The following is a 55,807-nucleotide window of genomic DNA, read 5'->3' as shown; positions in this document are numbered from 1 at the left end:
CACCAGATCCACCCGGTTCTCGCCCGTCGCCTCGGGATCGCCGACGCCGATGGTGAAGATCTCCACCCCCCGGTCGGCGGCGATCTCCGCCGCGTTGACCGGGCTCATGCGGCTGGCGGTGTCCGAGCCGTCCGACAGCAGGATCAACAGGCGCTGGTCGATCTCGCTGGCCTCGAAGGTGCGGATGGACAGGCCGATGGCGTCGCCGAGCGCGGTGTGCGGCCCGGCCATGCCGACCTCGGTGGTGTCCAGCAGCTCGGTGATCGTGGTCAGATCGTCGGTCAGCGGCGCCTGCAGGTAGGCCGCCGTGCCGAAGACGATCAGCGCCATGCGATCGCCCTCGCGACCGGCGACGAAATCGCCCACCACCTGCCGCACCCCGGCGAGGCGCTGGATGCGCGCGCCCTCGGGCGTGGCGAAATCCTTTGCGTCCATCGACCCCGAGATGTCGATCGCCAGCACCACGTCGCGCGCGGCCTTCTCGATGGTGATCGGCGCCCCGACCCGCTCCGGCCGGGCCAGCGCCAGCACCAGCAGCGCCCAGCAGAGCCCGGCGGTGATCGCCGAGATCACCGGGCGCGAGAGCACCACCGCCCCGGCGCGCGGCTCGGCCCCCGCCGCCTCGGCCATGCGCCGGAAGAACGGAAAGCGCAGCGCGCTTTCACGCTCGCGATGGGGCGGCAGCAGCCAGCGGACAAGCAGCGGCAGCGGCAGAAGCAGGAGCAGCCAGGGGGCGGCGAGCGAGATCATGCGGTCAGCTCCCGCGCGAGTGTGGCGGGCGCCGCGCGATGGGTCTTCAGCCAGCGCTCGGCGGCGCGGCGCAGCTCGGGCGACGGCGCGGCATCCGGGTCGCGGTAGGGCGCGCGGCGCAGCTCCTCTCCGGCGGTGTCCGGGAAGCGGCTGCGGCCGGTGCGGCTGAGAAAGGCGGTCCAGTCGGCGCCGGTGAGCGAGGCGACCTCGGCGCGCGGAAAGGCCGCGAGCGCGGCGCGGCGCAGGATGGCGGCGAGTTCGGCGGTGGTGCCTGCCCGGTCCAGTTCGGCCAGCGCCGCGCGGCGGTAGGCATTCGCCAGGTGGCGGCGATGCCAGCGCCAGAGGCCCCAGAGCAGCAGCCCCGCGAGCAGCAGCGCCAGCGCCACCCAGCCCCATGTCTGCGGCATCAGCGATACCGGCGCGGGCGGCACCGGGTCGATCAGCTGGTTGATCAGCCCGACGAGGCTCTCGGTTTCCGCTCCCTCCTCGTTCATCGCGGCCCGAGCCCCAGCAGGCGGCGCATCTGCGGCAGGGTCTCCTCGCCGGCCGAGAGCGGCAGGATCGCCACGCCGAAGCGACGCTGCCAGTCCAGAACATCCGCCAGCCGCCCCTTCGACATCTCGATCAGCCCCTTGCGCGTGCCCGGCGCACCGGTGTCGATCTCGGCCTGCAGCGCGCCATCGGTGACGATGAGCTTCAGCCCCGCCGGGATCTCGCCCGCGCTCGGGTCGGTCACCGGCACGAGGATCAGGTCGTTGTGGCGCGCCAGCCCGGACACGATGCGGTCGGTCTCGCCGTCGATGCCGTCGAAATCGCTCAGCACGATGATCAGGTGATTGCGGCTGGCAATCCGGGCGACGGCGCGCAGCACCCGTGTCAGGCCGATGGGGGCGACATTGGGCGCTTCGGCGTGCAGCAGGCCATTGGCCTCGGCAAGCGCGGTAAGAAACCGGTTGAGCGCGGCGCGGCTGCGCTGCGGGCGGACCTCGGCGATCATCTCGTCGCCGAAGACGATGCCCCCCACCCGGTCGCCCTGGTCGAGGATGCGGAAGGCGGTCATCGCCGCGGCCTCGGCGGCGGTGACCGATTTCATCGCGCGACGGGTGCCGAAGAACATCGACATACGCTGGTCGACGACGATCAGCGCCGGGCGGTCGCGCTCCTCGGTCATCACCCGGACATGGGGTTTTCCCGTCCGGGCGGTGACCTTCCAGTCGATGGCGCGGATGTCGTCGCCCGGCAGGTAGTCGCGCAGTTCCTCGAAGTTGAGCCCGCGCCCGCGCAAGCGCGAGGCGTGGCGGCCGTTGAGCACCGATTGCGCCGGCTGGCGCGGCAGGAAGCTGAGCCCGCGCGCCGGGCCCTCGAGGCTGCGCAGGTAGGCCAGATCGGTGTGGATGCGCGGATCATCCGTGACCTGCGGGGCCTTCGGCAGGGTGCCGGTGCGGATGCGGGCGGCGCGGTCCTTCATGGTCTCCTCCTCGGGCCCTGATCAGGGCAGCGCCACCTGCCGGACGATCTCGGCCACCACCGCGTCGGGGCTGACGCCCTCGCCCTGCGCCTCGTACGACAAGCCCAGCCGGTGGCGCAGCACGTCGGCCACCACGGCGCGGACGTCCTCGGGGTCGACGTAGTCGCGGCCCGCCAGCCAGGCATGGGTGCGCCCGCATTTGTCGAGCGCCAGCGAGGCGCGCGGACTGGCGCCGACCTCGATCCAGCGTTTCAGGTCATCGCCGAACTCCGCGGGCACGCGGGTGGCGTTGACCAGATCGGCCATGTAGCGCTCCATCTCCGGCGCCACGCGCAAGGCGGCGATCTCGCGGCGGGCGGCGAAAACCGCCTGCTGCGGGATCGGGGCGTGGGCCTCGGCGGCGGCGGTCCCGGCGCCCTGCTGCGCGGCGATCTCCTCGGCCCGCACGAGGCGGATCACCTCGACCTCGTCCTCGACCGGCGGATAGGTGATGTTCACATGCATCAGGAAGCGATCCATCTGCGCCTCGGGCAGCGGATAGGTGCCCTCCTGCTCGATGGGGTTCTGCGTCGCCATGACCATGAACAGCGGCTCCATCTTGTGGGTGGTGCCTGCCACGGTCACCTGCCGTTCCTCCATCGCCTCGAGCAGCGCCGCCTGCACCTTGGCGGGCGCGCGGTTGATCTCGTCGGCGAGCACGAGGTTGGCAAAGATCGGCCCGGCCTCGAAGCGGAACTCGCCGCCGGCCTCGCTCTGGTAGTAGACCTCGGTGCCGGTGACGTCCGAGGGCAGCAGGTCCGGGGTGAACTGGATTCGGGAGAAATCGCATTCGAGATTGCGGGCGAGCGCCTTGATGGCGCGGGTCTTGGCAAGGCCCGGCAGCCCCTCGACAAGCAGGTTGCCGTTGGCCAGAAGGCCGATCAGCAGCCGCTCGATCACCTCGCGCTGGCCGATGATCGCCTCTCCCATGCGGGCGCGCAGGCTGTCGATCTGCGCCCGCGTGCCGCTTTCGGTCATGCCTTCCATAACGTCCTTACCTTTCCACGCACATCACTCGGTCGGGAATACCCTGGCCCAGTCCTGCGCCATGTCGACGATGGTCCAGCCGAGGTTCGGCCCCTCGTCGAGGCCGCGGTTCAGCGTGCCAATATGGCCCTCGCGGTCATAGGCGAACTCGCGCGCGGCATCGGTGTGATGCACCAGCAGGCCGAAGGACGGGCCGTCGCCGTGGGTGGTGTATTCGAGCATGGCAAAATCGCCGTCGGAATTGCCCGCGGCGAAGATCGGCTTGCGGCCGATGTGGCGGGCGATGCCGACCGGCTTGCCCTCCTTGTCGTCGATGAAGGTGACGCCGCCGTTCTTGGTCAGCATCGGCAGCCCTTCGACCACCTCGTAGGCGGTGTTGCCCTCGGTGCCGACCACTTGCCACGGCGGGATGCCGTAGGCGTCCTCGGAGAAGGCGCGGATGAAGTCGATGCCGCCGCCGGAAACGATATAGGTGCTGAAACCCTCGTCGCGCAGGTAGCTCAGCAGCTCGAGCATCGGCTGGTAGACCATGTCGACATAAGGCTTTTTCGTCGTCGGATGGGTGTAATTTGTCAGCCAGTCGAGCGCGTCGGCCTGGAACTCCTCCACCGTGAGCCCGGCGTGCGAGACGTTGATCACCTCGAGCAGCCCCTCCATGCCGGTGGCGAGGATGCCGCCGACGTCGCCCTTGGCCCCGGCCTCGAGGGCCGGCGTGGTGAGGATGCCCGGATCGGCCTTGGCCTTCTCCTGCAGCACGTCGAGCGCGTAGAGCGCCTGAAAATAGACCGGCTGCTCGGTCCAGAGCGTGCCGTCGTTGTCGAACGTGGCGATACGGTCGTCCTCGGGCACGTAGCTGTCCGAGTCCGGATCGGTCACGCTCTCGACGAACTCGATGATCGCCGCCTTCGACCCGGTGTCGTTCCACGAGGGCAGCGGGTCGGCAAGCGCGGGGGCGGCGACGAGGAGCGCAGCAAGGGCAGCGGCGCAGGGCGCGTGCGGAATGGGCATAGGTATCCCCTTCAAGAGCGGGCGCCTTCAAATCGCGGCGCCGCAAGACAATCAGGTCAAGAATGGTCGGGCAGGTCAAGAATGGCCGGGCCGGCGACGCGCGCCGGCCCGGGTCAGGTGCAGCGAGATCAGTTGCTGCCGATATTCGCGAGGCTGTTGTTCAGGTCTTCCTGGATCTGATCGATCGAGAAGCTGTCCGGCCGCTGCGACGGCGGGAACTCCTCGAAGGTTGCGAAGAACTTGGCGATTTCCTGCGCCGCCGGGGCGACGAGGTAGGCGTGATCGCTCAGCCAGTCCCAATAGGTGTTCGAGGTGATGTCGGCCCGCTCGTAGGGATCGGCGCGCAGGTCGAACATCTTGGGCACGCGCAGGTTGGTGAAAGGCTCGGCCCAGACCGCCATCGTGCCCTTCATGCGCTGCTCCTTGAACACCACCTTCCAGTTCTCGTAGCGCAGGCCGACGATCTCGCCGTCGTCGTTGAGATAGAAGAACTCGTTGCGTGCGCCCTCATCCGTGGCGCCGGTCAGGTAGTCGAGCTGGTTATAGCCATCAAGGTAGTTGTTGTACTCCTTGCCGTTGATGGTTGTCCCCTCAAGCAGCCGCTCCTTGATGTCGGTATCGCCGACTGCCGCCATGAGGGTCGGGAACCAGTCGAGGCCAGAGAACATCTCGTTGTAGACCGTGCCGGGCTCGATGACGCCGGGCCAGCGGATCAGTGCCGGCACGCGGTAGGCGCCTTCCCAGTTGGTGTTCTTCTCGGAGCGGAACGGCGTGGTGCCGGCATCCGGCCAGGTGTTCTGGTGCGGGCCGTTGTCGGTGGTGTAGATGACGATGGTGTTGTCGGCGACGCCGAGCTCGTCGAGCGCGTCGAGCACCGTGCCCACGACCCCGTCATTCTCGACCATGCCGTCGGCGTATTCGGTCGGCGCGGTCAGCCCCGGTGCGCTGCGGTTCTCTTCGCGCACGTGGGTTTTGTAGTGCATCCGCGTGGTGTTGTACCAGGTGAAGAAGGGCGTGCCCGCCTCCACCGCGCGGGTCATGAAGTCGATGGCCCCGGCAGCGGTCTCCTCGTCGACGGTCTCCATGCGCTTCCGGGTGAGCGGGCCGGTGTCCTCGATCTCGCCGTCGGCATAGGAGTGCAGCACGCCACGCGGGCCGAAGCGCTCGCGGAATTCCGGGTCCTGCGGATAGTTGAACTGCTCCGGCTCTTCCTCGGCGTTGAGGTGGTAGAGGTTGCCGAAGAACTCGTCGAAGCCATGCGCGGTGGGCAGGAACTCGTCCCGGTCGCCCATGTGGTTCTTGCCGAACTGGCCGGTGGCGTAGCCCAGGTCCTTGAGCGCCGAGGCCAGCGTCACGTCCTTGGCCTGAAGGCCGGCGTTGGCGCCCGGCAGGCCCACTTTCGACAGGCCGGTGCGCAGCGTCGACTGGCCGGTGAGGAAGGTCGACCGCCCGGCGGTGCAGCTCTGCTCGGCGTAGTAGTCGGTGAACTTGGCGCCCTCGGTGGCGATCCGGTCGATGTTCGGCGTGGTGTAGCCCATCAGGCCGAAGCTGTAGGTCGACAGGTTGGTCTGACCGATGTCGTCCCCGAAGATCACCAGGATGTTCGGCATGTCCGCGCTGTCATCCTGCGCCCAGGCAGCGGAGCCCAAGGCCAGCGCGGACCCGACGACCAGCGTCGTCAAAAGTTTCCGTGTCATGAAAATCTCCCTAGAAAATCAGCTAAAAAAAGCGAAACCAACCACCGTGCCCAGCTTGCCTCCCCGAAACGGCCGAGAGGCTGACGATCGGTGGTCGGGGCTTGTTCGTTTCGGAAAACCGCAAGATCCCCTCCCGGACACGTCACACACAAGGCGAGGCTATCCCTAAGGAAACTCGCCTTTAGCGAGAAGTATTGAACCAGCCCTGCTCAAAAGCAACCATGTCGTTGCATTTCATAAAAATATCACCGATCCACGGCAAAGGCCCGCCGACCGCACCGGGATGCAACCGCCTCCGCAGATCGACACCTCACTGGATCGACACATCGAGGTTGTATCCCACCGTCTTGCCCGCATCGCGGTCATTGCCCATGAGATAGACGCGGATCGTATAGGTGCCGTCCTCGGGCAGCGGCACCGTCTCGCTGCTGTCCTCGTCCATCGAGCCGACGTAGATCGCCTCGCCGGTGCTGCCCGGCGGCAGAACGTTGAGATAGACCGAGCCGGTGCCATCGGTACTCGACACGCTCAGGTCGACGAAGAGCTCCTGTCCGCCCGACGCGCCGAGATAGTAATCCATGTAGGCGTCGCCGGTGAGCGTCCCGCTGAGCATCGTTCCGTAATTGCCGGGCTCAAAGGCCACCTCGGCGCTGGACTGCGCCTGCGCCTGCGGCACCGCGAGCAGGAGAGGCAAGAAATAAGGCACGGCAAAAGTGTAGGTGAATGTCTTGATCCCGATCATGACAGCCCCTTTCCGGGCGACTGAAGACTTAGGGTAATTCTACTTTAGCGCGACAATTCTATAAAAAATCACATCTTTTGGGAGATTTTTCGACATCATTCTGCACCCTCACCTCACATTTCGGAAACACTGTGTTTGCAACAAGCAACGGTCCGCCACCATATCGGCAAGATTTAGCCCATGATTTCCGTACATTACCCTGCGGCACCGCAGCAAGGTGACCTGTTACCGCTCTGAAACACGAAAAATCAGGGATAGCCGCATGCAACAAAGCCTGTATTCTGACCCTGTTACCAGTCTGACGTCATTTAGAATCATCTGTTGTTACGAGTCCCGCTAGGTCGACCAAGCGTCTTTGCGGCTCGGCGTTACATTTTCCCTCAACGCCGGGCTTCCCCAGGAAGGGAGCCGCGTCCCAAGGCTCCAATCCTTCAAGTCCCGAACCGGCTCTGCCTGCCTATGGCATCCTCGTTTCCCCAGCGATCAAGGCCTGGGCAGAGGAGTCGCTAAAGGACCAAGAAGCCGCACAGGTTTCCTGTGCGGCTTCATACGCGTTTCCGACAGCATCCCTGCTTGCGGGAGCCTGACCCCGAAACGCCTGCTCCCGGCGCGGCGCATCGGCGCGGTGCACTCAACCCGACGCCTCGCAGATCTCGGCGCTCTGCCGCACGCCGTCCACCAGCCCTTCGCCCACGGTCTGCAGCACATCCGCCAGCTCGGTGAACCAGCCTTCGCGGTGGCTGGAGGCGCGCCGCGCCAGCGCCACGATCCGCGCCGGTTCCGGCTCGGCGAAGCGCCGCAGCCGCATGCCGGGCGAGGCGCGCAATTCGGTCAGCGCCGCCACCTCGGGCATCAGCGTCAGCCCGAAGCCCGCCGCCACCAGCCGCGACAGTGTCGAGAGCGAGGTCGCCCCCATGTTGATCCGCGCATTGCCCCTGCCCCGGCCGCAGACCGCCAGCGCCTGGTCGGTCAGGCAATGGCCGTCTTCGAGCAGCAGCAACTGGCTTTCAGCCAGCCCCTCGGGGCTGGGCACACCGCGGATCTGGTCCAGCCGCGCGACACTGCCGGCAAGCAGGAAGCGGTCCTCGAAGAGCGGCAGCACCTCGATCCCCTCCTCCTTGATCGGCATGGCGACGAGCGCCGCATCGAGCGCCCCCTCGGCGAGCAATGACAGAAGCCGTTCGGTCTTGTTCTCGGTCACCTCGACGTCGAGCGAGATGTCCTCGGCGCGCAACGCGGCCAGCGCCTCGGGCAGGAAATACGGGGCGATGGTCGGGATCACGCCGAGCGAGAGCTTGCCCGTCAGCCCGCCGCGCCGCCGCGCCGCGTGCTCCAGCCCCGCGACTTCGGCTAGGATGCGGTCGGCGCTCTCCAGCACCTCTCGGCCAAAGGGGGTGAGCAGCACGTCGCGCGCCTGGCGCTCGACAAGCGGTCCGTTCAGCGCCGCCTCGAGCTCGCGGATCTGCACCGAGAGCGCCGGCTGCGAGACATTGCAGGCCTCCGCCGCCCGGCGGAAGTTGCGCTGCTCGGCGAGCGCGCGGAAGTAGGTGAGTTGGCGAAGCGTCAAAGACATAGGAAATTCCTATCACTTCAACAATTCTTCGCAATTGGGAACTTATGAAGCGCCCTCTAGTTGAACGCTCAGCGAGACATTTCCGCCCAACACATACGGAGCACGTCATGAGCAAGCGACTGACCACATCCGCCGGCGCGCCGGTTCCCAGCAACGAGACCTCGACCACCGCCGGCCCGCGCGGCCCGGTGCTGCTGGAAGACTACCAGCTGATCGAGAAGCTCGCCCACCAGAACCGCGAACGCATCCCCGAGCGCGTGGTGCACGCCAAGGGCTGGGGCGCGCAGGGCACCTTCACCGTGACCCATGACATCAGCCAGTACACCTGCGCCAAGCTCTTTTCCAAGGTCGGCAACACCTGCGACATCCTCTCCCGCTGGTCCACCGTGGCGGGCGAACAGGGCGCCGCGGACGCCGAGCGCGACGTGCGCGGCTTCTCGGTGAAGTTCTACACCGAGGAAGGCAACTGGGACATGGTGGGCAACAACACCCCCATCTTCTTCATCCGCGACGCCTTCAAGTTCCCCGACTTCATCCGCACGCAGAAGCGCCACCCCAAGACCAACCTGCGCTCGCCCGAGGCGATGTTCGACTTCTGGGCCGGGCAACCCGAGTCGGTGCACCAGGTGACCATCCTGATGTCGGACCGCGGCATTCCGCAGAATCCGATGCACATGCACGGCTACGGCTCGCACACCTTCTCGATGTGGAACGACAAGGGCGAGCGCTTCTGGGTGAAGTTCCACTTCCGCTGCCAGCAGCCGATCAAGAACTACACCAACGAGCAGGCCGAGAAGATCGTCGGCGAGACCCGCGAGAGCTACCAGGAAGACCTCTACAACGCGATCGACGAGGGCAACTTCCCGAAGTGGGAGCTGAACATTCAGGTGATGCCCGAGGAACAGGCCGCCGAACTCGACTTCAACCCGTTCGACCTGACCAAGGTCTGGTCGCACAAGGATTTCCCGCTGATCCCGGTGGGCATGCTCGAGTTCAACAAGAACCCCGACAACTACTTCCAGATGATCGAGAACGCCGCCTTCTCGCCGTCGAACAAGGTGCCGGGCATCGGCTTCTCGCCGGACAAGATGCTGCAGGGCCGGGTCTTCGCCTATGCCGACGCGCACCGCTACCGTCTCGGCACCCATTACGAGGCGCTGCCCGCCAACGCGCCGAAGTGCCCGGTGCACCATTACCACAAGGACGGTTCCATGCGGTTCTTCCCGCAGCAGACCGGCCATGTCGACGCCTACTACGAGCCGAACCAATACGAGGAGTCGGCCAAGGCGGATTCCTCGGTCATGGAGCCGCCGCTGAAAATCTCCGGCGACGCCGACCGCTACACGCAGGAGGACAAGGACGCCGATTACGTCCAGCCCCGTGCGCTCTATGCCGAGGTCCTGGGCGATGACGAACGCGCCCGGCTGCACCTCAACATGGCCCGCGCCATGGCACCGGTTTCGGACAGTGTCCGCGAGCGCTGGTACGCGGTGCTGGAGCGGGTGCACCCCGACTACCTCGCCGGTGTGAAGAAGGCCGCGGCCGACCTCGAGAGCGGCAATATCGACGACTATCCGGGGATCCCGGTCACCGACGACACGCCGGTCCGCGCGGCGGAGTAAGTCACTCTCAGAGCGCAACGATCAAGGGGCGGAGCCAGCGGCTCCGCCCCTCTTGCATGGCACAACGTCTTTCTCGCGTGCCCTTCAGCCGATCAGCCCGCCGCCCGCGGCGTCCAGCCCCTCGTAGTGCCGCCGCAGCCGCTGCAGCGCGATGCGCAGCACGACCTTCCCCGAGCGCGCGGCCCAGCCCAGGGTCCGCTCGGTCTCCTCGAGACCTTCGAGGTAACAGCAGCAGCGCAGCGCCACGTCGCCGAGGCCCGGCCCCAGCTCGCGCAGCGCGCCGGTAAAGCGCGCCCGTGCCGCCTCGGCGCCCTGCGGCGGCAGCCCGGACCCGTCCGGGCGGACCCCCGCGGTGAGAAACTGGTCCCAGTTCTGCGTCACCCGCGGCCCCATCTGCGCCAGCTCGAAGTCCTCGCGCAGCCGCTCGCCGGCGCGCAGCAGCACCTCGTCGAGGAAGGGTTTGCCGTCGCGGTCGCGGCGCCGCCCGAGCGAGGCCAGCGGGCTCTCGGCCGCCGCGTAGCGCCGACGCCCGCGCGCGCCCTCCTCCTCGGCCAGCGCCGCCTCGGCCGCGCATCCGCTGTCGAAGCCGGCCTGCGCCTCTGAGAAGCCGCGCAGCCGGCTTTCCTGTTCGGCCAGCAGCCGCCCCAGCGCGCTGCGCCCGGCCGGGGTGATCCGGTAACGCGAGATCCTCCCCGGTGCGTCGCAGCGGATCCAGCGCTTGAGCGCCATCGCCTCGGCCACCGGCACCTCGACCACCGCGGTGCGGGCCGAGCCGCCCTCGCCGGTGTCGCGGACCACAACGGCCTTGTCCATCTCGGCGGCCACGGCGAGCACCGCGCCGCTCTCGCACAGGCGGCGCAGCACCCGCCGCGCCTCGCGCGAGAGCGTCGCCGCATCCGGCATCGTGCCCCGCTCCCCGTCCCGATCCTGCGATCCTGTCATCCGTCGCACCTCCCTTGCGCTTGCGGCGGGCGCGGTCCGGGCGGCGCCCAGCCGGCGCAGCGCCTCGTCCACCAGCGGGTCGTCCCGCAGCGTTTCCATCCGGCGCACCTGGCGCAGCACGGTCGACGCATGGCAGCCCGCCGCGCGCGCCAGCGCGCGGATCGCCTCGCCGTCCTCGGTATGCGCGAGGTAGAGCCGGGCCATGTCGGGCACCCAGGCCGGAAGGCCGGGCGCCCTTCTGGAATGCCCGGGAAAATTCTCTGCGAAGTCCTTGGAAAAAACGTCGTGGCGGCTCATCGAACAAGTCCCCTAGGTTGCACCCCGCTATCGCAGGGCTTGCGAAAGTGAACCTGAAAACTGATTGCGCCGAAGTTATCTAAAAGTTAATGAAATTAGACATTTACCAGTCTTGTCTACAAATTATAAACATCGGTAAACCCCGCGCACGCAGCGCCGGGCGCCGGGCAACACCCCCGGCTGCCGTGTCAGTCTTCCTGCCTGTTCATCGAATGGGAGACGACCGATGCAGGACCTCCAGAGCCGCCTTGACGGCCTGCGCCGCCCGCGCCTTCTCGTGCGTGCCGCGCGCCATGGCGCAGACGACTACCGGCGCGACGCCTGCCTGCCGCGGCTGCTCGGCACGCCCTACCCGGCACGCCATGGCGCCGCATTGCTGCGCTTGATGGAGCTGGAGACGGCGCTCGACCACAGCCGCCGCGGCCGCGCCGCAAGCTATGCGGCGGCGCGCCACGTGGAACTGCTTGCGGCGATCATCGGCGAGGCGCGCCTGCGCGCGGCTGCGCGGGAGCTGGTGGCCTGAGCCGCCGCCTCAGAGGAAGGCGTCGGGCACGGCGGCCTTCTTGCGCGCCACGAAATCCGCCAGCGCCTCGTTCACGCCGGGGTCGATGGCGGGTTGCTCATAGCTCTCCAGCAGCGCCTTCACCCGCGCGGTGGCGAGCTGCATGGTGTCGCGCGCGCCCTCTTCCGACCAGGTCTCGAACGGCTTGTAGTCGAACAGCTCCGAGCGCCAGAAGGCGGTCTTGAAGTTCTCCTGCGTGTGGGCGCAACCGAGGTAGTGCCCGCCCGGCCCGACCTCGCGGATCGCATCGAGCGCCAGCGTCTGCGCGTCGACCGTCACACCCTGCGCCATCTTGTGCAGCGCGCCGAGCTGGTCGGCATCCATCACGAACTTCTCGTAGGAGGCCACCAGCCCGCCCTCGAGCCAGCCGCAGGCGTGCAGCATGAAGTTGACCCCTGCCTGCAGCCCCATGTTCAGTGAGTTGGCGCTCTCGTAGGCCGCCTGCGCGTCGGGCAGCTTGGAGCCGCAGAAACTCCCGGCGGAGCGGTAGGGAAGCCCGAGCCGCCGGGCCAGCTGGCCGACGCCGTAGCTGATCTGCGAGGCCTCGGGCGTGCCGAAGGTGGGCGCGCCGGAGTTCATGTCGATCGAGGTGACGAAGGCGCCGAAGATCACCGGTGCGCCGCGGCGCACCAGCTGCGCGTAGGCGATGCCCGCCATCGCCTCGGCCAGCACCTGCGTCAGCGTCCCCGCCACGGAAACCGGCGCCATCGCCCCGCCGACGATGAACGGCGAGACGATGCAGGCCTGGTTGTTGCGCGCGTAGACCTCGAGCGCGCCCATCATCGTGTCGTCGAAGGTGAGCGGCGAATTGATGTTGATCAGCGAGGTCATCACCGTGTTGCGCTGCACGAAGTCCTCGCCGAAGAGGAGGCCACACATGTCGACGCTGTCCTGCGCCCGGCTCGGCTCGGTCACCGAGCCCATGAAGGGCTTGTCCGACAGGGTCATATGCGCATGCAGCATGTCGAGGTGGCGCTTGTTGACCGCCACGTCGGTAGGCTCGCAGAGCGTGCCGCCCGAATGGTGCAGCCAGCGCGACATCTGCCCCAGCTTCACGAAGTTGCGGAAGTCCTCGATGGTGCCGTAACGCCGGCCCTTCTCGGCGTCATGCACGAAGGGCGGGCCGTAGACCGGCGCCAGCACCAGCGAGCGTCCGCCGATCTCGACGCTGCGCGCGGGGTTGCGGGCGTGCTGGGTGATGCGCGACGGTGCGTGGCCGCAGAGCTGCCGCGCCAACCCGCGCGGAATGCGCACACGCTCCCCCTCGACCTCGGCCCCGGCCTCCTTCCACAGCGCCAGCGCGCCGGGATTGTTGACGAAATTGACGCCGATCTCCGCCAGCACCGTCTCGGCACCGGCCTCGATCATCTCCAGCGCCTCTTCGGTCAGCAGCTCGAAATTCGGGATGTTGCGCTCGATGAACCGGGCGGTCTCGATCCGTGCCGAGCCGCGTGCCGCCCGCCGGGCCGCCCCGCCGCCGCTGCGTGCCCGTTTCCGCGTTTCTGTCTCCGACATGGCGCTCTCCCGTTCCTTCGCATGCCCGACCAGTAGTAGCCCAGCGCCCGGGGCACCAGAGACGAGTTTGCGCCGCCTCCGCGACAAATACGACATCTTCGGACCTCGAAACGGCTTCTTAAGATGATTCTGATGAGAATCTTTTCCGGGTGAAGGGCGTCGACCGGCAGTGCAGGGTCGATGGGCAGGTCTGGTTCGGGCACCAAAGCTGGTTGAATCGCCGCGCGCGGGCCGCCGCTGCGGGCCGGTCGGGCCCCTGCTCTTGATCCACTTTGCGCATCCGGTCCGGAAACGGGGCAGCAGATGAAGGATGTACAACTCGAAATCAGCGGCCGCCCGCTCGACGGGGCCGAGATCGGCGCCCTGGCGCATCTCTACCGTGGCGAGGTCTACCGCTGCACCGTCTGGCGCACCCGGCTCGACACCACCACCAACTGGGCCGTGGTGACGCTGGGCGTGGCGCTCTCCATCGCCTATGCCGCGCCCGACGCCTCGCCGCTGCCGCTGGTGCTGGTCGGCATTTCCAACCTCTTCTTCCTGACGCTCGAGGCGCGCCGCTACCGCTATTGCGACCTCTGGCGCCGGCGCTTCCGCAGCATGGAGGTGAATTTCTACGGCCCGATCCTCGGCGGCGCGACGCTGCCGGGGTCCGACTGGGCAAGGGAGCTGCGCGACGACTACGCGCGGCCCGAGTTCGGCATCTCCTACCTGCACGCCATGGGGCGGCGCATCCGGCGCAGCTATTTCTGGATCATGCTGATCCAGCTTCTCGCCTTCATCGGCAAAATCACCGTGCATCCGACGCCGGTGCAGAGCCTCGACGAAGCGCTGCAGCGCGCCGCCGTCGGCGCCATCCCCGGCGAGGCGATGGCCATCGGCGGGCTGCTCTACTCCGGGCTCTTCGCCGCGCTGGCCGTCTGGAGCCAGCGCAAGGACAAGAGCGCCCGGGTCGAGCAGGATCTCTCGCTTCCCGATGCCATTTACTGAGCCATTCACCGCGCGGCGTTAAGCGCCGGTTCAACTCTTTGCCCCAATCTGGCCGCGACCGCTGGCAACGCACGGCATGAAGGCCCAGGCAACGCACAGCCGAAGACGCAAGTGACGACGCAAGGCAGGGTGACACGGAAAGGTAGCGCGCCATCGTAGGGCGCCGCTTCCCTGAACGGTCACGCCCCCTGCTCGCACTGTGCTGATGCAGCGGGTTCCCAAGAACCGCGCCTCTTGAAAGTGCGGCGCCAACACCATGCGAGGATATCATGACGACGCGCCCCTTCCTCCTCTCGGCCCTCACCATTTCCGCCCTGCTCGGCCTCGCAAATGGCGCCCCGGCGGAGAACAAGGTCACGTATCCCCCCGAAGCCCATGACAACGCAGCGGAGCACGGTGGCGGTCAGCCCGCGGAGCACGCATCGGGCCAGAGTGCCGGGCATGCGGCGGAACCGGCAAGCGCCGCACATGCCGCCGCACCCGCCGCACCCCATGGAGACCCCGGCGCGCTCTGCACTGGCTTCGGCCCGCAGACACCGCGCGACATCGGCAACACCTACGGCAGCAACCCGGTGTCCTTCGGTCTCGCGCCGCCGCCGGAGGAAATGACCCTGTGCAACATCCACACCCACACCAATGCGGAACACCTCGGTCCGGGATTCTCCATCTACGCCGGCCCCGAGGAGAACGGCGGCTTCAAATGCGCGGGCTCATCCGGGCTCAGCGCCGCCGAGCTGACCCGCCCGGCCGGTAGCCCCGCGCGCTTCGAAGGGGTCGAGCCCGGCGACACGATCGAGGTGCATTGGGTCCATACCTCCTGCGACGTCACACCCGGCCCGGGTCTCGGCTCCTGCCTGTCCGAAAGCTGCGCCAACCCCGAGCTGAGGGTGGAGGCGCAGGTGTTCCTCGTGGTCAATGATCCGAACGCGCTCGACTTCCGGGATTTCATCTACCTCGGCACGATGCGCAATGGCCGCCACCAGGCCCGCGACCTGCCCGGCGGCACCGGCACGCCGGTCGTCTTCCGCGGCTCCACCACCGGGCCGAGCTACAGCCAGCAGATCTGCTCGCCGCTGCAGGTGACATGGTCGGTCCGCCCGCGCTGTGCCCGGCTCGACATCGCCACGCTCGACGCCTGGGCCGCCATGGGCAACGTCTTCGAGGAGAGCCACAGCCACGGCGTGCGCCGGCTGGTGACCGCCCCGTCGCTGCTCAGCCAGATCGACTGAGCCAGAGCGACTAAAACGGAGCGACTGAAACGGAGCGACTGGCCCGGATCGACTTTATCGGATCAACCCGGCGCCCCGTGCGCGCGCATGGCCCCGGACGCGCCCGGTCGCGCCGCCGGAGCCCGGCAATTCCATCCAGCCCGCACCCACCCTCTTGCGCGCGGGGCGCGGCCCGCCTAAAGCAGCCGCATGACCCAGCATGATCGCCTCCTTATCATCGACTTCGGAAGCCAGGTGACGCAGCTCATCGCCCGTCGCCTGCGCGAGCTGAATGTCTACTGCGAGATCCACCCCTATCAGAACGTCACCGACGCCTTTCTGAAGGAGTTCGCCCCCAAGGCCATCGTCTTCTCCGGTGGCCCCGACAGCGTGACGCGCGAGGGTTCTCCTCGCCCGCCCAAAACCGCCTATGAGCTTGGCGTGCCGATCCTCGGCATCTGCTACGGCCAGCAGGTCATGATGCATGACCTCGGCGGCAAGGTCGAAGCCGGCCAAAGCCACACCGCCGAATTCGGCCGCGCCTATGTGACGCCGAACGACGACCGCCTCGACCTGCTATCGGGCTGGTTCCTCGACGGCACCGGCCGCGAGCAGGTGTGGATGAGCCACGGCGACCACGTCTCGGAACTTGCCCCGGGTTTCAAGGTCTTCGCCACCTCGCCCGGCGCGCCCTTCGCGGTGACCGCCGACCCCGAGCGCAAGTTCTACGCCGTGCAGTTCCACCCTGAGGTGCACCACACGCCGAACGGCAAGACGCTTTACGAAAACTTCATCAAGGAAGCTGGCTTCACCGGCGACTGGACGATGGATGCCTACCGCGAAGAGGCCGTACGCCAGATCCGCGAGCAGGTGGGCGACGCCAACGTGATCTGCGCGCTTTCGGGCGGCGTCGACAGCTCGGTCACCGCGGCGCTGCTGCATGAGGCAATCGGCGAGCAGCTGACCTGCGTCTTCGTCGACCACGGCCTGCTGCGCCTCAACGAGGCCGACGAGGTCGTCGCGATGTTCCGCGACCACATGAACCTTTCGGTGATCCACGCGCAGGAGCAGGACCTGTTCCTCGGCGAGCTCGAGGGCGTTTCCGACCCCGAGACCAAGCGCAAGATCATCGGCAAGCTGTTCATCGACGTGTTCCAGAAATACGCCGATGGCATCGAGGGCGCGCAGTTCCTCGCGCAGGGCACCCTCTATCCCGACGTGATCGAGAGCGTCAGCTTCTCGGGCGGCCCGTCGGTCACCATCAAGTCGCACCACAACGTGGGCGGCCTGCCGGAGAAGATGGGCCTCAAGCTGGTCGAGCCGCTGCGCGAGCTCTTCAAGGACGAGGTGCGCGTGCTGGGTCACGAGCTTGGCCTGCCCGCCAGCTTCATCGGCCGCCACCCCTTCCCCGGCCCGGGCCTGGCGATCCGCTGCCCCGGCGAGATCACCCGCGAGAAGCTCGACATCCTGCGCAAGGCGGATGCGGTCTACATCGACCAGATCCGCAAACACGGTCTCTACGACGAGATCTGGCAGGCCTTCGTGGCGATCCTGCCGGTGCGCACCGTCGGCGTGATGGGCGACGGCCGCACCTACGACTACGCCTGCGCCCTGCGCGCGGTGACCTCGGTCGATGGCATGACGGCGGATTACTACCCGTTCAGCCACGAGTTCCTCGGCGAGACCGCGACGCGGATCATCAACGAGGTGAAGGGCATCAACCGCTGCACCTACGACATCACCTCGAAGCCTCCGGGCACGATCGAGTGGGAATGATCCGGCAGCGCGCTGCGATGGATTGCGGAGGCCGGGGAAACCCGGCCTCCTGTCGTTTCCGGCCCTGCGCTGGCCTGCGAGAGCCCCATCCGCAACTGCGCAAAACCTGAAAATCACACCCCGCTGCGCCGGGACCTTCGGCCCGCCGATTGCCTCTTGCCACTCTCCTTGACGCAGGCCAGTCTCCGCCCTCGGAGAGGATCCCATGACACCACGATTTTCCGCGCCGCTGCGCGCGCCCGCCCCCCAGATTTGCCAAGTGACGCGGAGCGCAGCATGAGCGCCGTGCAACTGACCGGCCAGATGACCGCCCCGCCCGAGCGCTGCGACGCCGTGCGCGCCGCGATGGACGAGCACATCCGCCTGTCGCGCGCCGAGGCCGGCTGCCTCTTCTTCGAGCTGCGCGAGACCGAGCCCGGGGTCTTCGAGGTCTCCGAGCTGTTCCAGAACCGCGCCGCCTTCGACGCGCACCAGGACCGCACCCGGGCAAGCGCCTGGTTCAAGATCACCGGCGACCTGCCGCGCGACTACGACGTGGCCGACCTGTGAGTGCCGTCCCTGCCCCCGGGTCGCGCCTCGGCGATGTGCCCAGGGCCGCGCTGTGGATGCTCGGCTCCATCGTCTCCTTCAGCGCCATGGCCGTGGCCGGGCGCTACGTCAGCAGCAGCCTCGACACCTTCGAGATCATGCTCTACCGCTCGCTGCTCGGGGTGGTGATCATCAGCGCCATCGTGCTGGCCACCGGCCGCCGCCGCAGCGTCGCCACGCGCCATCTCGGCACGCATATCATCCGCAACATCAGCCATTTCACCGGGCAGAACCTGTGGTTCTACGCCATCACGGTGATCCCGCTGGCGCAGGTCTTCGCGCTGGAGTTCACCGGGCCGATCTGGGCCATGCTGCTGGCGCCGCTGGTGCTCGGAGAGCGGCTGACCTGGTCGAGGTCTCTGGCGGCATTGGTCGGTTTTCTCGGCATCCTCATCGTCACCCGCCCCTCGCCAGAGACGCTCTCGCCCGGGCTCTTTGCCGCCGCCGGCGCGGCGATCGGCTTTGCCGGCAGCGCGATCTTCACCCGCAAGCTCACCCGCACCGACAGCACGCTGTGCATCCTCTTCTGGCTGACTCTGACGCAGGCGGTCATGGGGCTGGTCTGCGCCGGCATCGACGGCGACATAGCCATCCCCTCGGCAGAGGCCGTGCCGGGCGTCATCATCATCGGGCTTGCCGGGCTCTGCGCCCACTATTGCCTGACCACGGCGCTCGGCCTTGCGCCCGCCTCGGTGGTCATGCCCATCGATTTCACCCGCCTGCCGGTCATCGCCATCGTCGGCATGCTGCTCTACGCCGAGCCGCTCGACCCCTGGGTGCTGCTGGGCGCGGCGATCATCTTTACCGCCAACTATGCCAATATCCTGCGCGAGACCCGCGCCGCGCGCCGTGGCGGCGGACCGGCGGGGATTTGACGCTGGGGCTTGCCTCTGGGGTTTGACGCCGGGCGCGGGCGCAAGTACCTGTCAGGCCAGACGAACCAGGAGCCGATCCATGCTGTACGAAACCGCCGCCGTCTGGCGTGATGCCGCGCGCAAGCACGTGGTGCTCTTCGCCATGTCGGGGCTGGGCAAGACTCATGTGTCCTCGATGCTGCGGCAGTCGGGCGACTGGTTCCACTACTCGATCGATTACCGCATCGGCACGCGCTACATGGGCGAGTACATCGCCGACAATGCCAAGGCCGAGGCAATGAAGAACCCCTTCCTGCGCGAGCTTCTGCTGTCGGATTCGATCTACATCGGCTCCAACATCACCTTCGAGAACCTCACGCCGGTGTCGGCCTACCTTGGCAAACCCGGCGATGCGGCCAAGGGCGGCCTGCCGATGACCACCTACCGCCTGCGGCAGGAGCAGTTCCGCCGCGCCGAGGAGCAGGCCCTGCTCGACACCGGCTATTTCATCGAGCGCGCGCAGCAGCTCTATGGCTACCCGCATTTCGTCTGCGACACGGGCGGCTCGATCTGCGAATGGGTGGACGCCGAAAATCCCCGCGATCCGATCCTGAGCGAGCTGTCACGCCAGGCCCTGATGGTCTGGGTTCGCGGCAGCGAGGCCCATACCGAAGAGCTCATCCGCCGTTTCGACCGCGCCCCCAAGCCGATGGCCTACCAACCCGAGTTCCTCGAGGCTGCCTGGACGCGGTACCTCGACGAAAAGGGCATCTCCGAGGGCGCGGTGGACCCCGATGACTTCATCCGCTGGACCTATGCCCAGGCGCTGGCGCATCGGCAACCACGCTACGAGGCCATGGCGCAGAACTGGGGTGTCACCGTCGAAGCCTCCGACATGGCGACGGTCCGTGACGAGGCGGATTTCGTCGCAGTGGTGGCCGCAGCCATCGACGCCCGGCACTAGGCCCTTCAGAGCGGCGCCCGGGCCCGCTCATCGCCCGGCGCCGGACCGCTCAGGCCGCCGCGACTGCGGCGCCACCCCCGGCGGCGACTTCGTCGCCCACGTTGAAGCGCCGCATCAGGTCGGAGAGCCGGCCCGCATCGCCGCGCAGCATATGCGCGGCGGCGGTGCTCTGCTCGACCATGGCGGCGTTCTGCTGGGTGACCCGGTCGAGATTGCTGACCCCGACATTGATCTCGTTGAGGCCCTGCGACTGTTCGGCGGCCACACCGGCAATGCTGCTGACCAGACTCGAGATCTGGTTCACCTGGGCCACCACCTCGCTCAGCGCCTCGCCAGACCGCTCGACCAGCTCGACCCCGTCGCGGACCCGGTCTGCCGAGCCGCTGATCAGCGTCTTGATCTGCTGCGCCGCGTCCGAGCTGCGCTGCGCCAGCGCCCGCACCTCGGAGGCCACCACGGCAAACCCCTTGCCGGAGGCCCCGGCGCGCGCCGCCTCGACCCCGGCGTTGAGCGCAAGCAGGTTGGTCTGGAAGGCGATGTCGTCAATCACCCCGATGATCTCGTTGATCTGCTGCGAGCTGCGCTCGATCCCACCCATGGCCTCGATCGCCGAGCGCATGACCTCGCCGTTCTGATCCGCCAGCTTCGAGGCTGTCTGCACGCTGGTCTCGGCGTCCCTGGCGGATTGCGCCGCTTCGCGCACCCGGGACAGCATCTCGTCGAGAGCGGCCGCGGTCTGCTCGAGGGTGGCTGCCTGCGTCTCGGTGCGGCGGGAGAGATCATCTGAGGCGCGCGCGATCTCCTCGGCGCTGCTGTGGATGTTGAGCGCGCCCGAGTTCACCTCGGTCATCGTGGCGTGCAGGCTTTCGACCGCGCGGTTGTAGTTGCCGCGCAGCTCTTCGTATTCCCCGGGAAATGCCTCGAGGATCGTGTGCCGCAGCGAGCCCCCGGCGAGGGCATCGAGCGCATCGCTCAGGTGGCGCACCACCTGGTTCTGCGCCTCATGGGCACGCCCTCGCGCCTCCTGCGCCTCGCGTCCGCGCGCCAAGGTCTTGGTGAGATCTGCCAGGTTGCGCCCCAACTCGCCGAATTCGTCGCGCCGCCGCTCGGCGCGGAGCGTAACGTCGTAATCCCCCGCCGCGACCCGCGACATGCCCCGGCGCAGCGCGCTGAGCGGCGCCAGGACGATCCGGCGCAGGAGCACAAGCGTCACGGCAAGCATGACGCAGAGGCTTGCTGCGGCGCTGGCCAGCATGATCTGCTTGTCACGGAGGATCGACGCGCGCATGGCGCTGTCGGTCCAGGCCATCGCCAGCGCGCCGAGCGGCGCGCCCTCTCCCGGCAGCGCGACCGCTTCGGTCGCGACGAAATTCCACAGGCTTCCGTGGCGCCCGCCCTCCGCCAGCACCTTCTGCGCCGATGCGACGAGCTCGGCCTCGCGCTCGCCCAGATCGCCCAGGTCGCCGGTGCGCGCGAGCACGTCGCCATCCGCGCCGAGCACCAGCCCGCCCAGAAGATCCTGCCCGGCGCTCTCGGCCTTGTCCTGCAGGATTTGCGCCAGCCGCGCATCGTCGCGGAATCGCACCGAGGGCAGCAGGCTGGCGGCGGTGGCTTCGACCGATTGCCGCGCCATGCCCGCGATGCCCTGCCCGGTGGCCTTGTCGCTGAGGCGCCACACCTGCACCGCCAGCACCACGGCGACGACGAGGCTCGACAGCACGACGAGCCCCGCCACCTGCGCAAAGACCGATCCCATGGCACGCCGCAGCCCCGTGCCGACTTTCGCGGCGTCCCGTGCCGCGCCGCCGGGCCTGCCGCCTGAGGGCCCGCCTGAGCTGGCCCCTGAACTGGCCTCTGAACTGGCCCCTGCGCTGTCGCCTGACTTGCCCCCTGACCTGCCCAGCCGAAGCGTCCGCACCCTCATTGCAGGCGCTCCGCGTCAAGGCCGACGGTGAGCGCGCCGATCACCGCGCCGGACTCCGGGTCGGCGATGCTCAGCGACAGTTGCTGCATGTAAACCTGGCTCGATTCGTCGAACTCTACGGCGCCGACATGCAGGGCCCCGGGGCCGCGCGCGTAGGTTTCGAGATACTTGGCCTCGTCGCCCTGCCAGTAGTCGGAGGTCACCCCCGAGACGGCGACGTTCAGCCCGCGCGCATCCATCACGAGGATCTCGTGGATCAGCCCCGCCGACCCCGCAAGCTGCGCGCGCAGGTGATCCGACACCGGCGTATCCCAGACCGCCGAGATGGTCGGGATCTCGGCGGCGCCGATCTCGGACTGCCAGAGCGCGTCAAGCTCGGCGATCTTCGCGTCGTCGTAGCCGGCGGTCACCGCGTTCTGCGCCCGGATCGCGGCGATCAGCTCCGGGTCGGTGAGCAGGGGATCGACGTACTCCGAGATCACGGCCTGCAGCGGCGCGGCGATCTGTTCGGCCCAGAGCGGCATCGGCGGCAAGAGGATCAGGCCAGCGGCAAACACGCGCCCCACCCCGGCGAGGACGGCACGGCGACGGCCCGGAATAGTAAGGCGATGGACAAGCATGGGGCACCTCCGCGAACAAGTCGTGCCTCCTCGTCTAGCGGCGATTTCCTCACGCGAAGTTAAGGCTGGCGGTTTTTTGTCCCGCCGCCCTGCGCCCCGGCTTGCAGCGCGCGGCGCGCCGGGCCAGAAGTGGGGCACCATCCCGCCGGAGTGTTCCATGCCCTACATCACCCTCGCCCTCGCGGTTCTCGCAGAGACCATCGGCACCGCCGCGCTGCAGGCCAGCCAGCAGTTCACCCGGCCGCTGCCCTCGGTGATCGTCGTGGTCTCCTACGCCGCGGCCTTCTACCTGCTGTCGATCGTGCTGCGCGCCATGCCGGTGGGGCTGGCCTATGCCATGTGGTCGGGGCTCGGGATCGTCTTCATCTCGCTGATCGGGCTGGTCGCCTTCGGCCAGAAGCTGGACCTTGCGGCAGTTCTCGGAATGGGGCTGATTGTTGCCGGGATCCTCGTGATTCACCTGTTTTCGGGGGCCTCGCCGCATTAAGTGCTGGCAATTTCCCCCTTCCCCGGCTAACCCGCGCGCAAACCTCCCTTCAAAGGCATTCCTATGGACCTGCGCAATATCGCGATCATCGCACACGTTGACCATGGCAAGACCACGCTGGTGGACGAGCTGCTCAAACAGTCCGGCGCGTTCCGCGAGAACCAAGCCGTGGCCGAGCGCGCCATGGACAGCAACGATCTCGAGCGCGAGCGTGGCATCACCATCTTCGCCAAGCCGACCTCGGTCGAGTGGAAGAACACCCGCATCAACATCGTCGACACCCCCGGCCACGCCGACTTCGGCGGCGAGGTGGAGCGTATCCTGAGCATGGTCGACGGCGTGGTGCTGCTGGTGGACGCGGCCGAAGGCCCGATGCCGCAGACCAAGTTCGTCACCTCCAAGGCGCTGGCCCTCGGCCTGCGCCCGATCGTGGTGCTCAACAAGGTCGACAAGCCCGACGCCGAGCCCGACCGCGCGCTCGACGAATGCTTCGACCTCTTCGCCTCGCTCGGCGCGGATGAAGACCAGCTGGACTTCCCGCACATGTACGCCTCGGGCCGCAACGGCTGGGCCGACGCCGAGCTCGACGGCCCGCGCAAGGACCTGTCGGCGCTGTTCAACCTGATCGTGAACCACGTGCCGGCGCCGAAGCAGATCAAGCACCAGGACGAAGACTTCCGCATGCTGGCGACCACGCTGGGCTCCGACCCCTTCGTCGGCCGCCTGCTCACCGGCCGCATCGAGAGCGGCCGCGTCAAGGTCGGCCAGACGGTGCAGGCGATCAGCCGCGTCGGCCAGAAGATCGAGCAATTCCGCGTCACCCGCGTTCAGGCCTTCCGCGGCCTCGCGCAGGCGGACATCGACGAGGGCCTCGCCGGCGACATCGTCAGCCTCGCCGGCATGACCAAGGCAACCGTCGCCGACACCATCTGCGCGCTCGCCGTGGACACGCCGATCGACGCGCAGCCGATCGATCCGCCGACCATCACCGTGACCTTCGGCATCAACGACAGCCCGCTGGCCGGCCGTGACGGCAAGAAGGTGCAGTCGCGCGTCATCCGCGAGCGCCTGATGAAGGAAGCCGAGGGCAACGTGGCGATCAAGATCGCCGACACCCCCGGTGGCGAGGCCTTCGAGGTTTCGGGCCGCGGCGAACTGCAGATGGGCGTTCTGATCGAGAACATGCGCCGCGAGGGCTTCGAGCTGTCGATCTCGCGCCCGCAGGTGATCATGAAGGAAGAAGACGGCACCCGCATGGAGCCGGTCGAGGAAGTCACCATCGACGTGGATGACGAGTACACCGGTGCGGTCATCGAGAAGCTCACCGGCCCGCGCAAGGGCGAGCTGGTCGAGATGAAGCCCGCCGGCGCCGGCAAGACCCGCATCGTCGGCCACGTGCCGTCGCGCGGCCTGATCGGCTACCACGGCGAGTTCCTCACCGACACCCGCGGCACCGGCGTTCTGAACCGCGTGTTCCACGGCTGGACGGCGCACAAGGGCCCGATCGAGGGCCGCCGCGCCGGCGTGCTGATCTCCATGGAGAACGGCGAGGCCGTGGCCTACGCGCTGTGGAACCTCGAGGACCGCGGCAAGATGTTCCTCGGCGCCCAGGCGCCGGTCTACCAGGGCATGATCATCGGCGAGCACAGCCGCGAGAACGACCTGGAAGTGAACCCGCTGAAGGGCAAGAAGCTGACCAACGTCCGCGCCTCGGGCACCGATGAAGCCGTGCGCCTGACCACCCCGGTCACCCTGTCGCTGGAAGAGGCCATCGCCTACATCAACGACGACGAGCTGGTGGAGGTCACCCCGAACGCGATCCGCCTGCGCAAGCGCTACCTCGACCCGCACGAGCGCAAGCGGATGGCCAAGAGCCAGTAAGCGGTGGCGGGAGCTGCGGGGGCCAAGCCCCGCACGCCGGAAAACGCGGGGGCCAGCCCCCGCACCCCCGGCGTATTTTCAAAGAGAAGAAGTTGCAGAGCGGTCCTTTCGGGGATCGCTCTTTTCTATGCTGGGTGCCCGGGTTTCTTTGCTGGGGGCCCGGCCCGGTCAGCTGGGACGGTCTGACAAGCGCGTGAGGCGGCGCAACTCTTTACGCAAGGTCCGCCTTGAGACGGAGAAAGCCCAATTCTCCCTCCCGAAAGGACTTTTCATGACCCGCCCCACATTGCTCGCGCTTGGAACCTCGCTGCCCGCGCTTCTTCCGATCGACGCGCTCGCGCAGGATGACGATCGCCGCCTTCTCACCGGCGCCGAGGTCGTCACCATGCAGGGCGGCTGGACCGAGCCGCAGGCCCTCGACATACTCGTGGAGGGGGGCCGGATCGCCGAGATCGGCCCGGACCTGGCGAGCGAGGGCGCCGAGGTGATCGACCTTTCGGGCCATGTGGTTGCCCCGGGTCTCGTCGATGGTCACTGGCACATGTGGAACTCGATCGCCCGCGGCATGGCGCGCTCGGACGCCGGCGGCTTCTCGGAAACCATGGGGCCACTCGCCAGGGTCTGGACGCCCGAGGCCTCGGCGCTCTCGGTCGAGCTGGGCATGGCGCTGGCGGTGAACTCGGGCATCACCTGGGTGAACAACTGGGCCCATAACACCGTCTCGCCGGCGCATGCCGACGCCGAGATCGCCGCGATGCGCGACAGCGGCGTTCGGGGGCGTTTCAGCTACGGCTACCCGCAGACCGCCGGCAAGGGCGAGATGATGGACCTCGAGGACCTGTGCGCCACCGCCGCGGACTGGCCGGACGGCAGGATCGACCTCGGCGTCTCGCTGCGCGGGCCGGACCGCTCGGAGCCGGAGATCTGGCAGACGGAAATCGCCGCAGCGCGCGCGCTCGGCCTGCCGGTGACTTTCCACATGGGCGGCAGCCGAGATGCCGCCGGCCAGCACAATGCGCAGGCGCTGGCATCCGAGGGCATGCTGGGCGAGGACATCCACGTGGTGCATATGACCTCGGCCCCGCGCGCCGACCTCGAGACGCTGGCGCAGAACGGCAGCCCGCTGATCATCTCGCCCTGGACCGAGATGGAGGTGGGCTACGGCGTGCCCAATCCGGCGCTGATGCAGGAGGCGGGCCTCGACATGGCGGTCTCGGTCGACAACACGGTGCTCGCCGGGCAGATCAATATGTTCGAGGTCATGCGCCTCACCGCCGATCTCGGCGACGGCTTCTCCGAAAGCCAGCAGAGCCTGAGGGACGCGACGGTCTTCGACTGGGCAAGCCGTCAGGGCGCGGAGTCGGTGCAGGCGCCCGAAGGCGTCGGCGTTCTGCAGGTGGGCGGCCCGGCCGACCTCATCGCCGTGGACACGGAGAGCCTCAACACCCGGCCCTCGGGCAGCATGGACTTCCTGCTGACTCATTCCGCCGAGCCCGAGGACGTCTCCTTCGTGATGATCGACGGCGCGGTGCACAAGCGGGACGGCGAACTGACTCGCGTCGACATCCGGGCGCTGACCCGCGAGGCGGCGGAGATGCTGGGCGAGATCAGCGCCGCCGCCGCGGACGGCTGACACTCAGGCGGGCGTCAGCCTGTCGCCGACACGGATCGCGCCGGGGTGGACCACCTCGGCGCACCAGCCGCCGTGGCCGCGCATGGCGTTGTAGCCGCCCTGCCCCAGCGCCTTCTCCATCCGCGAGCACGGCGCGCAGACGGTGGTGAAGCGCAGGCGCGCCGCGCCGAGCCAGACCTCCTGCCCGCGCAGGGCCGACAGGTTGATGCCGGAGATGACCAGATTGCGCCGCAGCACCTCGGGGGCCAGTGCCTCGCGGCCGCAAAGCGCCGCGATGACCGGCAGGTGTTCGGCCTGGATCAGCGTGACCGCGCGCTTGCCGGGGTGTCCGTGGTCGCCCTCCAGCCCGGAAAGGGTAAGCGCCGTCTCGCGGACCGACCGCGGCGGCGCGAGCCGCTCCGCACGCAGACCGATCCAGTCGAGCCGGCCCGGCGCATGATGGGTCGCCAGAAGAGCCTTCAGGCCCTGCGGCTCACCCGTTGCTCTCACCCGGCGATCTCACTCGGTGGTTTCGACGATCAGCAGCTCGCGCTCCGACGCGCCGCGCGCGTGGCCCAGGGCCTCCTGGTACTCGGGCGAGTGATAGCAGGCCTCGGCCGCCTCGACCGAGGGGAACTTCGCCACGACGTTGCGCGGGCGATCCTTGCCCTCGAGCTGTACGTAGCGACCACCGCGGGCGATGAAGGCGCCGCCATGCTTGGCGATCGCGGGACCGGCGAGCTTGGCGTACTTGCCGTAGGCGTCCTCGTCGGTGACAGACACATGGGCGATCCAGAGAGCGGGCATTACAGTCCTTCCACGATGACGAGATCGCGCACCGAGGCGCGCAGGGCGATGGGCAGGATGCGCTGGTACTCGGGCGAGTGGTACCAGCGTTCGGCGGCGACACGACTGGGGAATTCCACCACCACGTGCCGGCCCGGCCCCTCGCCTTCGACAAAGGCCTGAGGGCCGCCCTTCACAAGGAAGCGCCCGCCGAATTTCTCGGCGAGCGCAACGGTTTGGCCGGCATAGACGGCATATTCCTCGGGGTCGGTGACCTCGATGCGGGCGATCATGTATGCGGTCATAAGCTCCTCCCCAAGCTCAGATCAGCCTGCCAGCACCGCCTCGGCCGCCGCGATGGCTGCCTCGGCTTCGCTGGCGTCCTTGGCGCCGCCCTGGGCGAGGTCGGGACGGCCGCCGCCGCCCTTGCCGCCGAGCGCCGCCACCGCGGCCTTGACCACATCCACCGCCGAGACGCTGGCCTTGAGGTCCTCGGTCACGCCGGCGGCCACGGCCACCTTGTCGCCGGTGTCGGCGATCAGCAGCACCACGCCGGAGCCGAGCCGCGACTTGTGCTCGTCGATCAGCGGCGGCAGGTCCTTGCCCGACACGCCCGAGAGCACCTGGCCGACGAACTTCATGCCGTTCACCTCGCGGGCCTCGGCGCCGCCGCCCTGCCCGGCACCGCCGGCCATGGCGAGATCACGGCGCAGCTGGGCCACCTCGTTCTCGAGCTTGCGGCGCTCGTCGAGCAGCGCGGAGACACGGGTCACCGCCTCGTCGCCCGAGACCTTCAGCAGCCCCTCGATGCCCGAAAGCGCCTTGTCGCGGCCACGCAGCGCGGCCATGGCAGCCTCGCCGGTCAGCGCCTCGATGCGGCGCACACCGGCCGAGGAGGCCGATTCCGAGGTCAGGGCGAACATGCCGATGTCGCCGGTCTGCGCCACATGCGTGCCGCCGCAGAGCTCCAGCGAGTAGGTCTGCCCGTCCGAGCCCTTGCCCGAGCCAGACAGCGTGCCCATGGAGACCACGCGCACCTCGTCACCGTATTTCTCGCCGAAGAGTGCCTGTGCGCCGAGCGCGCGGGCATCGTCCGGGGTCATGATCCGGGTGCTCACCGCCGAGTTCTGGCGGATGAAGGCGTTCACCTCGGTTTCGACCTGCGCCACTTCCTCGGGCGTCAGCGCCTTGGTGTGCGAGAAGTCGAAGCGCAGGCGCTCGGGCGCGTTCAGCGAGCCGCGCTGCGCGACGTGATCGCCGAGCGCGCGGCGCAGCGCCTCGTGCAGCAGGTGGGTCGCGGAGTGGTTGGCGCGGATCTTGCCGCGGCGCTTGTGATCCACGTCGAGACCCAGCGCGTCGCCCTTCGAGAAGGTGCCGGATTTCACCGTGACCACGTGGCCGGTGATCTTGCCGCCCGCCAGCTTCTGCGTGTCGGTGACCTCGGCCTGGTCATCCTCGTCCTCGAGCCGGCGCAGCCAACCGGTGTCGCCGACCTGGCCGCCGCTCTCGCCGTAGAACGGGGTCTGGTTCAGCACGACCCAGCCGCTCTCGCCTTCCGACAGCGTGTCGACCACGGCGCCATCCTTGACCAGCGCGAGGATCTGGCCCTCGGCGGTCTCGGTGTCGTAGCCGAGGAAATCGGTCGCGCCCTTCTCTTCGGCGATGTCGAACCAGATGGTCAGGTCCGCCGCCTCGCCCGAGCCGGACCAGGCCGCGCGGGCCTTGGCCTTCTGCTCGGCCATCGACTTGTCGAAGCCCGACGTGTCGACCTCGCGGCCACGTTCGCGCAGGGCGTCCTGCGTCAGGTCGAGCGGGAAGCCGTAGGTATCATAGAGCTTGAAGGCCGCTTCGCCGGGCAGCTTGGCGCCCTCGTCGAGCCCGACCAGCTCGTCGTCGAGCAGCTTGAGGCCGCGGTCGAGCGTCTGCTTGAAGCGGGTTTCCTCCAGCTTCAGCGTCTCCTCGATCAGTGCCTGTGCGCGGTGCAGTTCCGGGTAGGCCGCGCCCATCTGGCGCACCAGCGCCGGGACGAGACGGTGCATGACCGGATCCTTGGCGCCCAGCATGTGCGCGTGGCGCATGGCGCGGCGCATGATCCGGCGCAGCACGTAGCCGCGGCCATCGTTGGAGGGCATCACGCCGTCGGCGATCAGGAAGGAGGTCGAGCGCAGGTGGTCGGCGATGACCCGGTGGTGGGTCTTGCCCGGACCATCGGGATCGCTCGAGGTGGCATCGGCCGAGGCCTCGATCAGCGAGCGGATGAGGTCCGTGGCGTAGTTGTCATTGGTGCCCTGCAGCAGCGCCGCGACCCGCTCGATGCCCATGCCGGTGTCGATCGACTGCATGTCGAGCGCGCGCATGGAGCCGTCCTCGAACTGCTCGTTCTGCATGAAGACGAGGTTCCAGATCTCGACGAAGCGGTCGCCGTCTTCCTCGGGCGATCCCGGAGGTCCACCCCAGTACTTCTCGCCATGATCGAAGAAGATCTCGGTGCAGGGGCCGCAGGGGCCGGTCGGGCCCATCATCCAGAAGTTGTCGTTGGTCGGGATGCGGATGATCCGATCGTCCGACAGGCCGGCGACCTTCTTCCAGATGTCGGCGGCCTCGTCATCGGTGTGATAGACGGTGACCAGCAGCCGCTCCTTGGGGATGTCGAGCTCCTTGGTGATCAGCTCCCAGGCGAAGGGGATCGCCTCGGACTTGAAGTAGTCACCGAAGGAGAAGTTCCCCATCATCTCGAAGAACGTGTGGTGGCGCGCGGTGTAGCCCACGTTGTCGAGGTCGTTGTGCTTGCCGCCGGCGCGCACGCATTTCTGCGCGGTGGTGGCCCGCTTGTAGTCGCGGTGTTCGACGCCGGTGAAGAGGTTCTTGAACTGAACCATCCCGGAGTTGGTGAACATCAGCGTGGGGTCGTTGCGGGGAACAAGCGGGCTCGAGGGGACGATCTCGTGGCCCTGCTTGGCGAAGTAGTTCAGAAACGTCGAGCGAATGTCGTTCAGCGTGGGCATGGGTGTTCTCTTGCGCCTCGTCTGCGGGTTCCGGACGGGTGTATATCTCCATCCCCCGCCTGTCCATAAGCCGCCCGCGAAAAGCGTGGAGGATGACGGCGCTGTCGGTGACCCTGATTGGCCGGCGCGGCGCGAGCCGGCCACGCGCCTGCCGTTGGGATGGCGCGGCATCGATCGAGGTCGACGCTTTATGCCCGCCAAATCCGCGCAATAGCTGAACGTCCTGCGAGGATGACAAAGCGCCAACCCACTCGGACGGGCAGGCGCTCTCCCGGCGGCCTTCGACCGGGATTCCCGAGGGGGCCTGCACTCCTCTACACGCGCCGCAGCCGCCGCGCCGGCAGCGCCTCGTCGGCCACCAGCCAGAGCCCCGAGCCGATCACCAGCGCCGCGCCCAGCAGGGCGCCCAGCGTCGGCAGCTCTCCGAAGCCGAAGAAGCCGATGCCCAGCATCCAGACGAATTGCAGGTTCATCAGCGGCGTCGCCACATAGGCCGGGAGCAGCCGCAGCGCCTCGACCGAGACATAGCGCGCGCCGAAGAGGAAAAGCGCGTAGCCCGCGACCCAGAGCCAGTCTGAGACCGGCATCGGCTGCCAGACGACGGGCAGCGCCGCCCCCATCACAAGTGCCAGCGCGAGGTTGGGCCAGAAAACCTGCGCCAGCGGCTTGCGCTCGCGCCGGGCAATGGCGCGCGCGGCCACCATCGAGCCGGTGCCCGATACCGCGGCCAGCAGCGCCCAGAGGTGCCCGGCCCCCAGCCCCGCCCGGCCCTCGGGCATCAGCACGAGGATGCCGCAGGCCCCTGCCCCCAGCGCCAGCCAGGCAGCGGGGCGCACCGGCTCGCCGAGCGCCGGGCCCGAGAGCGCGGCGGCGATGAGCGGCATCAGCCCGATGAAGAGGAAGACATCGGCGAAAGGCAGCAGGCGGAACGCCTGGAAAAAGCCGACGGCAGCGAGCACGGTCAGCAGCGCGCGCAGCGTCATGGTGCCGCGGCTCTGCAGGTTCAGCGCCGTGCGCAGCGACCCCTGCCGCCGTGCCGCGCCGAGCGTGAAGACCAGCACCATCCCGGACGACAGGGCAAAGAACTGCGGCGCCGCGTAGCCTCCGGCGATCAGCTTGGTGATCCCGTCCGCCGCGGCGATCAGCGCGGTGTAAAGCGCCACCAATGCCGCGCCGGTGAGCGCCGCTCTCATGCCCTGCCTGCCCGGGCGAACCCCTCGAAGAAGGCGTCGAAATGCGCGGTCTCGCGCGCCATGAGGTCGAGCAGGTCGAGCACCATCGGCGGCAGCGCCCCCTCCATGCGGCGGCGCATGACCACCCAGTCCGCGCAGCGCCCGCCCTTCATGGCAAAGAGCGCCCGCGACAGCTCGCGCAGCGGCGCGATGCGCGCGCCCGCCCGCTCGAAGCGCATGCCTCCCGGCACCAGCGGCTTGCGGAAGGGTTCCTCGCCCGCCAGAGCCAGGTGCCAGTTGCAGACGAGGAAATCATGATAGCCGTCCTGCAGCGGCGCCTGCGCGTCCTGCCCGACGTGGAAGAGATGCGTCTCGCGGCTCAGCCAGCCGGTCCAGAGCGCCGGCGGCACTGCCCCGGCGTAGCGCAGCGCAATGCAGACCTCGGCCAGCAGGTCGGAATTCTGCTCGAGAAAGGCAAGGTGTCCGGCGAACTGCAGGCTGGTCAGCGCCTCGGGCTCCAGCGCCGGATCGCGGCGGCCGTATTCGCTCAAGTAAAAGACGATATGGGTGAGTTCGTAGGCCGCCTTCTTGTTCGGCAGCGCAAAGGTGCCGGGCCGGGCGCAGAAGCCGCGCAGCCGGTCCTCGAGGCCGGGATCGTCGGGGCCTGACAGGTCGCGCCGCGCCAGCAGCCGCCGCGCCTCCATGCGCTGCAGGTCCGACAGTTCGGCCTCTGGCGCGCCGGACGCCGCGATGCTTTCGGCCATCCGGGCGGCCGTGTCGCCGGGCATGCCGAGATCCTCGAGGTCGAGCACGATGGATAGCAGGAAACGGTAGTACTGCGGGAAGAAGGCCAGCCGCGCCTCGGCGCCGGCGTAGAGCTCCGCATGCGGCAGCAGCGCCTGCGGGCCGATCCAGCCCCGCGCCCTTGTCCCGGTGCATTCGAGGATGTTCAGAAGTTCGGCGTTCTCCTTGAGCCAGAAGACATCCTCCTCGCAGCGTCGGTGCTGCGCGAAACCGGCGATCAGCGCCGCGATGCGGGTCTCGGGGTCGGCGACGCGGGGCGCCGGGCGGAGGGCAACGATATTGGACATGCGGAGGGCCTTTCTGCGCGCGGGAGCGAAGGAACAGGCGGGAGGCGCGGTCTCCGGTGCGGGCTGGCGGGCACGGGATGACGGGCGCCGGAGGACAGGCGGGCACCGTGGCGGCGCCCGCCCGTGCAGCGCGGCGTCAGGCGCCCGAGGTGAAGAGCGCCGTGGCGTCCCCGGCGCCGATCTCCGAGCGCAGCGGCGCGGCGCCCGAGGTGAACAGGCCGACCGCATCGCCCGCGGCTGTCACCGGACCGGCGCCCGAGGTGAAGAGTGCAGCCCCCTCGCCCGTGGCGATCTCGGTCCCGGCGGGCGCAGCCCCGGAGGTGAACATCTCGGCACCTTCCCCGAGCAGTGTTTCGGCTCCGGCGGGCGCCGCGCCCGAGGTGAACATGGCGCAGCCCTCGCCCCCGAACAGGTCGCTTTCGACCCGGGTCTGAGCTTCAACGGTCACGGTTTGCTTGAGTTGAGCAGTCATGGGAGACCTCCCTGGTTGGATTGACACGAGAAACGTGCTTCAGGGTTTCTTGCGATGATTGCTTCAGGCAATATGGTTTCTTGCCAGGGTAGATTTATACCGGACTTCTTCACAGAAACAATGACTTACAATTTGTCACCCTCGGATGACAATCTCGCTTCTTCACAGCGAAATCTTTTCTGGGGATAGTTTCCGCCCGGTCACCCAAAGCCGGGGTTTGACGACGAATCACTGGCCGAAAGTGCCGAATCGCGCGCGATTCCGGACAGCCGGACTTGTCCCTCCGCCGGCTTTGCGCGATAGCTGGCGCAACTTCCGGAGGGCCCCAGATGAAGATCGCCACCTTCAACATCAACGGCATCAAGGCGCGCATCGGCGCGCTGACGGACTGGCTCGACGAAGCCCAGCCCGATGTCGCGCTGCTGCAGGAAATCAAGTCGGTCGACGAGGCCTTCCCGCGCGAGCACTTCGAGGAGCGCGGCTACAACGTCGAGACCCACGGCATGAAGAGCTTCAACGGCGTGGCGATCCTGTCGAAACACCCGCTCGAGGACGTCAGCCGCGGCCTGCCCGGCGACGACAGCGACGAGCAGGCGCGCTGGATAGAGGCCACCGTGGTCGGCGAGAAAGAGGCCGTGCGGCTCTGCGGGCTCTACCTGCCGAACGGCAACCCGGTGGAGTTCGACGCCGAGGGTCAGCCGATCCGGAGCGGCAAATACGGCTACAAGCTGGACTGGATGGACCGGCTGCACGCCCGTGCGCAGCAGCTGCTGGCCGATGAGACCCCCGCCCTGATGGCGGGCGACTACAACATCATTCCGCAGGCCGAGGACGCCGCCAAGCCGCAGGCCTGGGAGAAGGACGCGCTTTACCTGCAGCAGAGCCGCGATGCCTTCCGCCGCATTCTCAACCTCGGCTTCACCGAGGCGTTCCGCGCCCGTGTGCAGGGACCGGGGCATTATTCCTTCTGGGACTACCAGGCGGGCGCCTGGCAGCGGAACAACGGCATCCGCATCGACCACGTGCTGATGACCCCGGCCTGCGCCGACCTGATGACCGATTGCGGCATCGACCGCGACATCCGAGGCCGCGACAAGCCCTCGGACCACGTGCCGGTCTGGGTCGAGCTGGATCTCTGAGCCCGCCGCCCCCGGTTTCGCCCCGAACCATGCCAAGCAAATGGCCCGCGCTTGCACCCGCGCGGCGCCCGTCCTACATCTGAGTAGAACAGTCTGACAGCGGAGTCCGCCCACATGGCAATAGAAGCGACGGAGATCGAACAGCTCATCCGCGCCGCCTTCCCCGAGGCCAAGATCACCATCACCGACCTTGCCGGAGACGGCAATCACTACGCCGCAGAGGTCATCGACGAAAGCTTCCGCGGCCAGAACCGTGTCCAGCAGCAGCGCGCCGTCTACGCCGCGCTAAAGGGCAAGATGGACGGCAACCATGGCGAGCTGCACGCGCTGGCGCTCACCACCAAGGCCCCCGACTAAGACACGCAGAGCAAGACCAGACATCCACGCCGCGCGCCCTGCCAACCCGCCGAGCGGCGCGCGCAGACAGGAGACAGAGATGACGACCGACGCAACCACCCAGATCGAAGAAACGGTGAAGGCGAACGACGTGGTGCTCTTCATGAAGGGCACCAAGACCATGCCGCAATGTGGCTTCTCCAGCCGCGTCGCGGGCGTGCTCAACTACATGGGCGTCGACTATCTCGACGTGAACGTGCTGGCCGATGACGCCATCCGCCAGGGCATCAAGGATTACTCGGACTGGCCGACGATCCCGCAGCTCTACATCAAGGGCGAATTCGTCGGCGGCTGCGACATCGTCACCGAGATGACCCTCTCGGGCGAGCTCGACAGCCTCTTCGAGACCAGCGGCGTGACCTACGACAAGGACGCCGCCGAGAAGATCCGCGAAGCCAACGCCTGATCCGGCTCCCGGATCCGGCCGCGTGACCGCGATCACCATCCGCACGGCGGCGAGTCCTCGGGATTTCGCCGCCGTGCGCGCGCTCTGCCTCGCCTACCGCGAGGATCTGCGCACCCATCACCCCGCCGCCCCGGCGCTGGTGACCCTCTTCTACCCCGACCCCGCCTATACCGAGCTGCTGGACGCACTGCCCGGCAAGCACGATGCCGTGCTGCTGGCGGAGCTGGACGGCGCGCCCGTCGGCTGCGCCATGTCGCAGCGGCTTCCGGACGGCAGCACAGAGATCAAGCGGGTGTTTGTCGATCCGGCGGCACGGGGTCATGGGCTCGCGGCGCGGCTGGTGGAAGAGCTGGCAACCCGCGCCCGCGCCGCGGGCGTGCCGCTGCTGCGGCTCGACACGATGAACACGCTGAGCGCCGCCTGCCATCTCTACATCAAGCTCGGCTTCGCCGAGCGCGGCCCCTACCAGCCCGTGCCCGAGATCGCCCTGCCGCACCTGCGTTTCTTCGAGCGCCGCCGCTGACGCGGCCGGTCAGCCCGGCTGGGTGACCACGATGGCGCCGGTCTCGGTCGCCACCACCGTGTGCTCGTATTGCACCACCGGCGCGCAGGGCTCGCTGAACAGCGTCCAGCCATCCTCGCCCTCACTGGCCCAGAGCCCACCCATCGACAGGAAGGGCTCGACGGTCAGCACCAGCCCCTTGGAGATCCGCCGCCGCTCGCTGCGGGCGGGCCAGGTGGGGATTTCCTCGGGATATTCGTGGAGGGCATGGCCGATGCCGTGGCTGGCAAGATTGCGGATCAGCGTGTAGCCCCGGTCGCCGGCGAAGCGTCCGATGGCATTGCCGATCCCGGCGAGCGGCCGGTCCGCGCCGACCTGCGAGATGCCGATCTGCATCGCCTTGCGTCCATCGCGGCAGAGCCGGTCGAGCGGCGATTTCACCGGGTCGACGCGGAAGGTCGCGCCGGTGTCGGCGAAGATGCCGTTCTTCGAGGCCGAGACATCTATGTTCACCAGATCGCCGCGCTTGATCACCCGCGGGCCGGGGATGCCGTGGGCGATCTCCTCGTTGATGCTGATGCAGGTGGCGCCGGGAAAGCGGTAGCTCGATTCCGGCGCGGACTCGGCGCCCTCGCGCTCGAGCATGCCGCGGCCGATCTCGTCGAGCTCGCGCGTGGTGATGCCCGGCTCGATCGCCTTCGCCATGCCATGCAGCGTATTGGCGACGATGCGGCCGATATCCTTCAGCCCCGCCAGGTCATCCATGTCAGTGATCGTCATCTTCGGCTCTCGGGTCTCGGGTCTCAGGCAGTTCGAACGCGCACAGTACCGGGGACCGGCGGCAATGTCCCCCGCCACATGCGGGCAGCCCGGTTGCATCGGCTGCAAGCCGCAAACGAAAAGGGCGCGCCACCGGCACGCCCTGCGCTTGCGGCCCGTGAGAGGGCTCAGCTGCCGGCTTTGGGGTCTTCGTAGACCCCCTGCTCCTTGAGCGCGTCGATGACTTCTTTCGGCATGTAGGTCTCGTCGTGCTTGGCGAGGATCTCGGTCGCCCGGAACACGCCGTCGACGTAGCGCCCGGTGCCGACCATGCCCTGGTTCTCATCGAAGAGATCGGGCAGCACGCCCTCGAAGACCACCGGCACCGAAGCGCCGCCGTCGGTCACCGAGAAGCTGATCTCGTGGCCCTGCCCGCGCACCAGCGAGCCTGCCTCGACCAGCCCGCCGATGCGGAAGGTCTCGTTCGGCGCGGGCGGCGCCTCGACCACCTGGCTGGGCGAGCGGAAAAAGTTGATCCCGTCGCGCATGGCGTAGCCGATCAGCGCGGTCGAGACGACCAGCGCCACCGCAGCCAGCGCCACGATCTGGATACGCCGCTGCTTCTTCAGCGATTTGAGACCCATCTTCTTCTCCCAAGCACGGATGCCATTCTCCCTATATGGCAATTTATCTGCCCAAGAGAACCGCGCCAAATAAAATTGCGTCATCGCGCCACGCCCCCTGCCTCCACTTGGGGACATTTTCCGGGGTCGCGGGGCAGCGCCCCCGCTCTGTCCGGCACGTCGAGGGCGGCGCCCGCGCGGCGCCCCCAGGGCGGCGTCAGGCGCTTTCGAACGTCAGCGGCCGCTTCAGGAACTGCGTTGCATGCACCGAGACCTTGCGCGGATCGCCGGTGGTCAGGAAGCGGCTCTCCTTGGCCGGGCCGTACATCGCCGGATGGCGCTGCAGGTAGTCGGCCAGCGACTCCGCCACGAGGTTGGCCTGCGAGTAGACTTTCACATCCGGGCCGAGCGCCTCCTGGAAGACCTCCTGCATCAGCGGGTAATGCGTGCAGCCGAGGATCGCCGCCTGCGGCTCGGGCATCTTGCGCTTGAGCGCCTCGACGTGGCTGCGCACCAGCGCCTCGGCGAGGATCATGTCGCCCTCCTCGATGGCATCCACCAGCCCGCCGCAGGCCTGCGCCTCGACGTCGACGCCGATGGCGCGGAACGCCAGCTCGCGCTGGAAGGCGCGGGCGCGGACGGTGGCGGGGGTGGCAAAGAGCGCGACGTGCTGCACCGCGACCTCGCGCGGCGGCGAGTTGTCGCCCCACTGCCGCTCGGTCAGCGCCTCGATCAAGGGCACGAAGACCCCCAGCACCCGCTTGCCCGGCGGCAGGCCGCCCTCCTGCATGCGCCGCAGCGCCGCCGCCGAGGCGGTGTTGCAGGCGAGGATCACCAGGTCGCAGCCGGCGTTCCACAGGGCGTGCACCGCGTCTACGGTCAGCTTGTAGATGTCCTCGGCATCGCGCACGCCGTAGGGCGCATGGGCGCTGTCGGCATAGTAGACAAAGGGCACTTCGGGCAGCCGCTTCGCGACCGCGTCGAGTACCGTAAGCCCGCCGAGCCCGGAATCGAAAACACCAACCGCCATTCTCTGCCCTCCTTGCCGGGGTCTCTGCCCGGTCTTTCGCGCTGGCACCGCGAGCGACTCACGCCGCGGAAGCCTTGGGCAAAGGTCTTACGGCGCTTTGCTTTGGAGGTCCATTGCGCCCTGCCGCGGGCTCACGACATCGTTCGCCGCTCTCGGATTGCGGCGAAGAGGCATCTACGAGGCGAGGGCGCTGTCCCCGCACCCCCGGGATATTTCGGTCTAGACGAAGGGGCGAGGCGGCGCTCTTTCCGCCTCGCCCCTGTCGGTCATTCCGCGGCCTGCGCCAGCGGCGCGCCACCGGCGCGGATCACCGCGAGCAACTCCTCGCGGCGCTTGGCGGCGGCGCGCTCGGCGGCTTCCTTCACCGGGCCATATCCGCGGATCTGTAGCGGCAGTTCCGCGAGGGCGACGGTGGCCTCGAGGGTCTCGGGCGTGACCTTGGGCAGCACCTCGTCCATGTCGCGCTCGTACTGCGCGATGAGGGCGCGCTCCATCCTGCGCTCCGCGGTGCGGCCAAAGGGGTCGAGCGCGGTGCCGCGCAGCCACTTCAGCTTCGCCAGCAGGCCGAAGGTCTTCAGCATCGACTCGCCGTAGGTCTTTTTCAGCGGCCGGCCGTCGGAGCCCTCCTTCGAGAGCATCGGCGGCGCGAGGTGGAAGCTCATCTCGAAGCCCGGCTCGAAGGTCTCCTCGGCCTTCTTCCGGGTTTCCAGATGCATGCGGGCCACCTCGTACTCGTCCTTGTAGGCGAGCAGCTTGTGGTAGCCCTTCGCCACCGCCTCGCGCAGGTGCGGGTCGGTGATCGGCTCGACCAGGGCGCGGTATTTCTTTGCCAGACGCTTGCTTTGGTAGACCGCGAGGTGATCGGCGCGGAAGGCGATCTTCTCGTCGAGCGATTTGGGTTTCTCGACCACCTTCGGCGCGCCCAGTGCCGCCGCCTCGGCCGGGTGGATCACCGCCCAGCGCCCGATCTCGAAGGCCCGCAGGTTGCGCTCCACCGCCGCGCCATTGAGGCGGATCGCCTCTTCGATGGCGTCATGCGGCAGCGGCAGCAGCCCCTGCTGCCAGGCGGCGCCGAGAATCATCATGTTGGAGAAGATTGAGTCGCCCATGGTGACCCGCGCCAGTTCGGTCGCATCGAAGATCGCCAGCCGGTCCTGCATCCGCGCCTCCAGCGCCACCCGAAGCTGGTCGAAGGGCAGCGTGAACTCGGTGTCGCGGGTGAACTCGCCGGTGATGATTTCGTGCCCGTTGACCACCGCACCGGTGCGGCCGCGCTTGGTGAGGCCGAGGGTCTTGGCCCCGGCGCTGACCACCAGGTCGCCGCCGATCAGCGCATCGGCCTCGCCGGTCGCCACGCGCACCGCCGAGATGTCCTCGGGGCGGTTCGCCAGCCGCAGGTGGATGTGCACCGCGCCGCCCTTCTGGGCGAGGCCCGCCATCTCCATCATGCCCGCGCCCATGCCGGCGATCTGCGCCGCCTGCGCCAGCACCGCACCGACCGTGACAACCCCGGTGCCGCCGACGCCGGTGATCACCACGTTGTGGGTCTTGTCGATGCTCGGCAGTTGCGGCTGCGGCAGGTGCGGCAGGTCGAGGTCCGTGGTTTCGCCCTTGCGCATCTTCGCACCCTTGAGGGTGACGAAGGAGGGGCAGAAGCCCTTGAGGCAGGAATAATCCTTGTTGCAGCTCGACTGGTCGATGGCGCGCTTGCGGCCCAGCTCGGTCTCGGCGGGCACGATCGACACGCAGTTCGACTGCACGCCGCAATCGCCGCAGCCCTCGCAGACCTCGGTGTTGATGAACACCCGCTTGTCCGGGTCCGGGAAGGTGCCCTTCTTGCGACGGCGGCGTTTTTCAGCCGCGCAGGTCTGGATGTAGAGGATGACCGAAACGCCGCCGATCTGCTCGAAGCGTTTCTGCACGGCCTCCATCTCGGCGCGCTCGAAGGTCTCGATGCCGCCCGGGAAAAGGTCGAAGTTCACCTCCTCCTTTTCGTCGTAGACCACTGCCAGGTGCTCGACGCCCATGGCCTTCAGCTCGCGCGCGATGCGATCCGCGGTCAGCCCGCCCTCGTTGGGCTGGCCGCCAGTCATGGCGACGGCGTCATTGTAGAGGATCTTGTAGGTGATGTTGGTGCCCGCCGCGAGCGCGGCGCGGATCGCCAGCGAACCGGAGTGGTTGTAGGTGCCGTCGCCGAGGTTCTGGAAGACGTGGCTGCGCGTCGAGAAGGGCGCCTCGCCGACCCAGTTCACCCCCTCGCCGCCCATGTGGGTGAAGCCGGTGGTGTTGCGGTCCATCCATTGCACCATGTAGTGGCAGCCGATCCCGGCATAGGCGCGCGAGCCTTCGGGCAGCTTGGTGGACGTGTTGTGCGGGCAGCCCGAGCAGAAATACGGCAGACGCGCCGCGAGGTCGGGGGCGTTGTCGGCCTTGCGCGCTTCGTCGAGCGCGGTCAGCCCGGCCTTGATACCCTCGGTGCCGCGACCCTCCTCGACGAAGATCTCGCCCAGCTTCTGCGCGATCCACACCGGATCAAGCGCGCCGCGGGTGGGAAAGAGCTCTTCGCGGTGCATGCCACCTGCCCCGCCCTTGTACCAGCCGTAGACACGGCGGCCGCGGCGGTCGTCGAAGATCGCCTCCTTGACCTGCACCTCGATCAGCTTGCGCTTCTCCTCGACGATGACGATCAGGTCGAGCCCTTCGGCCCAGTCGTGGAAGCCCTTCATGTCGAGCGGGAAGGTCTGGCCGACCTTGTAGGTGGTGATCCCCAGCCGCTCGGCCTCGGCTTCGTCGATATTGAGCAGCGACATGGCGTGCTGCAAATCGAGCCAGTTCTTGCCCGCCGCGACAAGGCCGATCTTGGCGCCGGGCTTGCCCCAGACGCGCTTGTCCATCTTGTTGGCGCGGGAGAATGCCTCGGCCGCGAAGCGCTTGAAGTCGATGACCCGCGCTTCCTGCAGGTGCGGCGTGTCGCCGAGCCGGATGTTCAGCCCGCCCTCGGGCATGACGAACTCCGGCGTCACCAGCGACATGCGGTCGGGGCGGCCATCGACGACGGCGGTGGCCTCGACCGTGTCCTTCATGGTCTTGAGGCCGACCCAGAGGCCGGAGAAGCGCGACAGGGCAAAGCCGTAGATGCCGTAGTCCAGCACCTCCTGCACGCCGGCAGGCGAGACCACGGGCATATAGGCATCGACCAGCGCCCATTCGGACTGGTGCAGCACCGTCGAGCTTTCGCCGGTGTGGTCGTCGCCCATGGCCATGAGAACGCCGCCATGCTTCGAGGTGCCCGCCATATTGGCGTGGCGCATCACGTCGCCGGACCGGTCGACGCCGGGGCCCTTGCCGTACCAGAGGCCGAAGACCCCGTCGTACTTGCCCTCGCCGCGCAGCTCGGCCTGTTGCGAACCCCAGAGCGCGGTGGCCGCAAGGTCCTCGTTCAGCCCCTCCTGGAAGAGGATGTCGGCCTCGGTCAGCAGCTTGCCGGCGCGGTTCATCTGGATGTCGACGGCGCCCAGCGGCGAGCCGCGGTAGCCGGTCACGTAGCCAGCCGTGTTCAGCCCGGCGGCGCGATCGCGCTCTTTTTGCATCAGCATCAGGCGAACCAGCGCCTGTGTGCCATTCAAAAGGACCGGACTCTTGCTTAAATCGAACCTGTCCTGCAGGGAAATTGCTTGCTTGCTCATGCGCGCCTCCCTTCGCTCATAGTGCTTGCAGCTAAGCCCCATGATAGGTCACACATGCTGACCCGGATAGGGAAATCTTCGTGATTTTCCCACACTCGGCAAAGATGTGTTTCCGTTAATCGTTCCTGTCGTATACAGGGCGCCAAAGTTGAATAAGATGCCGCCATGGATTGGGATAAGCTCAGGATCTTTCACGCTGTCGCAGATGCGGGCAGCCTGACTCACGCGGGAGATGCGCTGCATCTGTCGCAATCCGCCGTGTCGCGACAAATCCGGGCGCTGGAGGAGGCGCTGGATACCACGCTTTTCCACCGCCACGCGCGGGGACTGATTCTCACCGAACAGGGCGAGCTGCTGTTCGACGCCACCGCCTCGATGGTGAAGCGCATCGACAGCGCCACCGCTCGCATCCGCGACAGCGAGGAAGAGGTCTTCGGCGAGCTCAAGGTCACCACGACCCACGGCTTCGGCGTGCTCTGGCTGGCCCCGCGCCTGACCAAGCTCTACGAGAAGTACCCCGACCTGAAGATCGACCTGATGCTGGAAGAGCGCGTGCTCGACCTGCCGATGCGCGAGGCCGACGTGGCCATCCGCATGAAGGAGCCGAGCCAGGCGGACCTGATCCGCAAGCGGCTGATGTCGATCCGCATGCGCATGTACGCCTCCCCCGCCTACCTGGAACAGAACGGGCTTCCCGAGTCGCTCGAGGATCTCGCGTCGCACCGGCTGATCTGCCAGAACCCGAACTCGGCGCAGGTGCTCTCGGGCAAGGCGCTGGTGCAGAAGCTGCTCACCTATGACATCCGCACGGGTCTGACGGTGAACAACTACTTCGGGGTGCTGCAGGCAGTGATCGCCAATCTCGGCATCGGCGTGCTGCCCGACTACATCATAGAGGATTTCCCGCATGTGGTGCGGGTGCTGCCCGACGTCGAGAGCAACGAGGTGCCCGTGTTCCTCGCCTACCCGGAAGAATTGCGTCATTCCAAGAGGGTAACGGCCTTCCGCGACTTCGTGCAGGACGAGATCTTCGCGCACCGGCGGCAGCTCAAGGCGATGGGCGCCGACTGACGACGCCCAAAAATCGGGCGCCATGCAAACAGTGCATGGCAGCAATGACCGATTGAGGCCATTTCTTCCCTTGATCGACTCAAGACTGATCACATATTCAGCACACGAAGCTTGAAGCGCCCTAGTGCGCGTCATCTTCAACCTCCCTGTTGGACTTCGGCCGAGCTTTGTGCTCGGCCTTTTTTTTGCCGACTCGCAAGAGCTTGCTTTGGTGCGTCCGCCCTGTGCGCTACCCTTCCCCAAGGTGAAGGAGGGCAAGATGGCAGCGGACGAGATTTCCCCGGGCAACGCGGCGCAGCAGACATTCTGGACCGAGGGCCCCGGCCTAAACTGGGTCGCCCTGCGCGAAGAACTCGACACGTTGCATTCGCATATCTCCGAACAGGTGCTTGCCCGCGCCGCGGCGCAGCCCGGCGAGCGGGTCATCGATCTCGGCTGCGGCGCCGGCGCGACGACCCTTGCCCTGGCAGAGGCGGTGGCGCCCGAAGGCCATGTGACCGGCATCGACGTTTCCACATCGCTGCTCGAGGTGGCCCGCACCCGCGCCGAAGCGCTGGACGGCATCCGCCCCGAGTTCATCCACACCGACGCGCAACTCTGGCGACCGGAGTCGCCGGTGGACCTGTGCCTGTCGCGCATGGGGGTGATGTTCTTCGACGACCCCGACGCGGCCTTCGCCAATATCCTGCACTTCCTGAAGCCCGGCGGGCGGCTCGCCTTCATCTGCTGGCGCGCGATCGAGGAGAACCCGTGGTTCGACCTGCCGATGAAAGCGGCGGTGCATCATCTCGGCCCGCCCGCCCCCGGCGATCCCGACGCCCCCGGGCCCATGGCCTTCCGCGACCCCGAGCGGGTGCGCGGCATCCTGTCCCGCGCGGGGTTTTCCGACATTGCCATAGAGACGGTCGAGACCGAGCTGCGCCTGCCACAGGGCATGAAGGCCGCAGACCTTGCCACCCGCATCGGCCCCGCGGTGCGCCACATGCGCGACAAGGGCGCCACCGAGGCGCAGGCACAGGCCATTCAAAATGACATTCACGCGGCCTTTGCGCCCTATGAAACTGTCGAAGGGGCCAAAGTGCCCGCAAGAATGAACCTTGTGACGGCTCAGAGGCCCTGACCCCTCTTCCCCCTTTGCCGCCCTTGCCTTAAAGAGCGCACCAACCACGCTAAGGGGAGTCAGGATGCAGGAACCGTCCATCACCGAAGAGCTCATCGCCGCCCACGGGATCAGTCCCGACGAATACGAGCGGATCCTGCAGATCATCGGCCGCGAGCCGACGTTCACCGAGCTGGGGATCTTCTCGGCCATGTGGAACGAGCACTGCTCCTACAAGAGCTCGAAGATCCACCTGCGCAAGCTGCCGACCAAGGGCCCGCAGGTCATCTGCGGCCCGGGCGAGAACGCTGGCGTCGTCGACATCGGCGATGGCCAGGCGGTCATCTTCAAGATGGAAAGCCACAACCACCCGTCGTACATCGAGCCCTACCAGGGCGCGGCGACAGGCGTGGGCGGCATCCTGCGCGACGTCTTCACCATGGGCGCGCGGCCCGTCGCGGCGATGAACGCGCTGTCCTTCGGTGAGAAGGACCACCAGAAGACCCGCCAGCTTGTGCACGGCGTGGTCGAGGGTGTCGGCGGCTACGGCAACTGCTTCGGCGTGCCGACCGTCGGCGGCGAAGTGCGCTTCCACCCGGCCTATAATGGCAACTGCCTGGTCAACGCCTTCGCGGCGGGCCTGGCGGACACCGACAGCATCTTCTACTCCGCCGCCTCCGGCGTTGGCCGCCCGGTGGTCTACCTCGGCGCCAAGACCGGCCGCGACGGCGTCGGCGGCGCGACCATGGCCTCGGCGGAATTCGACGAGACCATCGAGGAAAAGCGCCCCACCGTTCAGGTCGGCGACCCGTTCACCGAGAAGCGCCTCATGGAGGCCACGCTCGAGCTGATGCAGACCGGCGCGGTGATCTCGATCCAGGACATGGGCGCCGCGGGCCTGACCTGCTCGGCCGTGGAGATGGGCGACAAGGGCAACCTCGGCGTGCGCCTCGACCTCGAGAAGGTGCCGGTCCGCGAAGAGAACATGACCGCCTACGAGATGATGCTCTCGGAGAGCCAGGAGCGCATGCTCATGGTGCTCGACCCCGCCAAGGAAGCCGAGGCCAAGGCCGTCTTCGACAAGTGGGACCTCGACTTCGCCATCGTCGGCGAGACCATCGCCGAGGACCGCTTCCTCATCGTGCTGAACGGTGACGTGAAGGCCGACCTGCCGCTCAAGGCGCTCTCGGGCACCGCGCCCGAGTATGACCGTCCCTGGGTCCCCACCCCCGCCGCCGAGCCGCTGGCCGAGGTGCCGGGCATCGATCCGATCGACGGGCTGAAGGCGCTGATCTCCTCGCCGAACTACTGCTCGCGCGAATGGGTCTACGAGCAGTACGACAGCCAGGTGATGGCTGACACCGTGCGCATCCCCGGCTTCGGCGCCGGCGTGATCCGCGTGCATGGCACCGACAAGAAGTTGGCCTTCACCTCGGACGTGACGCCGCGCTACGTGCGCGCCAACCCGGTCGAGGGCGGCAAGCAGGCGGTGGCGGAAGCCTACCGCAACCTCGTCTCCGTCGGCGCCCGCCCGCTGGCGACCACCGACAACATGAACTTCGGCAACCCCGAGAAGCCCGAGATCATGGGGCAGTTCGTCGGCGCCATCGACGGCATCGGCGCGGCCTGCCTCGCGCTCGACACGCCGATCGTTTCGGGCAACGTCTCGCTCTACAACGAGACCGACGGCGAGCCGATCCTGCCGACGCCGACCATCGGGGCCGTCGGCCTGATCGCCGCCGGCGAAGAGCCGATCCTCGGCTACGCCCGCGAAGGCCATGTGGCGCTGCTGGTCGGGGACACCGCCGGCCACCTCGGCCAGTCCGCCCTGCTTGCAGAGGTGTTCAACCGCGAGGAAGGCGACGCCCCGTCGGTCGACCTCGAGGCGGAGCGCCGCAACGGTGAGTTCATCCTCGCCAACCGCGACTGGATCCGCAGCTGCACCGACCTGTCGGACGGTGGGCTTGCCATGGCCGCCTTCGAGATGGCCGAGGCCTCGGGCGTCGGCGTGCACATCGACGCGGCGGACACGCCGACCCTCTTCGGCGAAGACCAGGGCCGCTACCTGATCGCCTGCAACTTCGACGCGGCCGAAGCGCTGATGATCGCGGCCTCCGCCGCGGGTGTCACGCTGACCACCGTCGGCAAGTTCACCGGCGACACGGTCCGCCTCGGGGGCAGCGAAGCGCCGCTCTCCGAGCTCGCAGCCGCCTACCGCGGCAGCTTCGCCGAATATTTCGGCTGAGTCGTCCGGGCCCGCTTCGGCGGAGCCCGGCTCGTCTCGGGCCTTCGACAAGCGTGTTTCCGCCGAGAAAACGCCGCCTCCCTGCCGGGACGCGGCGTTTTTCCTTCCCCAGCGTCATGCTGACACAAATCCGCCTCCGCGCGACCGCGCCGCGGCCTTGTCTGTCAGCATCAATGTCCTAAATTATTTCAAACTACCGATAAGGGCGCGCGCCACCACTCACACAACTTTAAGAAGCGCCCAGCCAAGCCACCCGAAGACCCAGCATTCCGAGTACAACAAATATCATGAACAATTGGGACGACCTTCGGTTTCTCGTCGCACTTTCCAAGACCGGCACCATGACCGCCGCGGCCAAGCTCCTCGGCACCAACACCGCGACCGTCTCCCGCAGGATCGAACGCCTCTCCGAAACGCTCGGCGTCCCGGCCTTCGTCAAGACCGCCGACGGCTGGCGCCCCTCCGAGGCGGTGCGTGAGCTGATCAACGTCGCCCAGAACTTCGATGGCCAGCTCAAGTCGACGCTGAACAACCAGGGCGTCGGGCTCGACGTCGAAACGGTGTCGCTCAGCTTGGGCGCCTCGCCGATCATCACCTCTCTGGTCCTCTTTCCGGGCCTCGGGCCGCAGGCCGAGATGCTGCCCGGCGTGCAGTTGACGGTCACCGAGCGGCGCGAACGCGAGGGGCTCGGCGAGAACGATCTGGTGGTCCAGTTCGGACGCCCCGATCAGGGCCGCATCGTCGCGCGCAAGGCCGGCGACATGAGCTTCCGCCCCTACCGTTTCCGCGACACCGACCCGCAGGGCGACTGGATCGGTCTGAACACCACGCCGGGTCGCTCACGCGTTCTGCGCCAGGCCTACGAGCTGTTCGGCAAGGAGCCGAAGATCAAGGTCGACAACTTCATCGCCCTGCACCGGCTCATGCAGACCACCCGGATGTCCGGCCCCTTGCCGGATATTTTGGCACGTCAGTCACCCGAGTTCGTGCCGATTCAGCCAGAAGCGGCCGCCATCACCCTGGAGTGTTGGCTCTTCTATCACGAGAGTCGCCGCACGGATTCCGGAATGCGTCGCGCTGTGGACTGGATTATCAAGTGTTTCGAGGACCTTGACAGCGAACCTGCCGGCCGCTCGGAATACATCTAACAATGTTTACGCAAAGTTAGCGTTGAACATTTCCCTCTTGGTTTTGTGATGACCAAGTGTAACATTGGCGACATGTATTCAACCGGGCCATTCGATTCCGGAGTAACGAGCAGGATTATGTTCAGCCTAATACCCACCATTCAATGCGCTTTGCGGCTGTCATTTGCCATCTTGCTCGGACACACCGTCGCGCTGGAGATATTCACCAGCGACCCCACGCTCACCGGCGCCTTCGCCGTGCGCCTGCCCGAGTTCGGAACCTCTATCATCTGCGTCGTGCTGGCCTCGATCAGCATCTGGCTGATCCTCGGGATCGGCACGCGCACGGTCGCCTTGGCCGGCGCTGCGATCTACCTCGCGCATGAGGCCCTCGTGCCCGGCTTCAACCTCTTTGACCTGCAGGCGGCCCAGAGCTGCCTGCTTGTCGCATCCCTCGCCCTTCCGCTCGTCATTTTCGGCGGAGGACGTTTCAGCGTGATCGCTGTACAGACCCCGGAACCTGTCTAACTCCGGACCACCACTCACGAAGACAAGAAAAGCGGCCCCGCGGGGCCGCTTTTTTCTTTCCGCACCCGCCGGGTCTCAGAGCCCGTAGAGCGCGCCGAATTTCGCCTCGAGATACTCCAGAAGCGGCGCCTCGGACGACGCGAAGCCGCAAGCCCGCTCGATCACGTCGCGCGGGGCGTAGAGCCCGCCATGCCGCTGCACGCGCTCGCGCAGCCAGCCGGTCGCCGCAGACAGGTCGCCCTCGGCCATCTGCGCGTCGAGGTCCGGCACCGCCTGCCGCAGCGCCTTGTGCAGGCAGCCGGCGTAGACATTGCCGAGGCTGTAGGTCGGGAAGTAGCCGAAGAGACCCGCCGACCAGTGCACGTCCTGCAGCACCCCGTCCGACGCCTTGTCGACCGCAAAGCCGAAGTCCGCGGCGAAGCGCTCGTTCCAGGCCGCCTCGAGATCGTCGACCGCCAGTTCGCCCGAGATCAGCGCCCGCTCGAGATCGAAGCGCAGCAGCACATGCAGGTTGTACTGCACCTCGTCGGACTCGGTACGGATGTAATTGTTCTGCACCGAGTTGACGCTGGCGTAGAACTCCTCGGCGCTCAGCCCCAGGTCGCCGAACTCCGCCTGCATCTGGCCATGCAGCCAACCGGTGAAGGCGCGGGAGCGCCCGAGCTGGTTCTCGTAGATGCGGCTCTGGCTCTCGTGCAAGCCCATCGACACGCCTTCGCCCAGCGGGGTGAAGCGGTAGCCGGGGGCGATGGCCTGCTCGTAGGCGGCGTGGCCGGTCTCGTGGATGATCGAGTAGACGCAGTTGAACGGGTCGAGCGGGTTGGTCCGCGTGGTGATCCGCACGTCGTCGCCGCTGCCCGAGCTGAACGGATGCACGGCCTTGTCGACCCGACCGCGCGCCATGTCGTAGCCGAAGACCTCGGCCAGCTTGCGCGCCAGCTCCATCTGCTTCGCATCGTCGAAGGTGCCCGAAAGCGGCTTCGGCGCGGGCCGCTCGAGGATCGCCTGCCGCAGGTCCACGAGGCGCGGGCGCAGCGCGCCGAACATCTCGGAAAGCTGCTGCGCCGTGGCGCCGGGCTCGTAGTCGTCGAGCAGCGCGTCGTAGACGTCGCCGCCACCCGCAAGCGCGGCGCCCTCCTCGCGCTTCAGCGCAACCACGTCCTTCAGCACCGGCGCGAAGGCGGCGAAATTGTCGTCGGCGCGGGCCTCGGCCCAGACCCGGTGTGCCCGGCTGGTCAGCCGCGCCAGATCCGCCGCCAGCTTGCCCGGCACGCGGCCCGCGCGGGTGAAGCTGCGCTGGATGTGCCGAAGCTGCGCCTGCCCGACCTCGTCAAGCGTGGCGGCGTCGATCGCCGCCAGCCACTCGCCGACGCGCGGATCGGTGCGCCGCGCGTGCAGCACGCCTTCCAGCGCCGCCATCTCCTCGGAACGCTGGTCCGCCGCACCATGCGGCATGGTGGTTTCCTGGTCCCAGCCAAGCCGGCCCGCCACCTGCGCCAGCGCGCCGGTCTCGCGCTGGAACGCCATCAGATCATCATATGCACTCATCTCAGCGGGCCTCGCGGATCGACTGGGTTTTCGGGAACTGCGCGCCGAAACGGGCGCGCAGGATCAGCACCCAGAGCACCACGGCCCCGAGCTGGTGGGTGATGGCGATATGCCAGGGTGCGACGTAGAGCACCGTTGTGATGCCCAGCACCACCTGCACGCAGAGCATCGCCATGACCGCGTTGAAGCGGAAGCGGGTGTCGGCGTTCGCGGACTTGCGGCCGCGCAGCCAGACCACCACACCGAAGACGAAGAGCAGGTAGCCCACCATCCGGTGCATGAACTGCACGAGCCCCGGGTCCTCGAAGAAGTTGCGCCAGAGCGGCACCAGGTCGAAGGGCTGCGGCGGGAAGAAGCCGCCCGCCATCAGCGGCCAGTCCGTGAACGACCGGCCCGCGTCGATGCCCGCCACCAGCGCGCCCAGCAGGATCTGCACGAAGGCAAGGTGCAGCAGGCCGGTGGACATCGAGAAGAGCTTCGGCTCGCGCAGGCGCCGCGCCTGCATCAGGTCGCGCTCCTGCCGGCCCAGCAGGAAGATGTCCCAGGCGATGAAGCCGAGGATGATGAAGGCAAGGCCAAGGTGCGTCGCCAGCCGGTAGGAGGCCACGGCCACCATGTCGCCGACGAGGCCCGAGGACACCATCCACCAGCCCACGGCCCCCTGCAGCCCGCCAAGCGCGCCCAGAAGCAGCAGCCGCCCAGTCCAGCCGCTCGGGATCTGCCGCGCCACGAGGAAGACGAGGAAGCCGAGGGCCCAGACGAGACCGATCACCCGGCCCAACTGCCGGTGGCCCCATTCCCACCAGTAGATGCCCTTGAACTCCGACAGGGTCATGCCCTTGTTGAGCAGCTCGTACTGCGGGATCTGCTGGTAGAGGGTGAATTCCTCCTGCCATTCGGCCTCGCTCAGCGGCGGGATTGCGCCGTGCAGCGGCTTCCACTCGGTGATCGACAGGCCGCTGTCGGTGAGCCGGGTCAGCCCGCCGACGCAGATCATCGCCAGCACCAGCACGAAGAGCAGCATCAGCCAGACCCGGATCGCGCCGCGGGCCCCACCGCGTCCCTTGTCGATCATGCCGCCCGTGGGGGCGGCCTTCGGGGTCTCCGCCCCAACCTCCTCAAAGAGCTTGCGGTTTCCGGCCATGATCTTCTCCTACATCCGTCGCGGCGACGATAGGCGCGCGCCCGCGCCCCATCAAGCCGCCATCAGTCCAGCACAGCGCGGCTCAGCCGCGCTCCTTCCAGCGCACCATCTGGCGCATCACCCCGTGCAGGGTCTTCACGTCTTCGCGGGTCAGCGGCATGCGGCTCCAGAGGTTGCGCAGCGTCAGCTTCATGCTCTCGGCCTTGTGGTCCGGGAAGAAGAACCCGGCCTCGCTCAGCCGCTCCTCGTAATGCTCGGCCAGCTTTTCGACCTCGATACCGCTGGCCCATTCGGCGCCCGCCATCTCGACCCGCTGCGCCTCGATCTGCGTCGAGGCCCGCTGCCATTCGTAGGCGCAAAGCAGCACGCATTGCGCAAGGTTGAGCGAGGGAAACTCGGGGTTCACCGGCACGTTGATCAGCGCATTGGCCACGGCAACGTCGGAGTTCTCCAGCCCGGCGCGCTCGGGGCCGAACATCACCGCGACCTTGCCGCCCTGCGCGATGCGCTGACTGGCTTCCTTCATCGCCTGCTCGGGCGAGTAGACCGGCTTGGTGAGCCCGCGCATCCGCGCCGTGGTGGCAAACACGAGGTCGCAATCCTCGACCGCCTGCGCGGTGGTCTCGACCAGCTGCGCCTCGTCCAGCAGCCGCCCGGCGCCCGAGGCCATGGCCACCGCCGACGGGTTCGGCCAGCCGTCGCGCGGGCTCACCAGACGCATCCGGTCCAGCCCGAAATTCCACATGGCCCGCGATGCGGCCCCGATATTCTCGCCCATCTGCGGCCGCACCAGCACGAACGCTGGCTGCCTCGTCTCGCTCGGCATGACAAACTCCGTAAATCCGGCTTCCGCATAGTCCCGCACGGCCCGAAGAGCAAGAAAGCGACAGCGCCCCGCCCCGATTTGTCGCGCCCCACCGCGAGGCTTGCCGCCCGCGCCCGCCGCTGCCATGAGGGTGCAAAGCCGACAGCGGAGCCGCGATGACCCTCAGAGACGCCCGACCCGAAGATTCCTCCGCCCTCGCCGCCCTGTCGATCGAGGTCTGGCTCGGCACCTACATCCGCCGCGGCGTGAGTGCCGAATTCGCGGACTACGCGCTGGAGACCTTCACCAAGGCGAATTTCGAACGCTGGCTCGCGCTGCCCTCCGAGCGCTTCATCGTCTCGCAGAACGAGGACGGGCTCGACGGCTTCCTGCGTCTCACCCAGGGCGCGCCAGGCCCGCTTCCCGGCTGCTCGGACACCGAGATCGCCACGCTCTACGTCCAGCCCCGCCACAAGGGCCACGGCATCGGGCGCGATCTTCTGCAGGCCGGTCTCGGCGCGGCGCTGGCGCTGGACGCCCCCTCGGTCTGGCTCGCCACCAATTCCGAGAACACGCCCGCCATCGCCTTCTACCGCGCGCAGGGGTTCGAGCAGATCGGCCAGACTCACTTCCGCATCGGCGAGAACGCCTACCCCAACGAGGTCTTCCGCTACGCCTTCCCCCGGCACTGAGCGCCGCGCCGTCTTCTAGGCAGAAATATCCCCGCCGGCGGCCTCCGAAGGATATGCTGCGCGCGTCCCTAGCAAGGAGCGCTGCGCATGAGCTACGACGAAGGCCTCGCCGAGATGGTCCGCGACGACATCGGCTCGCTGCCCGGGCTGAGCGAGAAACGCATGTTCGGCGCGCTGTGCTTCCTGCTCGACGGCAACATGATCTGCGGCGTGCGGGCCGAGGGCGGGCTCTACCGAGTCGGCAAGGCGATGCAGGACGACGCCACCGCGCTCGAGGCCGTCGGCCCCGCGATCATGGGCGGGCGGCGCATGGGCGGCTATGTGGAAGCCGCGCCCGAGGCCATGGCCGATGACGCCACCCGCGCCCGGCTCACCGCGCTGGCCCTGGCCTTCGTCCGCGGCCTGCCACCGAAATGACGCTGCCCCCTTTCGTGCGCTCTAAAGGCACGATATAGGAGCGCAATTCGCAAGTCAGGAGCCGCGCCATGGCCGAAGCAGACCAGCCTCAGCTCTATCTCGTTACCCCGCCGGAGTTCGATCTGTCGAGCTTCCCGGACAAGCTCTCCTCGGTGCTCGATGCCGCCGAGATCGCCTGCATGCGCCTGTCGCTCGCTACGCGCGACGAGGACCGGCTGCTGCGCGCTGCCGACGTGGTGCGCGAGGTGGCGCATCGCTACGACATCGCGCTGGTGATCGACACCCACGTGGTGCTGGCGCAGCGCCTCGGGCTCGACGGGGTGCATCTGACCGACGGCTCGCGCTCGGTGCGCGCCGCGCGCAAAGACCTCGGTCCCGACGCCATCGTCGGCGCCTTCTGCGGCAGCTCGCGCCATGACGGCATGGTCGCCGGCGAGGCGGGGGCGGATTACGTCGCCTTCGGTCCGCTCAGCGGCGAGGCGCTCGGCGACGGCACGCTGGCCGATTTCGAGATGTTCGAATGGTGGTCGCAGATGATCGAGGTGCCGGTGGTGGCCGAAGGTGGGCTGACCCCCGAGCTGGTGGCGAAACTCGCCCCGGTGACCGACTTCCTCAGCATCGGCGAGGAAATCTGGAACACCGAGGATCCCGCCGCGTCCCTGAAATCCCTGATCTCCGCAATGCTCTGAGCTTTCAGCGCGTTACGAACTATTTCTCAGACATCACTTGCGGATGGATGCGCGGACCTGAGCCGCGCTTCCGCCGCCCGCGCCAGCGCCTTGCGGTTGGCGAATTCGGCGACCCGCAGCGGCTCGTGGTAGATTACCTCCACATGCCCCTGTCGGCGCGCGCCCAGCACCCGCAGCAAATGCGGCCCGAGCGCCATATCACCCCACCAGCCATAGAAGGCCGGATCGCTGCCTGCCGGCGCGTGATAGACGACGGTGACCGGCTGGACCTGCAGCTCCTGCTTCAGTCCACCTGACAGGAACGCCTCGAAGAGCGTTGTTTTGAAAGGAAGAACTCGCAGACCATCGGTCGAGGTGCCTTCCGGGAAGAACAGCAGCCTGTCGCCGGCCAGCAGCCGCGCCTCGATCACCTTGGGCTGCGCCTTCGCTTCGCGCCGATCGCGGTTGATGAAAACCGTGCCGGTGAGTTTCGCCAGCAGGCCGATGCCCGGCCAGCCCGCCACCTCGGCCTTCGACACGAAGAGCACGTTGCGCCGCGCGTTGAGCGCGAAGATGTCGAGCCACGAGGAATGGTTGGCGACATAGGCGCCCCGCCCGGCCATCCGCGGCCCCCGTGCCGCGTGGCGCATGCCGAGGATGGTGAAGACAAGACGGCAGACCGCCTGCGTCACCAGCGGCGACCAGACACGCCGACCGCCCCGAAACAGCCGCTCGACCAGCAGCACCGCCAGCTTGACCACGATCCCGCAGACCAGAAGCAGCGCGATCAGCAGCCCGCGCAGGCCGGCCCGCAGACAGTCGGCCCAGTCGAGGGGGATCTGCGGCGGCTCGGCCCCGCGCCAGGTCGGGCCCGCCGGACCGGCCGGACCTGTCGGACCCGAGGGATCGCTCACCCGCGCCCCCGCCGCACCCGCGCCGCGGCCTGCTCGTTCAGCCGCTGCGTGTCCATGACGAGGCAGACGTCGGTGGTGTTGAAGGCATGATCGACAAAGGCCCCCTCGCCGACCATGCCGCCGAGCCGCAAGTAGCCCTTGATCAACGCCGGGGTCTCGACCATGGCACGGCGGCGGTCGATCTCGGCCTCGGGCAGCAGGTCCATCGGCTGGAACACCCGGCTGCGCACGCGCAGCTGCTCGGGCGCGAGATGACGCGCGTGCAGCAGCGACAGCGGATGCGCCAGCGCCTGCACGTCGGTGCCATGGAACGACGCGGTGCCGAAGAGGATCTCGATCCCGTGCGTGGCCACGTAATCGGCCAGCGCCTGCCACATCAGCATCACTCCCGGCCCACCGCGGTAGTCGGGGTGCAGGCAGGACCGCCCGAGCTCCAGCAAGCGGCGCCCGCTGGTGCGCAGCGGCGCAAGGTCATATTCATCTTCGGAGTAGAACTGCCCCGCCGCCGCCGCCTGGTCGTCGCGCAGCAGCCGGTAGACGCCGACCACGGCGCCATCCTGGCGGGAGTCCGTCAGCAGCAGGTGATCAAAGAAGGGATCGAAGCGGTCCCGCTCGAGCCGGTTCTCGTGGTCCACCAGCGCGCCACCACCGCCCAGCTCCGCGACGAAGACCTCGTAACGCAGCCGCTGTGCCGCCACGATCTCGTCCTGCGTGCGCGCCAGCCGCACCGTCAAGTTCCTGTCGTCCAGCGCCATCGCTCCCCTCTGCGTTATGCCGCGGTTCTAATGCGGCGCGGCGCAAAGGAAAACAGCTTTTGCCCGGACCGCCTCGCGAGGGCGGCTTGGCAAGGCTTGGTTAACCATTCGTAAACGACTACGGCGTAACCCTAGGCGTCGAAGACCGGCAGGAGGGTCACCCGCTCGCCATCGAGCACGACCTTGCCCTGCTCCCGAAAGTTGACAGTGACGCGGCCCCCGATGTTGGATTGCACCTGCCCGATCCCCCACTCCGGTTTGTCGGGATGCTGCACCAGCATTCCCGGCTCGAGCAACGCGTTGAGATCGTTCATATCCATTCCCCTTCCACGAGGCCTTGATGCAACAGCCTAACGCCAAACTCGCGACACTGGTAGCCTCGCGACTCTGCCATGACATGGTGAGCCCGGTGGGCGCAATCGCCAATGGGCTCGAGCTTCTGGCGCTCTCGGGCACGGCGCAGGACTCGCCGGAGATGGCCCTGCTTAACGAAAGCTGCCGCGCGGCGCGGGCCCGGATCAGCCTCTTTCGCGTTGCCTTCGGCCACGCCGAGGGCGAGCAGATGATCGGCCCGCCCGAGGCCGGCCGGCTGCTGCGCGACTATTGTCAGGGGGGCCGGCTGAGCTGCGACTGGCGGCGCGAGAGCAGCGCACCCCGTTCCGAGGTGCAACTCGCGCTGCTGGCGGTGCTCTGCTGCGAGAGTGCGCTGCCGATGGGCGGCAAGGTCGAGATCGAAGAGCTGGGCGCGGGCTGGCGGATCACCGGGACCGGCCCGCGCATCGCCCATGACCCGGCGCTCTGGCCCCTGCTCGCGCACCCTGGGAAACTGCCGTCGCTGTCGGGCGCGCAGGTTCATTTCCCGGTTCTGGCGGCACTCTCCGAAGATCGCGGCCGCAGCATTGCCGTGACCGCGGGCGAGGCCGCGGTCACGATCGAGATCAGTTGAGGCTCAGCCGCGCACCGCGCCGTCGGAGCGCACCACGTATTTGAAGCTGGTCAGCTGTTCGGCGCCCACCGGGCCGCGGGCATGCATCTTGCCGGTGGCGATGCCGATCTCCGCGCCCATTCCGAACTCGCCGCCGTCGGCGAACTGGGTCGAGGAATTGACCATGACGATGGCGCTGTCGACGCGCTGGATGAACTTGTCGACCGCCGCCTCGTCCTGCGACAGGATGCAGTCGGTGTGCTGCGAGCCATAGCGGCGGATGTGGGCGATGGCGTCATCCTCGTCGGCGACGACCTTGGCGGCGATGATCTTGTCGAGATACTCGCGGCCCCAGTCGTCCTCGGTGGCCGGCATCACGCCCTCGATCTGCTGCAGGCCCGCGTCACCGCGGACCTCGACCCCTGCGTCGAGCAGCGCGCGGACCACGCCCTGCCCGACGGTGTCCATCGCCTCGCGGTGGATCAGCAGGCATTCGGCGGCGCCGCAGATGCCGGTGCGCCGGGTCTTAGCGTTGAGCACGACCTTGAGCGCGGTCACCGGGTCGGCGGCGCGGTCGATGTAGATGTGCACGATGCCCTCGAGATGGGCAAAGACCGGCACCCGCGCCTCGCGCTGCACGAGGCCGACGAGCCCCTTGCCGCCGCGCGGCACGATCACGTCCACATAGTCGGTCATGGT

Annotated in this window: 54 protein-coding genes (2 of these 54 only partly in view); 24 read left to right on the top strand and 30 right to left on the bottom strand. The window is 67.8% G+C overall.

Going from position 1 to position 55,807, the window contains the following annotated elements; translation table 11 throughout:
* From LC039_RS01390 to LC039_RS01355, 8 genes are all read right to left on the bottom strand, one after another.
* Window positions 1-750 carry the 5' portion of a VWA domain-containing protein gene (locus LC039_RS01390; protein ID WP_226621273.1) on the bottom strand. Its footprint begins 258 nt before the window's first position, so only the first 750 of its 1,008 coding nucleotides appear in the window; its start codon is at window positions 748-750; its stop codon lies off the left edge, out of view.
* A complete protein-coding gene (locus LC039_RS01385; protein ID WP_226621272.1) occupies window positions 747-1,244 on the bottom strand; it encodes a DUF4381 domain-containing protein in 498 nt (165 codons plus the stop codon). The genes LC039_RS01390 and LC039_RS01385 overlap by 4 nt, the downstream gene beginning before the upstream one ends.
* The gene (locus LC039_RS01380) at window positions 1,241-2,218 is read right to left on the bottom strand and encodes a DUF58 domain-containing protein (RefSeq protein WP_226621271.1); all 978 of its coding nucleotides are present in this window, start codon (window positions 2,216-2,218) and stop codon (window positions 1,241-1,243) included. Before LC039_RS01380 ends, LC039_RS01385 begins: the two co-directional genes overlap by 4 nt.
* A 21-nt stretch (window positions 2,219-2,239) precedes the next feature.
* The gene (locus LC039_RS01375) at window positions 2,240-3,244 is read right to left on the bottom strand and encodes an AAA family ATPase (RefSeq protein WP_226621270.1); all 1,005 of its coding nucleotides are present in this window, start codon (window positions 3,242-3,244) and stop codon (window positions 2,240-2,242) included.
* Window positions 3,245-3,268: 24 nt separating this feature from the next.
* Window positions 3,269-4,252 (bottom strand): HAD family hydrolase, encoded by a 984-nt coding sequence (locus tag LC039_RS01370; RefSeq protein WP_226621269.1) that lies wholly within the window; start codon window positions 4,250-4,252, stop codon window positions 3,269-3,271.
* Between the two features lie 128 nt (window positions 4,253-4,380).
* Window positions 4,381-5,949: an arylsulfatase gene (locus tag LC039_RS01365; RefSeq protein ID WP_226621268.1), complete on the bottom strand. Its 1,569-nt coding sequence runs from the start codon at window positions 5,947-5,949 to the stop codon at window positions 4,381-4,383.
* A 310-nt stretch (window positions 5,950-6,259) separates the two neighbouring features.
* Window positions 6,260-6,691, bottom strand: coding sequence for a hypothetical protein (locus tag LC039_RS01360; RefSeq protein WP_226621267.1), 432 nt, complete (start codon window positions 6,689-6,691; stop codon window positions 6,260-6,262).
* A 631-nt stretch (window positions 6,692-7,322) separates the two neighbouring features.
* Window positions 7,323-8,264, bottom strand: a complete 942-nt coding sequence (locus LC039_RS01355) for a LysR substrate-binding domain-containing protein (protein ID WP_226621266.1) — start codon at window positions 8,262-8,264, stop codon at window positions 7,323-7,325.
* Window positions 8,265-8,371: 107 nt separating this feature from the next.
* Between LC039_RS01355 and LC039_RS01350 the strand changes: the two genes are divergently transcribed.
* Window positions 8,372-9,886: a catalase gene (locus tag LC039_RS01350; RefSeq protein WP_226621265.1), complete on the top strand. Its 1,515-nt coding sequence runs from the start codon at window positions 8,372-8,374 to the stop codon at window positions 9,884-9,886.
* An 84-nt stretch (window positions 9,887-9,970) separates the two neighbouring features.
* Here the strand turns inward: LC039_RS01350 and LC039_RS01345 are convergent, their stop codons facing one another.
* Window positions 9,971-11,032 (bottom strand): DUF6456 domain-containing protein, encoded by a 1,062-nt coding sequence (locus LC039_RS01345; protein ID WP_226621771.1) that lies wholly within the window; start codon window positions 11,030-11,032, stop codon window positions 9,971-9,973.
* A 319-nt stretch (window positions 11,033-11,351) separates the two neighbouring features.
* Here LC039_RS01345 and LC039_RS01340 point away from each other — a divergent pair, with 319 nt between their 5' ends.
* Window positions 11,352-11,648, top strand: a complete 297-nt coding sequence (locus LC039_RS01340) for a DUF6477 family protein (RefSeq protein WP_226621264.1) — start codon at window positions 11,352-11,354, stop codon at window positions 11,646-11,648.
* Between the two features lie 9 nt (window positions 11,649-11,657).
* On the opposite strand, the gene LC039_RS01335 is transcribed toward LC039_RS01340, so the two are convergent.
* Window positions 11,658-13,202 carry a trimethylamine methyltransferase family protein gene (locus tag LC039_RS01335; protein ID WP_226621263.1) on the bottom strand — a complete coding sequence of 515 codons (1,545 nt, stop codon included), beginning with the start codon at window positions 13,200-13,202 and terminating at the stop codon, window positions 11,658-11,660.
* Window positions 13,203-13,505: 303 nt separating this feature from the next.
* Here LC039_RS01335 and LC039_RS01330 point away from each other — a divergent pair, with 303 nt between their 5' ends.
* From LC039_RS01330 to LC039_RS01305, 6 genes are all read left to right on the top strand, one after another.
* Window positions 13,506-14,189, top strand: a complete 684-nt coding sequence (locus tag LC039_RS01330; RefSeq protein ID WP_226621262.1) for a DUF2270 domain-containing protein — start codon at window positions 13,506-13,508, stop codon at window positions 14,187-14,189.
* Between the two features lie 269 nt (window positions 14,190-14,458).
* Entirely contained in the window at window positions 14,459-15,418 is a 960-nt protein-coding gene (locus LC039_RS01325) for a delta-class carbonic anhydrase (RefSeq protein ID WP_226621261.1), read from the top strand.
* A gap of 189 nt (window positions 15,419-15,607) precedes the next feature.
* On the top strand, window positions 15,608-17,173 hold the full coding sequence (gene guaA, locus LC039_RS01320) for a glutamine-hydrolyzing GMP synthase (protein ID WP_226621260.1): 1,566 nt from the start codon (window positions 15,608-15,610) through the stop codon (window positions 17,171-17,173).
* Window positions 17,174-17,449: 276 nt separating this feature from the next.
* Window positions 17,450-17,722: a putative quinol monooxygenase gene (locus tag LC039_RS01315; protein WP_226621259.1), complete on the top strand. Its 273-nt coding sequence runs from the start codon at window positions 17,450-17,452 to the stop codon at window positions 17,720-17,722.
* 56 nt (window positions 17,723-17,778) lie between these two features.
* On the top strand, window positions 17,779-18,636 hold the full coding sequence (locus tag LC039_RS01310; RefSeq protein WP_226621770.1) for a DMT family transporter: 858 nt from the start codon (window positions 17,779-17,781) through the stop codon (window positions 18,634-18,636).
* Between the two features lie 79 nt (window positions 18,637-18,715).
* Complete coding sequence (locus LC039_RS01305; RefSeq protein ID WP_226621258.1) at window positions 18,716-19,579, top strand: ATPase; 864 nt, start codon at window positions 18,716-18,718, stop codon at window positions 19,577-19,579.
* A 49-nt stretch (window positions 19,580-19,628) separates the two neighbouring features.
* Here the strand turns inward: LC039_RS01305 and LC039_RS01300 are convergent, their stop codons facing one another.
* Both LC039_RS01300 and LC039_RS01295 read right to left on the bottom strand, forming a co-directional pair.
* Window positions 19,629-21,335: a methyl-accepting chemotaxis protein gene (locus LC039_RS01300; RefSeq protein ID WP_226621257.1), complete on the bottom strand. Its 1,707-nt coding sequence runs from the start codon at window positions 21,333-21,335 to the stop codon at window positions 19,629-19,631.
* 164 nt (window positions 21,336-21,499) lie between these two features.
* Entirely contained in the window at window positions 21,500-22,123 is a 624-nt protein-coding gene (locus LC039_RS01295) for a hypothetical protein (protein ID WP_226621256.1), read from the bottom strand.
* Window positions 22,124-22,280: 157 nt separating this feature from the next.
* Here LC039_RS01295 and LC039_RS01290 point away from each other — a divergent pair, with 157 nt between their 5' ends.
* The 3 genes from LC039_RS01290 to LC039_RS01280 all read left to right on the top strand — a co-directional run bounded on the left by LC039_RS01290 (window position 22,281) and on the right by LC039_RS01280 (window position 26,124).
* Window positions 22,281-22,610: an SMR family transporter gene (locus LC039_RS01290; protein ID WP_226621255.1), complete on the top strand. Its 330-nt coding sequence runs from the start codon at window positions 22,281-22,283 to the stop codon at window positions 22,608-22,610.
* Between the two features lie 63 nt (window positions 22,611-22,673).
* Complete coding sequence (typA, locus tag LC039_RS01285) at window positions 22,674-24,491, top strand: translational GTPase TypA (protein ID WP_226621254.1); 1,818 nt, start codon at window positions 22,674-22,676, stop codon at window positions 24,489-24,491.
* Window positions 24,492-24,762: 271 nt separating this feature from the next.
* Complete coding sequence (locus tag LC039_RS01280) at window positions 24,763-26,124, top strand: amidohydrolase family protein (protein WP_226621253.1); 1,362 nt, start codon at window positions 24,763-24,765, stop codon at window positions 26,122-26,124.
* Between the two features lie 3 nt (window positions 26,125-26,127).
* Here the strand turns inward: LC039_RS01280 and LC039_RS01275 are convergent, their stop codons facing one another.
* The 7 genes from LC039_RS01275 to LC039_RS01245 form a co-directional block, all read right to left on the bottom strand.
* Window positions 26,128-26,613, bottom strand: a complete 486-nt coding sequence (locus LC039_RS01275) for an MOSC domain-containing protein (protein ID WP_226621252.1) — start codon at window positions 26,611-26,613, stop codon at window positions 26,128-26,130.
* Between the two features lie 9 nt (window positions 26,614-26,622).
* Window positions 26,623-26,910, bottom strand: a complete 288-nt coding sequence (locus LC039_RS01270) for a DUF1330 domain-containing protein (protein WP_226621251.1) — start codon at window positions 26,908-26,910, stop codon at window positions 26,623-26,625.
* Complete coding sequence (locus LC039_RS01265) at window positions 26,910-27,194, bottom strand: DUF1330 domain-containing protein (RefSeq protein ID WP_226621250.1); 285 nt, start codon at window positions 27,192-27,194, stop codon at window positions 26,910-26,912. The genes LC039_RS01270 and LC039_RS01265 overlap by 1 nt, the downstream gene beginning before the upstream one ends.
* 21 nt (window positions 27,195-27,215) lie before the next feature.
* Window positions 27,216-29,894: an alanine--tRNA ligase gene (gene alaS / locus LC039_RS01260; protein ID WP_226621249.1), complete on the bottom strand. Its 2,679-nt coding sequence runs from the start codon at window positions 29,892-29,894 to the stop codon at window positions 27,216-27,218.
* 314 nt (window positions 29,895-30,208) lie between these two features.
* The gene (locus LC039_RS01255; protein WP_226621248.1) at window positions 30,209-31,087 is read right to left on the bottom strand and encodes a DMT family transporter; all 879 of its coding nucleotides are present in this window, start codon (window positions 31,085-31,087) and stop codon (window positions 30,209-30,211) included.
* Entirely contained in the window at window positions 31,084-32,157 is a 1,074-nt protein-coding gene (locus LC039_RS01250; protein ID WP_226621247.1) for a DUF6902 family protein, read from the bottom strand. The genes LC039_RS01255 and LC039_RS01250 overlap by 4 nt, the downstream gene beginning before the upstream one ends.
* Before the next feature lie 136 nt (window positions 32,158-32,293).
* A complete protein-coding gene (locus tag LC039_RS01245) occupies window positions 32,294-32,629 on the bottom strand; it encodes a DUF6749 family protein (RefSeq protein ID WP_226621246.1) in 336 nt (111 codons plus the stop codon).
* 329 nt (window positions 32,630-32,958) lie between these two features.
* Between LC039_RS01245 and xth the strand changes: the two genes are divergently transcribed.
* From xth to LC039_RS01225, 4 genes are all read left to right on the top strand, one after another.
* Window positions 32,959-33,768: an exodeoxyribonuclease III gene (gene xth, locus LC039_RS01240; protein WP_226621245.1), complete on the top strand. Its 810-nt coding sequence runs from the start codon at window positions 32,959-32,961 to the stop codon at window positions 33,766-33,768.
* Window positions 33,769-33,882: 114 nt separating this feature from the next.
* Window positions 33,883-34,125: a BolA/IbaG family iron-sulfur metabolism protein gene (locus LC039_RS01235; protein WP_164195384.1), complete on the top strand. Its 243-nt coding sequence runs from the start codon at window positions 33,883-33,885 to the stop codon at window positions 34,123-34,125.
* 79 nt (window positions 34,126-34,204) lie between these two features.
* Complete coding sequence (grxD, locus tag LC039_RS01230; protein WP_226621244.1) at window positions 34,205-34,570, top strand: Grx4 family monothiol glutaredoxin; 366 nt, start codon at window positions 34,205-34,207, stop codon at window positions 34,568-34,570.
* 22 nt (window positions 34,571-34,592) lie between these two features.
* The gene (locus tag LC039_RS01225) at window positions 34,593-35,093 is read left to right on the top strand and encodes a GNAT family N-acetyltransferase (protein WP_226621243.1); all 501 of its coding nucleotides are present in this window, start codon (window positions 34,593-34,595) and stop codon (window positions 35,091-35,093) included.
* A 9-nt stretch (window positions 35,094-35,102) separates the two neighbouring features.
* Here LC039_RS01225 and map read toward each other — a convergent pair whose 3' ends face one another.
* The 4 genes from map to LC039_RS01205 form a co-directional block, all read right to left on the bottom strand.
* Window positions 35,103-35,852 (bottom strand): type I methionyl aminopeptidase, encoded by a 750-nt coding sequence (map, locus tag LC039_RS01220; RefSeq protein WP_226621242.1) that lies wholly within the window; start codon window positions 35,850-35,852, stop codon window positions 35,103-35,105.
* A 167-nt stretch (window positions 35,853-36,019) separates the two neighbouring features.
* Window positions 36,020-36,475, bottom strand: a complete 456-nt coding sequence (ccmE, locus tag LC039_RS01215; RefSeq protein WP_226621241.1) for a cytochrome c maturation protein CcmE — start codon at window positions 36,473-36,475, stop codon at window positions 36,020-36,022.
* 196 nt (window positions 36,476-36,671) lie between these two features.
* The gene (gene murI / locus LC039_RS01210; RefSeq protein WP_226621240.1) at window positions 36,672-37,484 is read right to left on the bottom strand and encodes a glutamate racemase; all 813 of its coding nucleotides are present in this window, start codon (window positions 37,482-37,484) and stop codon (window positions 36,672-36,674) included.
* A 266-nt stretch (window positions 37,485-37,750) separates the two neighbouring features.
* On the bottom strand, window positions 37,751-41,170 hold the full coding sequence (locus tag LC039_RS01205) for an indolepyruvate ferredoxin oxidoreductase family protein (protein WP_226621239.1): 3,420 nt from the start codon (window positions 41,168-41,170) through the stop codon (window positions 37,751-37,753).
* 165 nt (window positions 41,171-41,335) lie between these two features.
* On the opposite strand from LC039_RS01205, the gene LC039_RS01200 reads away from it, so the two are divergent.
* The 5 genes from LC039_RS01200 (at window position 41,336) to LC039_RS01180 (ending at window position 47,240) form a co-directional block, all read left to right on the top strand.
* The gene (locus LC039_RS01200) at window positions 41,336-42,241 is read left to right on the top strand and encodes a LysR family transcriptional regulator (RefSeq protein WP_226621238.1); all 906 of its coding nucleotides are present in this window, start codon (window positions 41,336-41,338) and stop codon (window positions 42,239-42,241) included.
* Window positions 42,242-42,500: 259 nt separating this feature from the next.
* Window positions 42,501-43,361: a class I SAM-dependent methyltransferase gene (locus LC039_RS01195; protein ID WP_226621237.1), complete on the top strand. Its 861-nt coding sequence runs from the start codon at window positions 42,501-42,503 to the stop codon at window positions 43,359-43,361.
* A gap of 64 nt (window positions 43,362-43,425) precedes the next feature.
* Window positions 43,426-45,585: a phosphoribosylformylglycinamidine synthase subunit PurL gene (gene purL, locus LC039_RS01190; protein WP_226621236.1), complete on the top strand. Its 2,160-nt coding sequence runs from the start codon at window positions 43,426-43,428 to the stop codon at window positions 45,583-45,585.
* Between the two features lie 287 nt (window positions 45,586-45,872).
* The gene (locus LC039_RS01185; RefSeq protein WP_226621235.1) at window positions 45,873-46,733 is read left to right on the top strand and encodes a LysR family transcriptional regulator; all 861 of its coding nucleotides are present in this window, start codon (window positions 45,873-45,875) and stop codon (window positions 46,731-46,733) included.
* Window positions 46,734-46,904: 171 nt separating this feature from the next.
* Window positions 46,905-47,240: a hypothetical protein gene (locus LC039_RS01180; RefSeq protein ID WP_226621234.1), complete on the top strand. Its 336-nt coding sequence runs from the start codon at window positions 46,905-46,907 to the stop codon at window positions 47,238-47,240.
* 75 nt (window positions 47,241-47,315) lie between these two features.
* Here the strand turns inward: LC039_RS01180 and LC039_RS01175 are convergent, their stop codons facing one another.
* From LC039_RS01175 to LC039_RS01165, 3 genes are all read right to left on the bottom strand, one after another.
* Complete coding sequence (locus LC039_RS01175) at window positions 47,316-48,788, bottom strand: carboxypeptidase M32 (protein WP_226621233.1); 1,473 nt, start codon at window positions 48,786-48,788, stop codon at window positions 47,316-47,318.
* 1 nt (window position 48,789) lies between these two features.
* Entirely contained in the window at window positions 48,790-49,932 is a 1,143-nt protein-coding gene (gene ctaA / locus LC039_RS01170; protein WP_226621232.1) for a heme A synthase, read from the bottom strand.
* A gap of 82 nt (window positions 49,933-50,014) precedes the next feature.
* Complete coding sequence (locus tag LC039_RS01165; protein WP_226621231.1) at window positions 50,015-50,758, bottom strand: RNA methyltransferase; 744 nt, start codon at window positions 50,756-50,758, stop codon at window positions 50,015-50,017.
* A 155-nt stretch (window positions 50,759-50,913) separates the two neighbouring features.
* On the opposite strand from LC039_RS01165, the gene LC039_RS01160 reads away from it, so the two are divergent.
* From LC039_RS01160 to LC039_RS01150, 3 genes are all read left to right on the top strand, one after another.
* Window positions 50,914-51,429, top strand: coding sequence for a GNAT family N-acetyltransferase (locus tag LC039_RS01160; protein WP_226621230.1), 516 nt, complete (start codon window positions 50,914-50,916; stop codon window positions 51,427-51,429).
* Between the two features lie 87 nt (window positions 51,430-51,516).
* Window positions 51,517-51,846, top strand: coding sequence for a TfoX/Sxy family protein (locus LC039_RS01155; RefSeq protein WP_226621229.1), 330 nt, complete (start codon window positions 51,517-51,519; stop codon window positions 51,844-51,846).
* A 68-nt stretch (window positions 51,847-51,914) separates the two neighbouring features.
* On the top strand, window positions 51,915-52,535 hold the full coding sequence (locus LC039_RS01150; RefSeq protein WP_226621228.1) for a thiamine phosphate synthase: 621 nt from the start codon (window positions 51,915-51,917) through the stop codon (window positions 52,533-52,535).
* Between the two features lie 26 nt (window positions 52,536-52,561).
* On the opposite strand, the gene LC039_RS01145 is transcribed toward LC039_RS01150, so the two are convergent.
* From LC039_RS01145 to LC039_RS01135, 3 genes are all read right to left on the bottom strand, one after another.
* A complete protein-coding gene (locus LC039_RS01145) occupies window positions 52,562-53,428 on the bottom strand; it encodes a lysophospholipid acyltransferase family protein (RefSeq protein ID WP_226621227.1) in 867 nt (288 codons plus the stop codon).
* Window positions 53,425-54,183, bottom strand: coding sequence for a GNAT family N-acetyltransferase (locus tag LC039_RS01140; protein WP_226621226.1), 759 nt, complete (start codon window positions 54,181-54,183; stop codon window positions 53,425-53,427). Before LC039_RS01140 ends, LC039_RS01145 begins: the two co-directional genes overlap by 4 nt.
* A 131-nt stretch (window positions 54,184-54,314) precedes the next feature.
* The gene (locus LC039_RS01135; RefSeq protein ID WP_226621225.1) at window positions 54,315-54,497 is read right to left on the bottom strand and encodes a DUF3553 domain-containing protein; all 183 of its coding nucleotides are present in this window, start codon (window positions 54,495-54,497) and stop codon (window positions 54,315-54,317) included.
* A gap of 26 nt (window positions 54,498-54,523) precedes the next feature.
* Here LC039_RS01135 and LC039_RS01130 point away from each other — a divergent pair, with 26 nt between their 5' ends.
* Complete coding sequence (locus LC039_RS01130) at window positions 54,524-55,129, top strand: histidine phosphotransferase family protein (RefSeq protein WP_226621224.1); 606 nt, start codon at window positions 54,524-54,526, stop codon at window positions 55,127-55,129.
* 3 nt (window positions 55,130-55,132) lie between these two features.
* Here LC039_RS01130 and LC039_RS01125 read toward each other — a convergent pair whose 3' ends face one another.
* Window positions 55,133-55,807 carry the 3' portion of a glutamate-5-semialdehyde dehydrogenase gene (locus tag LC039_RS01125; RefSeq protein WP_226621223.1) on the bottom strand. 591 nt of this gene lie beyond the right edge of the window, so the window shows 675 of its 1,266 coding nt (coding positions 592-1,266); its start codon lies off the right edge, out of view; it ends in the stop codon at window positions 55,133-55,135.

Source organism: Alloyangia pacifica (genome assembly GCF_020524285.1).
In the GTDB taxonomy this organism is placed as follows: Bacteria; Pseudomonadota; Alphaproteobacteria; order Rhodobacterales; family Rhodobacteraceae; genus Salipiger; species Salipiger pacificus_B.
Note: the sequence above shows the minus strand (reverse complement) of the source record. Positions and strands in the feature narration are given on the sequence as shown.

Coding starts and splice junctions, on each gene's coding strand:
- ccmE (WP_226621241.1), bottom strand. CDS start 36,475: ATGGGTCTCAAATCGCTGAAGAAGCAGCGGCGTATCCAGATCGTGGCG.
- LC039_RS01200 (WP_226621238.1), top strand. CDS start 41,336: ATGGATTGGGATAAGCTCAGGATCTTTCACGCTGTCGCAGATGCGGGC.
- LC039_RS01305 (WP_226621258.1), top strand. CDS start 18,716: ATGCTGTACGAAACCGCCGCCGTCTGGCGTGATGCCGCGCGCAAGCAC.
- purL (WP_226621236.1), top strand. CDS start 43,426: ATGCAGGAACCGTCCATCACCGAAGAGCTCATCGCCGCCCACGGGATC.
- LC039_RS01235 (WP_164195384.1), top strand. CDS start 33,883: ATGGCAATAGAAGCGACGGAGATCGAACAGCTCATCCGCGCCGCCTTC.
- guaA (WP_226621260.1), top strand. CDS start 15,608: ATGACCCAGCATGATCGCCTCCTTATCATCGACTTCGGAAGCCAGGTG.
- LC039_RS01345 (WP_226621771.1), bottom strand. CDS start 11,032: ATGGCCCGGCTCTACCTCGCGCATACCGAGGACGGCGAGGCGATCCGC.
- LC039_RS01265 (WP_226621250.1), bottom strand. CDS start 27,194: ATGACCGCATACATGATCGCCCGCATCGAGGTCACCGACCCCGAGGAA.
- map (WP_226621242.1), bottom strand. CDS start 35,852: ATGACGATCACTGACATGGATGACCTGGCGGGGCTGAAGGATATCGGC.
- LC039_RS01175 (WP_226621233.1), bottom strand. CDS start 48,788: ATGAGTGCATATGATGATCTGATGGCGTTCCAGCGCGAGACCGGCGCG.
- ctaA (WP_226621232.1), bottom strand. CDS start 49,932: ATGGCCGGAAACCGCAAGCTCTTTGAGGAGGTTGGGGCGGAGACCCCG.
- murI (WP_226621240.1), bottom strand. CDS start 37,484: ATGGCGGTTGGTGTTTTCGATTCCGGGCTCGGCGGGCTTACGGTACTC.
- LC039_RS01295 (WP_226621256.1), bottom strand. CDS start 22,123: ATGCTTGTCCATCGCCTTACTATTCCGGGCCGTCGCCGTGCCGTCCTC.
- LC039_RS01140 (WP_226621226.1), bottom strand. CDS start 54,183: ATGGCGCTGGACGACAGGAACTTGACGGTGCGGCTGGCGCGCACGCAG.
- LC039_RS01365 (WP_226621268.1), bottom strand. CDS start 5,949: ATGACACGGAAACTTTTGACGACGCTGGTCGTCGGGTCCGCGCTGGCC.
- LC039_RS01340 (WP_226621264.1), top strand. CDS start 11,352: ATGCAGGACCTCCAGAGCCGCCTTGACGGCCTGCGCCGCCCGCGCCTT.
- LC039_RS01250 (WP_226621247.1), bottom strand. CDS start 32,157: ATGTCCAATATCGTTGCCCTCCGCCCGGCGCCCCGCGTCGCCGACCCC.
- LC039_RS01185 (WP_226621235.1), top strand. CDS start 45,873: ATGAACAATTGGGACGACCTTCGGTTTCTCGTCGCACTTTCCAAGACC.
- LC039_RS01150 (WP_226621228.1), top strand. CDS start 51,915: ATGGCCGAAGCAGACCAGCCTCAGCTCTATCTCGTTACCCCGCCGGAG.
- xth (WP_226621245.1), top strand. CDS start 32,959: ATGAAGATCGCCACCTTCAACATCAACGGCATCAAGGCGCGCATCGGC.
- LC039_RS01330 (WP_226621262.1), top strand. CDS start 13,506: ATGAAGGATGTACAACTCGAAATCAGCGGCCGCCCGCTCGACGGGGCC.
- LC039_RS01375 (WP_226621270.1), bottom strand. CDS start 3,244: ATGGAAGGCATGACCGAAAGCGGCACGCGGGCGCAGATCGACAGCCTG.
- LC039_RS01160 (WP_226621230.1), top strand. CDS start 50,914: ATGACCCTCAGAGACGCCCGACCCGAAGATTCCTCCGCCCTCGCCGCC.
- LC039_RS01280 (WP_226621253.1), top strand. CDS start 24,763: ATGACCCGCCCCACATTGCTCGCGCTTGGAACCTCGCTGCCCGCGCTT.
- LC039_RS01300 (WP_226621257.1), bottom strand. CDS start 21,335: ATGGGATCGGTCTTTGCGCAGGTGGCGGGGCTCGTCGTGCTGTCGAGC.
- LC039_RS01195 (WP_226621237.1), top strand. CDS start 42,501: ATGGCAGCGGACGAGATTTCCCCGGGCAACGCGGCGCAGCAGACATTC.
- LC039_RS01310 (WP_226621770.1), top strand. CDS start 17,779: ATGCTCGGCTCCATCGTCTCCTTCAGCGCCATGGCCGTGGCCGGGCGC.
- LC039_RS01385 (WP_226621272.1), bottom strand. CDS start 1,244: ATGAACGAGGAGGGAGCGGAAACCGAGAGCCTCGTCGGGCTGATCAAC.
- LC039_RS01370 (WP_226621269.1), bottom strand. CDS start 4,252: ATGCCCATTCCGCACGCGCCCTGCGCCGCTGCCCTTGCTGCGCTCCTC.
- LC039_RS01155 (WP_226621229.1), top strand. CDS start 51,517: ATGAGCTACGACGAAGGCCTCGCCGAGATGGTCCGCGACGACATCGGC.
- grxD (WP_226621244.1), top strand. CDS start 34,205: ATGACGACCGACGCAACCACCCAGATCGAAGAAACGGTGAAGGCGAAC.
- LC039_RS01205 (WP_226621239.1), bottom strand. CDS start 41,170: ATGAGCAAGCAAGCAATTTCCCTGCAGGACAGGTTCGATTTAAGCAAG.
- LC039_RS01325 (WP_226621261.1), top strand. CDS start 14,459: ATGACGACGCGCCCCTTCCTCCTCTCGGCCCTCACCATTTCCGCCCTG.
- LC039_RS01135 (WP_226621225.1), bottom strand. CDS start 54,497: ATGAACGATCTCAACGCGTTGCTCGAGCCGGGAATGCTGGTGCAGCAT.
- LC039_RS01355 (WP_226621266.1), bottom strand. CDS start 8,264: ATGTCTTTGACGCTTCGCCAACTCACCTACTTCCGCGCGCTCGCCGAG.
- LC039_RS01315 (WP_226621259.1), top strand. CDS start 17,450: ATGAGCGCCGTGCAACTGACCGGCCAGATGACCGCCCCGCCCGAGCGC.
- LC039_RS01270 (WP_226621251.1), bottom strand. CDS start 26,910: ATGCCCGCTCTCTGGATCGCCCATGTGTCTGTCACCGACGAGGACGCC.
- LC039_RS01255 (WP_226621248.1), bottom strand. CDS start 31,087: ATGAGAGCGGCGCTCACCGGCGCGGCATTGGTGGCGCTTTACACCGCG.
- LC039_RS01350 (WP_226621265.1), top strand. CDS start 8,372: ATGAGCAAGCGACTGACCACATCCGCCGGCGCGCCGGTTCCCAGCAAC.
- LC039_RS01360 (WP_226621267.1), bottom strand. CDS start 6,691: ATGATCGGGATCAAGACATTCACCTACACTTTTGCCGTGCCTTATTTC.
- LC039_RS01335 (WP_226621263.1), bottom strand. CDS start 13,202: ATGTCGGAGACAGAAACGCGGAAACGGGCACGCAGCGGCGGCGGGGCG.
- typA (WP_226621254.1), top strand. CDS start 22,674: ATGGACCTGCGCAATATCGCGATCATCGCACACGTTGACCATGGCAAG.
- LC039_RS01165 (WP_226621231.1), bottom strand. CDS start 50,758: ATGCCGAGCGAGACGAGGCAGCCAGCGTTCGTGCTGGTGCGGCCGCAG.
- alaS (WP_226621249.1), bottom strand. CDS start 29,894: ATGCCCACGCTGAACGACATTCGCTCGACGTTTCTGAACTACTTCGCC.
- LC039_RS01130 (WP_226621224.1), top strand. CDS start 54,524: ATGCAACAGCCTAACGCCAAACTCGCGACACTGGTAGCCTCGCGACTC.
- LC039_RS01245 (WP_226621246.1), bottom strand. CDS start 32,629: ATGACTGCTCAACTCAAGCAAACCGTGACCGTTGAAGCTCAGACCCGG.
- LC039_RS01380 (WP_226621271.1), bottom strand. CDS start 2,218: ATGAAGGACCGCGCCGCCCGCATCCGCACCGGCACCCTGCCGAAGGCC.
- LC039_RS01290 (WP_226621255.1), top strand. CDS start 22,281: ATGCCCTACATCACCCTCGCCCTCGCGGTTCTCGCAGAGACCATCGGC.